Source organism: Methylobacterium sp. E-005 (assembly GCF_022829725.1).
Lineage (GTDB): Bacteria > Pseudomonadota > Alphaproteobacteria > Rhizobiales > Beijerinckiaceae > Methylobacterium.
On sequence record NZ_JAKSYG010000183.1, the window covers coordinates 1 to 46,274 of the forward strand.

The window sequence follows — 46,274 nt, forward strand, 5'->3', positions numbered from 1 at the left end:
AAGAAGATGAATCAGGCGTTCCGCCATGGGCACGAAAACGCCCGCCGCGGCTGTGAGCCGGACGGGCGTTCCCATATCCAAATTGTGATCGGGTAAGGATCCCGATCCGAATACAGGCTTCAGGATGCGGGCCAACGAAAAAGCCCGCGCCGGCGAACCGGGCGGGCTGAGTATAATGGCGCTCGAAATATCTTCCAGGCGCTGAGGGGGCATTACATCTAATAGCTGATGAGGCTGGCCCAGCCCATGACCTGACCGGTTGGATCAACAGAGATCAGGGTTTTCTCCAAAGCTGTCCCTAACTTTTTAAGCAGCCTTCACACCCGCCAAAAAGGCGCCGACTTCGTGACTTAGTCGTTCGGAATGCTGCGTCAGTTTTTGCGCTGCATTCAGTACTTGGGATGCTGCGGTGCTAGTCTGGACGGCACCTTCACGTACTGACGATATATTCGTTTTCACTTGCTCTGTGCTGTGAGCTGCCTGCTGCACGTTGCGGGCAATCTCCTTCGTGGCAGCTCCTTGTTCCTCCATAGCTGCGGCGACGGAGCCCGCATACGTGGACATTTCAGTAATCACGCGTCCAATTTCTTGAATATCGCTCACTGCCTCTCGCGTCGCTGCTCTGATTTCGGAAATCCGCTCTCCGATCTCTCCAGTGGCGCGTGCGCTCTGGCCTGCTAACTCCTTCACCTCGTTTGCTACCACGGCAAAACCTCTGCCCACTTCACCGGCCCGGGCGGCCTCAATCGTCGCGTTAAGCGCTAGTAAGTTCGTCTGAGCGGCAATCCCAGCGATGATTGATGCCGCTGACGTAATCCGTTCAGCCGTAGCGTTCAAACGCTGTACGGTCTCGTTAGTACGAATAGCTTTGTCGACAGCTTGCTGTGCAATTTGGGCGGACTGATTCACCTGATATACGATATCTTGGACAGATGCCGACATTTCTTCGCTGGCCGCTGCCACCGTTTGCACGTTCACTGATGTTCTCTCCGCCGCCCCCTCAACGATCACGGTTTGCTGGGTAGATTGCTGGGCTATCCCGGTCATGGAATGCGCTGTGACTTCCATCTCGCTAGCAGCACCTGCCAAACCATGAGATAGCGCCGAGACCTTGTGCTCAAACGTTTTCGTCAGCTCGTCCAGGATTTGCGCGCGCCGCATTTTCGCAGCGTCCTCCGCAGCTTCGGCAGCAGCAAGTCGCTGTGCTTCGATGGCATTGTCTTTGAAAACTTGTAACGACCGCGCAAGCAGGCCCACTTCGTCTTTCCGTGATGTTCCGTCGACCCTCACGTCTAGTTGGCCCGATGCGAGGTGGCTCATCGCTCTAGTCATGACGCTCAGCGGACGAGTAACGCCGAGGGCCACAATGGCCCAAAGCACACCGATGCTTACCGCCAGACCAATCGCAGCAAGGGCTGTAAGTTTCTGAGTCGCCGAATTGGCGATCTCTACCGCCCTGTTTTTTGCTTCATCTAAATTTTTCCTAGTAGCATCGATGCGTTGATTGACCGCCTCGACCACTTTGCGCCGAGCATCCCGCGCCTCATTGTTAGATATCCGAATAGCTTCGGCGTTTTGACCGCTCAAACTCAGGGAATTTGCTCTATCTGCCAACAAAAAGTAATCGCCAAGAAGGCGCCTTGTAATTTCGTGCTTGGATTTGCGCTCTGGGGTGTCCGACATGGCAATTAGGTTCTCGGCGCCGACTAATGCTTTTTGCTTCAAGGCATCATAGCCCTCTTTAAGCTTTTGTATGTCGGCAAGATTTGTTTCGCTTGTGATGCTCTTTTGCCTGAGAGTGGCTTCATCCAGCGACACAGCGACTTGCAGTATCTCTATTGCACGAGCAGCCCTAACATCCACGATTTCCTGAGTATCGTCAGCCAATGACAACAGATTTGAACGAGCGAAAAAAACGACCGCGGCCGAAACTAGAAAAATCAGACATAACGGCAGTGTCAGCTTCGTTAAAAGCGTAAAATTGTTCAAGATTTTCATGACGCGCCGCGAGGGAAAGTACTCGGATTCCATCGCACATCCCTAAGCGCGAGGCCGCCTTGGTTCTGCCATTGATAGCTTAATGAGCGCTTACTGTTTGGATCTTTGCTATAACACGTAGGCTATAGTGAGCCTACAGATTAGTGATTAAATGACACTGTAGGTTGTTCGATCATGATATACATCAGTAGGGATTGTAGGATTTGCCGGTTTGGTAGCCTTATCCACGGTTCGCCTTCGCCATCTACCGCCCGTGGTCCTGAACTGTGTCGCGAAGGAGGTTTCGGCCGCAAAAAAGCCCACCACGGCGAACCGGGCGGGCTTTGAGATCAGGTCGACGCTGCCGCCGATCGGCCGGACCACACCGCAATATGCAGATCTCAGGTTAACGAAAAAGCCCCGCGCGGCGATGCCGGCGGGGCTGAGGTTCGATCCGAGCCTCGGGGGAGAAGCGACCGAATCGGCGGCGATCGTAGCCGGGCTGCGGGCAAAGAAAAGCCCCGGTCAGCGCGTGGCTGCCGGGGCTGAGATGGGTCTATGCACTTGGGGGCCTCGTAGACGCGCGGAAGCGAAGGCGGTTCCGTCAGGGCGCTTCCGTACATGCCACCTCGAACGGCGTTAGAGCGTCTCGCTGGCGCTGCGGCAGATACCCCTGAAGCCAGTTGCACGCTGCCGAGGGTGAAGTGCGGATCTGCGCCGAACCGCATGGGAAGTCGCGTGGGATCGCCACGTTCAGCGTCTGCGCCCGACCGTTGAAGCGCCAGGGCGTGGCGATGGTCTCGGTCTTCAGTACCGTGGGCTGCTCGTTCGGTTGCGACACGCTTTCGATTTGCCGGGCGAATGTCAGGTCGCAGTTGTCGAGGTATACCCGGGTGGCGAGGATGCTGAGCGTACCGCCCCGGGGCACGGGATCGGGCGCGACGTCCACGGACTGCACGACGTAGGGCCAGTGCCAGTCGCCGGCTTGGAAAGCGACGACTGGGCACAGTAGCAGGAACAGAACTGCGCCCGCGATGTGCGCGATCATGAGCAGCCGGCGGCTGAGACGGAACATCATCCTCAGTGTCCTTTCACGAGGTTGTACAGCTCCTTGAGGAAGGGGATCTGCTCCAAGCCCCACTTGGCGAATCCGTATACGGGGATCGCGATCGCCAGGCCGGCTTTCCATGTCGTGCTCCAGATCCGGTGAAAGACCGTGCGGTCGGCTTCGCGGCGGGCGAGCCGGATGAGCGCGGCGAGTTCGTGCTGCTCGAGGCTGGCGAGCGCCAGGATGGTCGCGACCTTCGCCGGGTCCATTTTGGCGAACATCTCGATCATGAACCGCGGGAACCGAACGACGCGATCCGGTCCATGCAGCGACTCGCCGATGTCCTCCTCGCGGAGGATACCGTCGAGGGTGCGCCGCGCCTCGACGCCGGCGGTGAAGCTCTCAACCGGCGGCTCAGTGACTTGGCGTCGCGCGTCCCGTGCTGAGTTCGGGAGATGATCCTCCGACGCATGCAGGCCCCGCGTGACGCTGTCCACGACGGCACGCGGGTCTAGCGGCTTTCTCGGCCGTGCTGGCGACATGATGTTCCCGGGTGGCCATCTTCAACGCTCCGACCGGTTGGGCCGGCTACTTGATCAGACCGCGCTGGGCGAGATCGTCGAGCGCCGGCTTGAGGATCGCCGACGCGCTGGAGTGCTCGTCGAGCGGCAGGGACCGGAAAATCATCCCGGCGATACCCTCAGCGCCCCCGGCCTTGGCGATCGCACGCTGCGGGCTGGTGTTGATGATGTGCTGCACGCCCTCGGCGATCACGGCCGAGCCCAGATGCGGGATCGTGATGGTCTTACCCTTCACGACGCCGGCCACGGCGTTCATCCCATAGGCGGCGCCACCCTGGACCATCGTCTCGACGCGCTGCTTGGACAGAACGAGGGCTGCCCAGGGGGCGACCTTGTAGATGCCTGCCGTAATGGCGCCGGCCGCGATCGGCACAAGGACGTTGGAGACCGCCGGGAGCACGGCCAGGACCCAATCGCCCCACGGCAGCGACGCGGTGTTCGGCGCGGTGATCGCGACCTCGGCCAGGGCGGGCATCAGGGACAGGCAGACACAGGCGAGCGCGAGCGCGCCGAGAAGCAGGCGGTTCATGGAGATCTCTCAGCTGTCGGGAAGTGCACGGCGGGCCCGGCCGGCTCGGGTTTGTGTTCAACGAAACGGGGTTTCGTGAGAGGCAAGCCGGTTTGCGTTAAGCCGGTGAGAAACAAGCCGCCCGAGGAGGTCGGGCCTCAATCGGCCTTGGTGAAGTCGACGTAGAAGGTGTCGCCAGCCTTGAAGTGCCCGACCAAATCGGGGTTCATGACCATCATGTCGAGGGACGCGGACGGCGTGAACTTGGCGAACGTGTTGTCTTCGTCCTTGCCGTCAGCACCGTAGGCTTCGTTCTTGGCAACCGCATGGAATCGCAGCGTCTCCTGCGTCTCGGAATGCCGCTCGACGTGGAACAGCTTCAGCTTGGCGCGCATCTCGGGCATGGGTGTTCTCGCTTCTGAAATGCCGGGTGCCGCCGGCGCGGGTCTCAGGCTCTGACGACGAGCCAGACGAAGGCGACGGCGATGTCGAGCAGGACGAAGCCGATGCCGAGCAGGATCGGCACGGACCCGGCGACGCGCTCGTCGGCCGAGCCCTGGCCGTTTGTGATGGCCGTGCCCCAGGCGATCAGCGCTATACCGAGCGAGAGCAGGATGGCGAGAAGCCACTTCATGCCGCGGCTCTCACGCTGTCGATGGCCGCCCAGCAGGCCGGCCCGCAGATCCCGTCGGCCACGAGGTGGTGTGCACGCTGGTAGGCCCGCAGGGCCGATTCGGTGCCGGGCCCGAACTGGCCGTCCGCCTTCACGCCGATTGCGTTCTGAAGCGCGATGACGTCAGGGCCGCTCGCCCCGCGGCGCAGGGTCGGCCGCTTCTGGGCATCGACCTTCGGGATGAGCGCGCGCACCACGCCGCCGTTCATGGCACCCGCTACCCGAAGTCGGAACGCGGTCATGTCGATGCCGGCCGGGTCGATCTTGCGGCCCTTGGGCGTGCAGTACTCCCGATGAGCCACTGCCATGATCGGGTCGTCCGGTTCGGCGACGCGCTGAATAACGCCTCCGCCCTTCAGGCGGTCCGCTACCACCTTCGCTGCATCTGCGACGCCGCGATCGCCGCGCCCTTCAATCCCGAGCATGTCGCCGCCGTGAAGCGGGAGACCCTGCACTGCGGACGGCAGATGCGCGGCGCGCCCGCGGCCGAGGCGGCGGAGTGATGGCGATGGCCCTGCTCGCCCCCGACGCCCCCGCGCGCCCGTCCACCGTGCGCATCCACGCCGATCTCTACCAGGGCACCGATGAGTGGATCGCGGCGCGCTGCGGCCTGCTCACCGCCAGCGAGATGTCGCTGATCCTCACGCCGACCCTGAAGGCGGCGAAGAACGAGAAGGAGCGCTCGCACCTGTACGAGCTGCTCGCCCAGCGCATCACACGCTTCGTCGAGCCCCGCTATCTCAGCGACGACATGATGCGCGGCCGGGACGACGAGGTCGAGGCGCTCACGCTCTACGCCCGGCACTACGCCGCGACCGAGACCGTCGGCTTTATCACCAATGACCGGTGGGGCTTCACGCTCGGGTATTCACCAGACGCGCTCGTCGGCTTCGATGGCCTCGTCGAGTGCAAGTCGCGCCGGCAGAAGTATCAGGTCGAGACGTTCCTTGTGCACGTCGTTGAACAGACGATTCCAGCCGACTACGCGCTCCAGATCCAGACCGGGCTCCTCGTGTCCGAGCGGTCCTGGTGTGACCTCGTTTCGTACTCCGGCGGTCTGCCTCTTGCTGTGATCCGCGCCTATCCGGACGAGACGATCCAGAAGGCGATCGTCGACGCGGCCGGCGACTTCGAGCAGCGCCTCCAGGATGCCCACGACCGCTACCGCGCCGCCATCGCTGGCGCGATCCCGACGATGCGCATCAACCGGGAGATCATGGCGTGATCGACATCTCGCAGACGGTCGCTCCGAAAAGTGACCAGCTCAATGCCGACGACCTGATCGGCGGCCCGCGCACCATCAGGGTGACCCGCGTCGCCGCCATGAAGGAGCCGGACCAGCCGATCGCGATCTACTTCGAGGGCGACAATGGCAAGCCGTACAAGCCCGGCAAGTCGATGCGCCGCGTGCTCCTGCGGATCTGGGGCCAGGACGGTTCCGCCTACGCTGGCCGGCGCATGACGCTCTACCGGGACGATGCCGTGCAGTTCGGCGGCGTGGCCGTCGGCGGCATCCGGATCAGCCATATGTCGGGGATCTCCTCGGCGATGACGATGGCGCTCACCGAGAAGCGCGCGAGCCGCCGGCCTTTCACGGTCAAGCCGTTGCCGGACGAGCAAGCCCCGAAACGCGAGGACGATCGCCAGTCGGGCCCGAAGCGGACGCTGGAGGACGTGGCGCGCGAGAAGGCCAGGGGCGGTCAAGAGATCTACGACGAGTGGACCGCGCGCCTGAAGCCCGCCCAGGCCGAGCAGCTGGTCGACATCCAAGACGACATCAATCGGCTTCTCGACGAGGCGGATGAGCGCCGGCGTGAAGAAGCGAAATCCGACGACGTCTTCCCGGGCGACACACCGGCCACCGGACAGGCCGCCTGATGGCCGCCGGCACGAGGGCGACACTCGACCTCTCCACTCTCGACCCGCTGCAGCTCGCCCTGGCGGCTGAGACTGCGGCCCGGGCCACGCTGGGCGACGCCGCGATGCTCGGCGCGTGCAGCGAGCGTCAGACCGGCGACGCCACCGCGCGCACGCTGGAACTCGGCCAGGCCCTGGCGATCCTTGCGTTGCTCATGGGCGTGCTCGACGAGAACTGGGACGTGTTCGAGCCGGTGCTGGCAGCCTGTCTGCGTGGGGACCGCGTCGAGGTCGAGGACGCTGCCCCGGAGCGCGCCAGAGGAGACGAGCGGCCTGCGCTCGTGCTGGTGGCGCGATGAGGATCCTCGTCTGCGGAGGCCGCGACCTCGAGCCAGCGCTGGTCTGGAATTGGCTCGAGACCAATGCCCAGGAGGAGTGCGCCGACGCGCTGAACCGCGCGTCGCACAACCTCATCACCCACGTGATCCAGGGCGGCGCCACCGGGGCCGACGCGGGCGCCGACCGGTGGGCCCGGGCGAGCCGCATCCCGGTGCTGTCATTCCGCGCGGACTGGGAGCGCTACGGCCGGCGAGCCGGACCGCTCCGAAACACCCGGATGCTGGTCGAGGGTCAGCCGGATGTGGTGATCGCCTTCCAAGGCGGGGCAGGCACAGCGGATCTGATCCGCAAGGCTCGCTCGATGGAGCTGCCGGTGGTGGAGGCGCAGATATGAAGCCGCTGACCCCACGCCAGATCGCGGTGCTGGCCACAATCCGCGAGGCCGGCGTGTGCCGGATCGCGGTGCGCAAGACGCAGCGCCAGCCCGGATCGCATGGCCGACGGCGGATGGTGCGGCCGCAGCTCAGCGACGAGCCGACGGCCTACCGCGCCGAGTGCGGTGGCCGCCGCCTGCCAATCCGGACCGTCGAGGCACTTCTGTGCCGGGGCGAGCTCGTCCCATTGCGCCGTGGCTGGAGCCTGTGCGTCCGGCTGAAGGCGCGGGACCCGGATCCGGCGACCGGGCGGGCGTTCGGGGAGCGGGTGAGCGCGGGGGAGGGGATATGAGCGCGCCTCTCTACGATCGCGGCCAGTGGGTCGGCGGCCTCGCCGAGTGGGTCGAGGGTGACACGGCATACCTATCGATCGCGTTCACCTGGAAGCTCGACGACGCCTATCAGCGGGCGATCTTCTGGCGTGCGCAAGGCTACCGCGTCCGTGTGGGCGGGCCCGGCATCTTCACCCACAAGCACTACCTAGCGGACGTGGCCGAGATCGGCGGCGCGCTGCCCGGCGGCGAGGCGCTGATCCGGCACAACCCCATGGCGACGATCGCGAGCCGCGGCTGCCCGGTGGGCTGCTGGTTCTGCATCGTGCCGAAGATGGAGGGGAAGGAGTTCACCGAACTGCCGGATTTCCCGGTGCGCCCGGTGCTCTGCGACAACAACCTGTCGGCGCTCTCGCCGGCCTACCAGCAGCACATCGTCGACCGCTACCGCGGGACCGGCGTGCCGCTCCTCGACGCGAACAGCGGCTTCGAGCCGGCCACCTTCGACGACGAGGTGTTCGCCCGGTGGCGGCCGATCAACCGCGGTCCATGGCGGTTCGGCTTTGATGAGACCACCGAGGGCGCCGCCGTCGAGCGCGCGTTCCGGGTGCTCCAGGGCGTCCCGGCTCGGCAGAAGCAGGTCTACACGATGATCGGCCACGAGCCGTTCGAGGTCTGCATGGAGCGAATTCGGCGCGTGATCGCGTGGGGCGGCGAGCCCTACGCCCAGCCCTTCATCAAGCTCAACGCGCTGTCGAAGACACCGGCCGTTCGGCACGATTGGTCGCCTGTGCTGCTGGCCCGGGTCCAGCGCTGGGTGAACAGGCGCGTGTGGCGTGACGTGCCGTTCGAGCAGTACCGGCCCTCGGCCAAGACGAGCCAGGACGCGGCCCATCCGGATCAGATGGAGCTCGTGCCTTGATGCTCGTCGCCCCTGTCCAGCACATCGAGGCGATCGACCGCGCGGAGCTGAACGCGCAGTCAGCTGGGGCGCCCCTCGGCATCCTGGAGAGCGCTGTCGAGAAGTTCGCCCATATTCTTAGATGCTTCTATCGCAAGCCCAAACCCAGGATGGGACTCAAGAGTAGGGAAGAAGGTGATTTCGGTGATGCTTTCGTAAAGCCGCCTCGTCCGCAACGCCTTCGTTTTATCAGTTGTCTCGTCAAATATGGACGGAACTGCCATTATGCTCTCCGATGCCATTTCATGCGACCAAAGGCTGTGGCGGGCATTGTTGATGAGTTGCCAAATGTGCTCCTTGGTTTCACTGGACACCAGCGCCATATTGATAAGCTCTTCTGCGCCGGCAATGCTTTGCTTCATGGCAACGATGCATGTATCGTGCCCCCTCATCGTCAGCTCGTATTTATTAGCATAGATATCTCTGACCAATCGGGGATCAGAGATGTTCTCCTTCATTTCTCCCAAGATGCGGATCGCAACCTTCCTGTAGTGCTTGGCGTCCTTATCGCGCTGGTTAATGAGCCGAATTTCACGACTCAGCCCCCTCACATTATCAAAATTGCTGTTGAGGACCTCGACAAGCGCGATCGCGGATTGCCTTCTGCCGATGCGCACCTGCTTCTCAGCGGATGCAACCTGCATGACGACTCCGCGCCAAGCAAATGCAGCGGCGCCGATTGCGACCAGGGCACCGATCAGAGACTGATAGCGGTTCAACCAATATTCGATGCAACCCCCGACGCCCGGGGTCAGTACCTTGCCCTCCTCGCCTGTTGGCAGGCGGCAAGCCCATACCGTCCAGTCGAATGCTGCCAGGCAGAAGACGGCGGCTACGGCGCCAAGCACTGCCAGCGCAAGCAGCGGCCAGGACTTCGTCATCTCGTGCACTCCCGGCGCCCTCATCGCGCGCGGAGTGGCCAGCCTGCAAGCCACAGCTTCAACAATGCGCCCGCCGAGTAGCCCCATGCCTAACCCCCCGATCACACCCGCCCAGACAGACGCCCTGGCGAAGCTCGCAGAGATCCCGGCCGTAGGGAGTAAGGAACGAGACTTCTGGCTTGAGGCGGCAGAGCAGCACGGCGTCGTGCCGCAGACAACCAGGCTACGGAGCTTCCAAGACAGCGAAGACGCCATCCTCGCCCTCATGTCCGAAGCCCGGAAGCAGGGGCAGCGGGACGCGATGAAGGCCGGCATCCAGGCCGGGCACGACGCTGCGATCAGGGGCATCGACGCGACCGTCCTGAACATGGGCGGGGAGTGCAGCCGGCGGGGCATCCAGGATCCCGAAACAGGCGAGGTGCCATGCGAAGGCGAGGAGGATCGCGGCTGCGCGTGCTCAGAAGCTCTGGAGTTGGGCGACCGGCTCATCAAGAACCTGCGCACCTGCGACGTCGTTAAGATCGCCGCTCTCGCGACGGGAGGCACCCGTCATGGCTGAGCACATCCGGCCGCCCTTGGCCTGGAAGGTTGTCGCATTCATCGACACCAGCCGTCAGGTCGATGGCGAGTTCCCCTATCGCTACGGCCCGCAGGGCTTCGTCGACGGCCATCAGGGCTGGGCCAGCGTCATGGACGCCGAGGGCAAGCAGCTCACCTTCGAGACGCCCGAGGAGGCGCAGGCCTGGATCGACGAGAGGAGTATTGCCCATGGGTGAGCAGAAGCGCCGCGCAGCCGCCGGTCACGTCCCGCCCGAAGGCATGGCGAACGTCTCGGGCCGCCACGTCACCGAGCTCGCCCGCGGGATCATGAACCCGCTGGAGAAGCCCTTCGACGAGGGGATGCAGGCCGACATCGCCGCCCACGTGATGGTGGTCACCGCGGTCGACCTCTGGCGGGCGAACTACGGCGACGCGCTCGTGGCCGAGGCGCTCAAGCGCGCAATTGACCGGCGGCTGGAGATGCCGACCGAATACTGGGGCGGGAAGCGAGGAGCCTGACCATGCACATCGGACGCGTGGCGGGCGCGACCCGCAACCTCGGAGCGCCGACCGACTGGGACCCGGCGAAGGACGGCATCTGCGGCGGCCTGCCGATCCGCGATGAGCCGCACAGCCCGGGCGTGAACCGCATGGTCTCGGCCTGGCTGCCGACGCCGAAGGAGATCGCGCTCATCGCCGCCGGCGCGCCGATCTACCTCGGCGTGCTCGGCGTCGCGCACCCGCCCGTGTCGATGTCTGTCGGCAACCCGCCGGGGGACGATGCCGCACAGGCCGAGGTGAGAACATGACCGCTTTCGCCAAGAACACAGCGGCAGCACACGGCCAGGAAATGACCGGAAACGATCCATTCGGGGCGGAGGCGCCGAACGGAGGCGGAACGGTTTGGGTGTTCGGCGGCCACTTCGCCGAGCCGACGCTCCGGGCCGCTGACGGCTCTTGCTGGCGATCCGCGATCGCTGCGGGGCTCGGCCGACCCACGCACTGGCATCCCGAGATAAAGCCGTTCGCCCCGGCCGACGCACTCGACACCGGGAGGGCAGCATGAGCAAGCAACTCACCTTCACTCTACTGCGGCCGATACGGGCTCGGCCGCGGTGGAGTGGTGCTAAGCCGAGTTATCGGCTGCGCCCTATCCAGCGGACAATTCACTTAGGTGCGCGGCGTCACGACTCCGTCCGGCCTCTCGGCCAATTCATCATTTTCACCGCCGGTAGCACCCTCCGCCGTACCTGGCCGATAGGCGTCGAGCGCCAGGTACGCCTCGGTGTTCGTCAGGCCAACTCGCTCCATGTCGTTGAGGAGCGCGAGAATATCTGCATCGACCGGCTCGCCAGCTTCTTTGCGCGCGATGAGGCCGTTGATCATCGCCAAGTCGTCATTCGGCTCGCCGGCGAGGTCGGTGGTTGTGGTGATGGACATAGCCGGGCTCTCCGAGGTTGGCCCCGTGACCTAGAGCGGAGCCTTTCGCGCGACCACCTGCTGGCCGAGGCACTCGCCATCACGGAGGCGGCATGATCGCGGGCTCGACTCAGGCTTCGAACGCCACGCCGATCTTCCGTCCATCACGCCAGATCGTCGTACATTGTCGATCAATGAAGAGCGAGGCCGCAACGAGCCGGAAATGGCTAGGTAATCCTGATCCAGTCTCGACTTCGAGCAGTGCACCTAGTTCGTTGAGGTTCCAGACGAGGCAATCGACTTCGTTCGGGTTGTTGCCTACGAATATCGAACCTGTTTTGAAGCCATCCCTCCGCAGCTGGCGGCGGCGCTCATCTGGCACTGGTCGCATCCTCGCGCGGTCGAAATCAGACCACGCCATACACGGCTTAACGTGCTGTGTATTTCCCCTCTTTTTCGACATGGCGCTGGCAACATGAGCGCGCCGTTTGACCGAAAGCGCGCTGAGCTTGCCCAGAAGCGCGCCGATGCCGCCCACCCCGAAGACCAGATCCACGCTCATATGAGGAAGCACATGTTCGTCGTGTTCGACCTGGACGGCACGCTCGCCCTCACTGAGCACCGCGCGCACTTCCTCGCCGGGCCCGGGCGGAAAGACTGGCGCGGGTTCTACGCGGCCTGCGATCTGGACGAGCCGTGTCACCCAATCATTCGCACGCTGCTGGCGCTCGATGCCGCCGGCGACGACGTCGAGATCTGGTCCGGCCGCTCCGACGAGGTGCGGGATAAGACCACCGCGTGGCTGAGCGAGCACGGGCTAGGGCACATCGCGATCCGGACGCGGGCCGCTGGTGACCACCGGCCCGACACGGTGCTGAAGGCCGAGTGGTTGGACGAGGGCCGGACGCCGGACCTGATCTTCGAGGACCGGGCGAGCGTCGTCGCCATGTGGCGGGCGCGCGGGATCGTCGTGTGCCAGGTCGCGCCGGGGGAGTTCTGATGGCGCGCGTCGCCGGACTGATGGAGCGGGGAGGGGGCAATGCCGGCTGAAGCGCAACGCCGCCGCGGCATGGTCCTCGTACCGCTAGCATACCGCATCGAGGACGCCGCTGCCGCCATTGGGATCGGCCGATCGACGCTATTCGAGTACATCAAGGAAGGGCGGATCCCGTCGCGGAAGATCGGCAACAGCACGGTCATCCGTCACCGTGACCTGGAGGCCTTCCTCGACGCAGCGCCGCTCTCGGCCGCCACGAAGGACGCCCAGAGGTCCATCAGCTGACGACGCTTCTCAAGGGCGTCCCCGCGGCCATAAGCGAGTTCGACCTCGTCGCCGACCAGATGGGCGAGGGCAGCCTCCGCGATCTCGCGCGGGAACTCGGTCTCGTCCCCAACCCAGTCCCGGAAGCTGGAACGGAAGCCGTGGGTGGTGACACCGTCGACCTTCGCGCGCCGGTATAGCGCCTCGAACACCATGTCGGAGAGCATCCCACCCTTGGTGTTCGTGAACACCAGATCGTCTTGACCAATCGCAGCAAGGCGCGGGGCCAGTAAGTCGAGCGCAGCGCGCGAAAGCGGCACCCTGTGCGTCCGACCGCCCTTCATCCGCTCTGCCGGCACCGTCCAGACCGCAGATTCCAGATCGGCTTCGTCCGCGCGCATGCCGCGGATCTCACCGGACCGCGCGGCTGTCAGGATGAGGAGCTCCAGCGCCCGAGCGGAATCACCAGGGCGCTCGCGCAGGCTCGTCAAGAACGCCGGCACCTCGGCGTAGGGCATGGCGGTGTGATGGCCTCGGGAGAGCTTGCCCGGCTTCGGCAGCGTGTGCTCCAGATGGCCGCGCCAGCGCGCCGGGTTCTCGCCCTCGCGATGACCCTCGACCTTCGCTGCATCCAGGATGCGCTCGATCCGCCCCCGCACCCGCGTCGCGGTCTCCGGCTTCTCGCGCCAGATCGGGCGCAGCGCGGCGAGTACGTCGGGCGTTTCGATCTCGGAAACGGGCTTGACCCATAGATCAGCCGCGTAGGTCGTCAGGGTGTTGCGCCACTGCTGACGATGCTTGGCGTTGCGCCAGTCGGCAGCGCGCGAATCCATGAAAGTATCGGCCACCTGACCGAAGGTCGGGGCGGTCCGCGCCGGCTCCGACTCGGGCAAGGGGGCCGCGGCTTGGCGTGCCTCGACCGGATCCTGCCCTTGCGCGGCCAGTGCCCGGGCCCGGCCCGCCTGCTCCCGGGCCTGCGCCAGCGACACGGTACGCAGCGGCCCGAGACCCATCTCACGGCGCCGCCCGGCAAGCCGGTAGAGGTAGACCCAACGCTTCCCGCCGCCCTCGTCCACGACGAGGTAAAGCCCATCCCCGTCGGCGTGTCGGCCCGGCTCGGTGAGCGTCTGGACGGTCCGCGCCGACAGTCGGTTGATCGCGCGCGCCATCTACCCCACCATTTACCCCACCAACCCCACCAAGATCGGGCTGGATCACGTCGGACCATCTCGGACCGATCCGCCTAGATCGGCTGGCAAGTGGCGGTGACGCAAGAGGGTTTTGCGGACGGCGTCGGACGGGTCTGGACCGGGGTGGACGGTGGCGCGGCGGACACCCCTTCCGCCAACCGTCCGCCAAGCCGCGTCCTCCGCGAAGAGACCGCCCCAAGGCCAGTCAGCGACGGCGTTCAGAAATCGTAGAGCCGCTTGGGATTGTCGACCAGGATCCTGTCGCGCACGGCCCGGTCGGGCACCCATTCCGCGAGCAGGTTGAGCAGGCGTCCATCATCCACGTTCTGCGCAGGCGCCAGCTCCGTCGGCTTACGATCCGGTCGCGGCGTGCTGTCCGGGTGTGGCCAGTCGCTACCCCAAACGAGGCGATCCGGATTTGCCGCGACGAGGGCGCGGGCCAGCGGTTGCACATCCGGATAGTCGGGGCCTCGGGTGGAGGCGCGGTAGGCGCCCGAGAGCTTCACCCAGGCTTTTCCATCGCGCACCAGATCGAGCACATCCGCGAAGCCCGGTTGATCGGGTCCGAGCGCAGCCTGCGCACCCGCGAAATGATCGAACACCACAGGAACGGGCAGCGCCGCCAATTGCTGTTTCAGCGGGCCGATGACGGAGAGGCGGCTGTAGATCTGCAGATGCCAGGGGCGCGACCCGATCTGTTGAACGGCGCTATCGAGCGCCTTCGCGGAGGCTTCGGGGTCGAAGACACCGGCCTGCTCGAGGTTGACCCGGATACCGCGAATCCCCGCCCTGACCAGTGCATCCCGGTGTGACGCCTCGGTGTCCGGCCCGATCACGGCGACCCCCCGGGCACGTTGCGGGCCAAGGACGCGAAGGCCATCCAGGGTGGCGGCGTTGTCGGTGCCATAAACGCTTGGCGTTACGATCACGACGCGGTCGAGCCCGAGCGTATGCTGAAGTGTGAGCAGGCTCTCGGCCGGGTCCACCGGGGGCGTGTAGGCGCGCCCGCTCCAGAAGGGAAACTTGGCAGGATCGGGGATGACGTGGACGTGACTGTCACAGGCCCCCGCGGGGACCTCGAACGCGACGGGCGACTTCACGGTTGGCGCATCCTCATTCCGGGCGGCGCGCGCCGTCGTACCGGTCAGAGTAAGGCCTTGGGCGACGGCAAGCGCCAGCGTCTGTCTGCGTGACAGCATAGGGGTCTCCTCCGGTTTCGGCACCACCTTCTCTGGGCAGGCCGTCCGGATCGGATCACTTGGCCGCGAAAACTGCAACCCGTTCGATGGATTGCCCTTCGCCTGTATCGATGCACGGACCGCATCCGCTACGGTCTGCCGGCGTCATCATCACGTGATACTGATACGACGGCGAGGAGCCGTTTGTATCGCGAGACGTGTCAATGCCGATCGACAGATCCGTGCTCTGAACGAGGCAATGCGGGCGTCGGCGACAATGTGGAAGCTCGCCGGTCACTGTTCTATTGCAACGCCGCTTCCGCACGGTTTGATCAGGCATCGGCGGTTTGTTGCGCGATATGCGGCCGTTCCCGTCGCAGGTCGCATGATCGGCTGTGCAGCCAGTGATAAGGGGATCGCGCTTGAGCGTCGATCGTGCGACGTGTCAGAATGCGCGGATGCGGAGGGTACGTCGGTATCCAAAGCGGTATCGTGGACAACACCGACTGATTTTCTGGACGGCCTTATGGAGCCGCTCGAGCTCTTGTTCCGGTACGGTTCGCATCGGCTGGCGCGACCTGCGAACGAGCCTCGACTCGATGCGTCAGACGACCGACGCCGAGCCCGGCACGGAGTTTCGCCGTCACGCCGGCGATGACCAGCAGGCCGAGCACCAGGGCACAAACCTTCAACGTATGCCCGATCGCGTCGTGGTATTGGTGCCCGGCGTGGATGATGAGCCAACTCACGCCGATGAAGACGGTGGTCGAGATCAACGGCATCGTCAGGTAGGGCATCGAAACGACAACAACCGTCGCGGCAACTCCGTTCATCCCACGGGGTAGGGCCCCAGCGCGGAGCACCGACGGTGAATCGGCTTTCTGTTCAAGACGCGCCGATCCGGGTCAATCGCTCAGGCGCCCAACCTCCGCCGCGAGACCTTTGGAGCGGGCGATTGAGGTTCCGCCTTGCGCGTGACGTCGCGGAGGGCTGCCACCATGAGGCCCGTCTGCGCGTCGAGGGCGCGCTTTTGCCGGTCCCGCCGCGTGGTCTGCCACGCCATCAAGCAACCCGCGAGGATCGCCGCAAAGCTCGCGACGAAAGGCGATCCGATCAACACTGCCAACCAGCCAACCGACCACAGGGCACTCGCGGCCAGCAACCCGGCGGCAATGGCGACGATTAACAGGACGATCATCGGAGCCTCGCCCACATGCAGAGACCGCTACAGCGGCAAGCTCCCATGTGCATATGCGTTCCGTGTTAATCGAGGGTCAACGGTAACAATTATGCCCACGCCGTAGACGCTCTCTCTGACCAATTCATGCTGCGATCGACCCGTTGAGGGTTTTCCGAACTGGCCGTAGAATCGACCGAGGGTGGCCTCTGACCCTTCGCCAGTCCGACGCGTGAGACCGATGGGCGCGGATGCAACGAATGCGTTCCGGCCCCAACAGATCTGACTGGGTTCTGTCCCGAGGTGGTCTTTTCGTTCGACGTACGCTCAACCCAGGCGAAGCTCCGTCACGAATACATCTGACCGCCGCCCTTCCATCGCGAATCTCTGTCCCATCCAACACGGTCTCGCCGGGATGGCTTCATTGGAACCGACTGGGCCATCGTTCAAGCGCTGACCGCCAGAGAGCCCTCGGGCTTATTCCTGGCTGTGCCCCATGCATGGACAGCGCAAGGCCTGAGGGGAAAAGACCAGGACCTGTTTGTCCAACGACTTGTCCTGGATGATACCTGCTATAGTCTGACGCCCCATTCCGAAGATCGAGTCTGAGATGGCCGTCGGGGATGTCGCCTCTGCGCGCTTGGCCGAGATCGCAGCCCGGTTTGGCTGCCCGGTCGAAACGTTCCTGGCGGCGCCTGACGGGGTGCTCGACCTCTTGGAGACGGAAGAACTGCTGACGTTGTGGAGCACGATCCGTCAGTCGCAAGTTCGGCAACGCATCCTGGACTTCGTACGGTGCCAAGCCGGGGGACGCATGTCCGCACCCGAAGCGGCAGAATAGCTTCCCCGGGGCAGGCCGTTGGCATTTCACGGCACCAGTCCAGCACCGCCAAGCCGCGATATCTGACGGGCGGCATGATCGAGAAGCTGCGTAACGTGCTGGTGGCCATCCGATGGCGTATTCGCGCTTTGGCGAAAGTCTTCCAGCGCCACCCCGACAGATCCACTGCGGAGGACAGCGCAAACGAAAAGCCGGCCGGGCATGACCCGGCCGGCTGCTTTGTTGATCGAGACCCGTCTTAGCGCAGGAGCTGCAGGATGCCCTGCTGCGCCGAGTTGGCCAGCGACAGGGCCGAGATGCCCATCGACTGACGGGTCGACAGCGCCTGCGAGTTCGCGGCCTCCTCGTTGAGATCGGCGTTCGTGAGGTTCGCCGAGCCCGTGCCGAGGATGTTGATCAGCTGCTTGGTGAAGTCCTGACGGTTCTGCACCACCGTCAGGTTGGAACCGAAGGCACCCGACTGCGCGCGCAGCGTCGAAGACGCGGCGTTGAGCTGGGTCAGGACCGTATTGATGTCGGTATCGGCCTGGAAGTTGGAGTTGGCGCCCGACGTGGCGACCGGGCTCAGACCCAGGCCCGTCGAGGAGAAGTCGACGCCCTGGACCACGAGGCTCGACTTCCCGTTCTCGTTGAACTGGATCTTGAGCTGATTGGACCCGCCGCCGCCCAGGAGGTTGACGCCGTTGTAGCTCGCATCGGAGGCCAACTGGTCGATCTGGGTCAGCAGGTTGTTGAACTGCGACGTGAGGCTGGTGCGGGTCGCGTCGCCGGAGGCCGGCACAGCCGCCGTACCGGTGATACCGGAGGAAAAGCCGATCTTCGCCCCTTCGGTGGAGTCGAAGGTGACATCACTGGTGGTCGAGGCAGCGACGATCTTCGTGCCTCCCGAGTCGACGGCGAATGCGGTCGTGCCGGCGGCGGTGTTGAGGGCGGCCACAGCCGCCGTCACGTCGCTGGCGGTCGTCGCACCGCTGGAGCCGGTTCCGGCGGCCAACGTCGCGGACTTCGCAACACCATCAACCGTGAAGTTCACAGTCGTCGTGCCGGTCGTCGCGGCCGCGTAGGTTGCGCCCGTCGTCGAGGTGGTGAACCCCGATACAGCCGGAGTTGTGTAGTTCTTGCTGGCCAGAGCCTGGTTGGCGAGCGACTTGGCGCTGTCGATCAGCTTCTGGATGCTGGTGATGCCCTGGTTGGCGGCCTGGATGACCTGCACGCCGTTGCTGACGCCGTTGAGCAGGCTGTTCAGGTCGTTGGACCGGTTGTCGAGGCCCTGAGCGGTGAAGAAGCTCAGCGGATCGTCGAGGGCCGAGTTGACCTTCTTGCCGGTAGCAAGACGGTTCTGGGTGGTCGCGGTCAGAGCCGCCGTGTCCTGCAGCGAGAGCAGGTTCTGACGCGTGGCGGCCGACAGGGTGATGGAGGACATGGATCGATCTTTCTGATGAGTGATACCCGTTTCTCGGGTGCATCAGTCATGGCACCGCAGAAGTTTCCTCCGCGTTAATGCGGGCAGTTCTTCAGCAGTACGTCTCTCGATCCTTAATGGATTATTGCTCGGAAGATATGAGTTTCTCGGGTTGGAATAGGATAACAGATAATTAATGCTCCCTAAGCCGCGATCTTTAAGCTGCTTATACTTGAAGCGCTAGAAGTAATTCTGATATATTATATGAACGACGGCCCACGCTACCGCACAAATTGCCAAGCGTTCACCTTCGATTGCTGAATTCGCCCTATAGTTTTGCGGTTCAAGTAATGCGTTCGGCGGCGCGACGCTCGACTTTTGGCGGGTTGCACGGGTTCGAGCTGGCTTACGCCGTGTGAGTCGCTCTCATCCGGATGGCGTTCTGAAAAGCCGCGAAGACCCTGTGCATCTGCGGTCGTTTGTAGGGATACAGATTCACCGGATCCATGTCGTGGATGACCATGCCGGTATCCGCCTCGAAGACCAGCAAGCGGCCGTCACGGGTTTCGGCGCAATCGAGGATCAGATAGTCGAGCCCGGTTCGGTTGTGGATCGCGGCGAAGGCCGTGCGGTGCCGAGGTGCGAACTGATCGTCGAACGTGGCCATCGCTTCGGCCTCCGCGTTACGCTTCGCCGAATCTTCGCTCATGCCGGCATTGAGGTAGTGGATCATCCAATGATCGCGGATGGCCATATGGCAGAGGAACGGGACACCATCGACAAGGACAATCCTGAGCTTTCGAAAGAGCCCGTCCGATCCGCTGTAGTCGTAGAACTGGGTGACGTAATACGTCTCGGCATCGGATCGGTCGAGATAGGCGGTGAGATCGTCGCTGCCCGCGATCTTCCGCAGCGCATTGCCGGCATGGGTATCGATCGGCCGGATGAGGACGGGGTAGCTCCATCCGTCCGGCAAGACGCCAGTGGCGGTCGCGATGGCGGCCTGGGGGACGCGGATGACGGAGGGGACCACGATACCTTCTGCGCCGTCGAGGGCCTCGGCGATCCCATGGCGTGACGTCTTCAGGACGTTGCGCGGGTGGTTGATTACGGGACGGTCCCAGCGCGAAGCCGCCGATGCCAAGGCTTCGAGCACCGGCTCATTCGCAGTGGAGTAGGCTACGCCGATAATGCAGACGTCGTGGGCCGGCAGAGGATCGGGGACATTGTCGCCCGGCAGCACGAACAGATATTCGAGCCGGAAGCCCGGGTCATCGAGCAGGAAATCGACCGGCGTATTCGCCATCAGGTCGCCTGCCGTGACGATGACCAGGACGCGCGTCGCCGCTTCGGGTGTGTTGGATTGGAGCTGGAAGTGTCGGCAATGCCCGAGAACTTCGTTCTGAAGCTGCAGCGCCGTGTCGGAACGGTGCATCAGCAACAGGATCGTCGCCAGATCGAGCGCTGTGCCGGCTTCGAGATCCCCGTCGCCGGCACGGGACAGGATATCGTTAGCCCAGGCACCCATGTCGGTGCCCTCGAAAGCCGCCCGAATCAGCCGCGCGGGCCCGATCATCGGGCTGGGAACGGCCTCACGGCTCACTGACGACGCCATCAGATCACTCCACCCGGCGGCCTGCTCGTCTCGGTCGAAGCCCCGGCACAGCTGTGCCGTCGCGTTCACCGTCGCGGCGTCTGCGTGGCCGCCCGCCGCAGCGCGTCCGCGAGCGCGCCGTCCGGTGCACCCTGAGGCGTCGAAGGCGTTCTCGGCGTACGCGCTTCTGGACGCGCCGGCCCGGACCGCGGTGCCGACGCCATCGGCTCGACCGGATCGTCGAGCCGCATCGATAGCGCGATCCGCTTGCGTGGACCATCGACGCTGAGCACCAGAACGCGAATTACCTCGCCGATCCGGACGACCTCCGCGGGTGATGCGATTCGGCGGCGGGCCATCGCCGAGATATGGACGAGCCCGTCCTGATGGACGCCGATATCCACGAAGGCGCCGAAGGCCGCCACGTTGGTGACGACGCCCTCGAGCTGCATGCCCGGCCGCAGGTCACCGATCGTCTCGACACCCTCTTCGAAATGCGCGGTCTTGAAGGCCGGACGCGGATCGCGGCCCGGCTTCTCCAATTCGGCGATGATGTCGCGCACGGTCGGCAGGCCGAAGCGCGCATCGGCGAACGCCTCGGGCTTCAGTCCGGAGAGCGTTGCCGAATTACCCAACAGGACATGGATGTCGCTTTTCGTCGCCTGCAGGATTCGCCGGACCACCGGATAGGCTTCCGGATGAACGCCTGACGCGTCGAGCGGATCGTCGCCGTTCCGGATCCGCAGGAAGCCGGCGGCCAACTCGAAGGTCTTCGGCCCCAGCCCGGGCACGGCCTTGAGCGCCGCGCGCGAGCGGAACGGGCCGTTGGCGTTCCGATGCGTGACGATCCGGTCGGCCATGGCGGCGCCGAGGCCCGACACCTGCGCCAGCAGGGCGGGGGAGGCCGTGTTCACGTCGACACCGACCGCGTTCACGGCATCCTCCACCACGGCGGACAGCGACCGCGACAGCTTCGTCTCGCTCACGTCGTGCTGATACTGGCCGACTCCGATGGACTTCGGTTCGATCTTCACCAGTTCGGCGAGGGGATCCTGCAGCCGGCGGGCGATCGAAGCCGCGCCGCGGTGGGACACGTCGAGGTCGGGCAATTCTCGGGACGCCACTTCGGAGGCTGAATAGACCGAGGCACCGGCCTCCGAGACCATCACCTTGATGAGCTTCAAATCGGAATTCGCGGCCATGACTGCGCCGGCGAGCCGTTCGGTCTCGCGGGACGCCGTGCCGTTGCCGATGGCGAGCAGCTCGACCTTGTGCTGACGGCAGAGCCGCCCGAGGGTCTCCACGGCTTCGTGCCAGCGCCGCTGCGGTTCATGCGGATAGGTTGTCTCGACCGCGACGATCCGGCCGGTCCGGTCCGCCACCGCGACCTTCACGCCGTTCCGATAGCCTGGATCGAGCCCCAGCGTCGGCCGTCCGCCGGCGGGGGCTGCCAGGATCAGATCCTTCAGATTTCCGGCGAAGACCCGGACCGCCTCGTCCTCCGCCCGCTCGAACAGGCGCGTCCGCATGTCCTGTCGGATCCCGGTCCGGATCTTGGTGCGCCATGCGGCCCGGACGCTCTCGAACAGCCACGCATCGCCCGAACGTCCCTGGGCCGCGATGCCGAACCGCCGGCAGATAGCCACCTCGAACGGACTGGGGATACCGGGTTGGCCCTCGTCGCCCTCCGCCGCGAAGGCGATCTCCAGAACCTCCTCGCGCTCACCGCGGAAGATCGCCAGGATGCGATGCGATGGCATCCGCTCCAGCCGCTCGCTCCAGGCGAAGTAATCCGAGAACTTCGCCCCGTCATTCGTCTTGCCCTTGCGGACCTGCGAGACGAGCTGACCGCCGCGCCAGTAATCGGCCCGCAGCCGACCGATCAGATCGGCATCTTCGGCGAAACGCTCGATCAGGATCGCCCGCGCGCCCTCCAGTGCCGCGCCCGCATCGGCGACGCCGCACTCGGCGGACACGAAGGCCGCCGCTGCCTGTTCGGGAACACGATCGGGTTGGGTCAGGAGCCGCTCGGCCAGCGGCTCCAGGCCGGCTTCGCGGGCGGTCTGCGCCTTGGTGCGGCGCTTCGGCCGGAAGGGCATGTAGAGGTCTTCGAGGCGCGCCTTCGTGTCGGCGGCCGCCAGGGCCGCGGCAAGTGCCGGGCTCATGCGGCCCTGAGCTTCGATGCTCGCCATGATGGCCCGGCGGCGGTCGTTCAGGTCCCGCAGGTAGGACAAGCGCTCGTCCAGCCTGCGCAGCTGCGTGTCGTCGAGGCCGCCCGTCTGCTCCTTGCGATAGCGGGCGATGAAAGGGACGGTCGCCCCGCCGTCGAGCAGGGCCACTGTGGCCGCCACCTGCGCTTCCCCGACGCCAAGTTCCTCGGCGATGAGCGCGTTCACGGCTTTCATGCAATCTCCGGCTGGCAGGTCGATGGCGGGACGGGAGCTGCCTGCCGCGCCAAGCCGCCGGAAACATGGCGCCGGAGACATGACGCTGGTGGGATCCTCGCTTCAATGGGGATCGAAGCGGCGTTGTGGGGGCGGATTCGCACTCTGTTTGTGGATAAGCCGTGCATCATCGCGCCGGGGTGATAACCGTATCGGTGGCGTCGATGGTCGGCAATAGATCGGCCTATAGCGCGGCACGCATCCAATAGACCTCTAGCGAATGCTTTGCCGTCTCAATCTATGGCTGGGGGCAAAGATCCATGAAACGGCGCAGACCTTGACGTAACGCGGGTCATGTCATTCGAATGTCACGGCTGAATGCAAGCCTCTTCCCCGTCGCATGCTGCGAAAGGCAGGCGCCCTGTGCAGTTCGAGATCCGCGAGAACAGCCGGTCGCTCTGGTCTTGGGTTCTGCTGAACGAGACGGCCGAACCGGTCATCGAGTCACGCCGCCATTTCCCGTCCCGGGCACAAGCTGCGGCGGCGGCTTTGACCTTCTCGCAATTGGTCGCCCGGGCCGGCCGCACGTTGTCCGGCGGTCCGCGTCAGATTGGGTTCCTGTAGCTGCGTCCTCAGGTGCGGTGGCGGATCAGGCTGATCACGCTCAAGCAAGCGATGGCGCATCCGACTCCCATGGCACCCAGGCAGCTGATGGTGCGGACGGGCTCACCGCGGGCCAGGACGATCGCGGCCGCCAGAGGGACGAGCAGGAAACCGAGCAGCAGGGCCATGGCGCCTTCCGGTCTTGGGCTAGTGAGTGCCGGGGCGAGTCTAGCGGCCGATTGGTTAATCGCCTCTGACCTCCGGTTCGGCCGCTGGCGCGGGGGCCGTCGGGTCACATCGCTGAGTGCCGTGAGGTCAGCCTGTCCGTGCCGTGATCGTCATGGCTCGACCAACCCGCGATCCGGACAGGCCGGAGCCTTCGCTCAAGCGAGCCGGATGAGCTGTTCAACCAGCGCACGATCATTCAGCAGGGCCATGCGCTCCCGCGGCGTCAACCAAGCCTGTGCTTCCGCGAGCGTTTCAGCCTCTTCGATTTTGGCGGCGGCGAGCGTCCGCTCGGGGTCGATCGCGCCGCGAGGCCGTTCGCGACGGGCCGGCAGCATCCGGATATGGGCCTCCGCAAGACCGGGATCGTTGCGGAGCGCCGCAAGGGCGTCGGCCTCGTCGAAGGCCGTGCCGGCGTTACGCGCGGCCAGCGTGCCGGCGCGAAGCGCGATCGCGGGGGGCGTGGCTTCCTCCGGCGTGGCGAGCAGGCGTCGGCGTTTGAGTGCCAGCCCGAATGCGAGTTGCCCGCTCGCCCAGGAGATCGGGATGGCCAGCACCAAGCCCAGAATGGTGGGGCTCATCCAGAGGAACAGCGAGGTCGCGATGGCGAAGGCCGCGATGCCCGCGACGATGCCCAGCACCGTGTGCCAGCTGTGCCGGGAGACGATGTCGCGCAGGGGGATCGTGCCGTCGTCGCGCCGTTGCGGATTCCAGCCGGTGTCGCGGCCGAGCAGAATGCCCATGACGGAGCCGGATTGGATCACCATCGCCACGGGTGCCACGAGGGCGGACAGCAGGATCTCGACGAGGCCTGAGAGAACGAGCCGGCCGCCGCCGCCACTGGCGCGCCGCACCGATCGATCGAGAAGCGCCAGGATCAGGCCGAGAACCTTCGGCGCCAGCAGCACCGCCATGGTCAGCCCGAACAGCTGAAGCGCGCGGACCGGGTCGAAGCGGGGAAAGACCGGCGAGAATCCGGCGCCGCCAAAATAGTCCGGCCGTTCCGTGGCGGTTTGCAGGACCAGCAGGATACCGACCACCAGCTGCATCAGCCAGAGCGGGGAAGCGAGGTAGCCGGCAATTCCGGTGGCGAAATGCTGCCGGGTCGCGGGATGCAGGCCCGCGGCGCCGAACACCCGGGCGTGCTGGAGGTTTCCCTGCGCCCAGCGCCGGTCGCGGACCGCAACGTCGATCAGTGACGGGGGGCTCTCCTCGTAGGATCCCTCCAGGCGGTGCAGCATGTAGACCGCCCAGCCGGCCCGGCGGATCAGCGCGGCCTCCACGAAATCGTGGGACAGGATGTGGCCGCCGAAGGGCGGTTTGCCCGGCAGATCCGGCAGGCCGCAGGATTCCGCGAAGGCCCGGGTCCGGATGATGGCGTTGTGGCCCCAGTAATTGCCGTCCCGGCCCGACCAGGCGGCGAGGCCCGCCGCGATCACCGGGCCATAGATCCGCGCGGCGAACTGCTGGAGACGGGCGAACAGGGTGTTGCGGTTGATGATCAGCGGCAGCGTCTGGATGATGCCGGCATCGAGATCGGCCTCCATGGCGGCGGCGAGCGCCACAATGGCCGGCCCGCTCATCAGGCTGTCGGCGTCGAGCACCAGCATATGGTCGTACCGCCCGCCCCAGCGCGTGACGAAGTCGCCGATATTGCCGGCTTTGCGGTGATGATTCTTCGGCCGATGCCGATAGTAGAGCCGTGCCTCAGGACCGAGCCGAGCGCGCAGGTCGAGGAACGCCCGTTCCTCGGCGATCCAGGCATCGGCCTGCGTCGAGTCGGACAGGACGAACCAGTCGAAATGCGCGCCGAAGCCGGTCGCCTCGACGGCCTCCCGCATGGCCTCGATGCCCGCGAAGGTGCGGGCCGTGGCCTCGTTGTAGACCGGCATCAGGATCGCCGTCCGGGTGGTCAGCTTAGCCGGAATCGCCGGAGCACGCTCGCGTTGCAGCAACATTGCAAAGCCGAGCAGCGCGCTGGTGAAGGCGAGCGCGATCCACGAGAAGGTCAAGCAGAACAGGACGACCAGGGCGAGCTGGAGCGCGGTCGGATTACCGGAGACCGAGACCGTCTCGACCATCTGCCAGCCGCCGTAAGCGGTGAGCGCCAGTGCCCCGCCGAACACCCAGGCCCGCGCGAGCCAGGGGCTGCGCACCGGGCGCGAAGGCCTGTGGCCCATCGCAGGATCCCAACGCGACAGGTCCTGAACCGGCATCGCCAGTGGCGCCTCGGGCGGCAGCGCAGGCACGGCGTCCGGAGCAGCGGCTGGGCCGGACTCGACCGCGGGCTGAGGCAGGGTAATCGTGTCGTCCATTCGCACGGCCGGGGGTTGATCCTCTTTCGGTGGGCAGCGGCGGTTATGGCGTCCAGCGGTAAAGCCATGTCTCGCTGGCCCGGGCTTGCCCGCGCCGCAAGGCGAGTCGCAGCTCGCTGGCCTTCTCGCCGCCCGGATCAAGCTCGAACAGGATCCGCACAGTCTTGCGCTCGGGATAGCGATAGCGGTCCTGCCGGATGAGCGTTCCGGCTGAGGCGCTGAGATCGACATCGATGTCGCCGGGCTCGAACAGCGTGTCGCCCTGGAAGTCGACCGCGAACAGGCGCCGGTTGCCGGAGCTACCGTGGCCGCAGCGGCTGTCGATGACCCGCGCGACCTCGGGCGGCAGCGGGTCGGGCCAGCCCTTGGACCAGTGCTGGCGGCACAGGAAGCGCATCTCCCCGCCCTTGGCGAGCTTCGCCTTGGGGCGCCAATAGGCGAAGACGTTCTCGTTCAGTTCGGAATCGCTCGGGATCTCGAGGAGCGTCACGGCGCCCTCGTTCCAATCGTCCAGCGGCTCCAGCCAGAGGGAGGGCCGCTGTTCCCAATGCCGGTTGTCGTCGTCGAAGTCAGCGTAGGCGCGGGCACGCTGCATCAAGCCGAACCCCTTAGGGCCACGATCGACGAAGGCGGACACTTGCAGGGTTTCGGGGTTGTGCACCGGGCGCCAGATCGGCTCACCCTGACCGTTGTGGATCGCCAAGCCCTCCACCGAGAAGGCCGCGGCGCGCAGATCGTCGACCCGGCGCCGGTCGAGCGCTCCGAACAGGTAGCTGCCCTGCATGCCGCCGAGTCCGATATGATCAAGGTCGGCGCGGGCGAAGACCGTGCCGTCGATCCCCGCCATCGAGGCTTCCCGGCCCGGGGTGAGGGTGAGCTTGAACGCCGCCGTCGCGGATTCCGATTCGGCGAGCGCGTGGACAATCACCGGCTGACCGGGCGCCGGCGTCTCGATGAACAGCGCGCGGAAGAGAGGGAATTCCTCTCCGCGGGCATCCGCCGGTCGGAGGGCCAGCGCCCGCGCGTTGATCCCGAACTTCTGTCCTTCCGCTACGAGGTGGAAGAAAGAGCCGCCCTGGAACAGCGCGAAATCCGACAGTGCGCCCCCATCGACGAAGCGCGCGCGCAGCCGGAAGCCTGAAAACGCTGCATCGCTCGCCAGATCCGGAAGGTCGATGCCCGGAGCCGAGAACGACGCCTTGTCGTAGGCGACCGGGCGAACGAGACCGTTTTCCACGAGGAACAGCGAGACCGGCGTTTCGAAGATCGAGCCCCGCAACAGCGGCTCAAGGCTGTAGCCAATCCCCTGGTCAGCCCAGATCGCGCTGCCCTCGGACGGGCGGATCGCCTCGTAGGCCTCCCGGGATAGCGTTTTCAGTGTGGCCGGCAGATCGCCGGTCTTGGGGCCGACATAGGGGATCTTGGAGCGCGCGCGCGCGAGCTCGGTGAGCGTGCTCCCGTCGAAGGCCTCGCCGGCGCGCGGAAAGTCCGGTGCCTTGTCGGTCTCGGCCGCCAGCGACAAATCCGGCAGCGCTCCTGAGGCCGCGGCCAGAGCCCCGGCCAGCACGACGCGGCGGGTTGGAGCTATGGACTGGCGGAGGTATCTCGTCATGCGGCCGTCGGTCTCTCGTATCTCAAGCCGTCCCAGCGGGGATGCTGCCGGAGCGGCATTCCAGCAATCGGGCCGCATCCGACCGTTGGTGGGTCGGGGGCCGTTGGGGTGGGACGCTCTCCGAAGTGTCTATACGGACAATCCGGCTGAACCCAGGGTTAAGCGCGCCGTCGAACTGCAAGCTGCTCCGTTGACTTAAGCCGAGCCGGCTCTCTAATTCGGCCGACTGCATCGAAACGGGGGAGGCAGCATGGGGTCGTTGCGAGTCACGGGCCACGGTGTGGATCTCGGCGAAAGCCTGCGCGGTCGCGTCGAAGAGCGCATGGCCGCGATACGGGGCAAATACCTGGATTCGCACATGAGTGACGCCTGCACCGGCCACGTCACGCTGCGGCGCGATGGAACCGCCTTCCGAACGGATTGCGTGCTGCATCTCACGTCCGGCCTGACCATCGAGGCGAACGGATTCGCCCACGATGCTCGGTCGAGCTTCGAGCAGACGGCCGAGCGGCTGGAGACGCGGTTGCGTCGCTACAAGCACCGGCTCAAGCAGCACGCCCCCGGGCCGACCGACGGCGCGGCGATCGAGGCGGCCTACGCGGTGCTGGCCGCCCCCGAGGAGGACGAGGACGAGCCCCTCGACGGGGATGCCCATCCCCCAATCGTGGCTGAAAGCACGCGAACCCTGCAGCGCCGCACCATCGGCGAGGCGGTCACAGCCCTGGATCTGACGGGTTCCCCCGTTCTCGTCTTCGTCCACGCTGGCACCGGGCGCGTCAACGTCGTATATCGGCGCAGCGACGGCGCAATCGGGTGGGTGGACCCCCCGAACGCCGGCGAGTGACCCGGCGGGTCGGGGGAACGGAGCCGGAACCGGCTTGTTTCCCGGTCGATTGATGAGCGGGGGCGCGGCCAAGCCGGCTGGCGAGGCCCCCGAGAGGCCCGTTCCTGACCGGACGGGCGACAGGGCAACGGTCGTTCGATGCCAGTTCTGGAATTCCTCGACCTTGAGTCGGTCGTGCCGTCGCTGCGCGCGCGGGCCAAGAAGCAGGTGCTTCAGGACCTCGCCGTTCAGGCGGCGCGACGGCTGCCGGCCCTCGGCGAGTGGCCGGTCTTCGACACGCTGCTTCAAAGGGAACGGCTCGGATCGACGGGCATCGGCGATGGCGTGGCGATCCCGCACGGCAAATTGCCGGGGCTCGACCGGCTGTTCGGCCTGTTCGCGCGATTCGACCGGCCGGTCGATTTCGAGGCGTTGGACGGTCAGCCCGTCGATATCGCCTTCCTGCTGCTGGCCCCGGAGGGTGCGGGGGCGGACCATCTTAAGGCGCTTGCCCAGGTCGCCCGGGTCCTGCGCGAACCCGGCATGCTCGCCCGAATCCGGGCCGCCCGGGACGCCGGGGCGCTCTACGCGCTGCTGACCCGTTCCACGGCGCCGCAGGCCGCCTGATGATGCCGTCGCGAATCGTGCCGGCCCTCGCGCTGGCTGCGGGTCTCACCACCGGCCCGGTCCTGGCGCAGGGCGAGACGACCTGCCCGCGGGATCTCCTGGTTGCACAATCGATGCAGAGGCAGGCGATCGATCAGCTCGAGCAGGCTGACGGCGACGAGACCAAGAATTGCCGGATCTGGCGGCGGCACGTCGAGACGATGCGCCGGGTCGCGGGGGTTTACGGGCGCTGCCTGTCCGGGTCCGAGCGGGGCGAGCGTCTCGCACAGGTCCAGGGCTCGGACCGGGAATTTTCTGCGGCCATCAAGGCACGCTGTCGCGGGAATTAGGCTCCCCGCCACTCACCCAGAAGGTCAGTCGAGGCTGCGCGGGGAGAAGGGCTCGGCGACTATCTTCACGGGCTTGCCACGACCGATCAGGATCGCCGCCCGGGACTGTTCGGGGTCGGCCTCGAACCGGGTGCGCACCCAACTCGCGAGGAACTTCACGTATTCGGACGCGACGAGCCTCGCGGCTGGCGGACTCCGCCACCAGCGGTCGGCATCAAACGCGTCCGTCACCACCGGGTGTGGCAGAACGCGATCGCTGTCCTGCAGGGCGTGAACCAGTTCGATCAGCGTGCGCGGCATGTGATAGTTCGACGTGACCACTGCCACGGTGCTGAAGCGATGGGCTCGCATCCAGCGTCGGGTTTCGATCGCGTTCCCGATCGTGTTGCGGGCGCGGTAATCGAGATCGACGCAGCAGGCGATCAGCGCGCGTTGTGTCGGGTTCAACCGGGCGATCTCATCGCGGCTGGTGCGTTCGTTGACACCGGTGATGAGCAGGCGCCGTCCGTAGCCGCCGGCCAACAGGTCGATGGCGTCGCCGATGCGTTGCGCCCCGCCGGTCAGCGCCACGATCCCGTCCGCCCGGTCGGCCGGCGCCCGTTCATGACGGGCCAAGGCGCTGACGAAGATCAGGAAGCCGGCGAACAGCGCGACAACCGCGAACGCTGCCCCGATGCCGAGCACGCGAAAGGCGGTCGTGACACGCTCGCGCGGCAGAGGCAGCTCGTCCGCCCGGCGCGGGAGGCTCCACTCGTGCCAAGCCCAGCCGAGGGTGTCGGTCAGGCGCGGATCCGATGCGCGCAGCATACGCGTGGTCATCCTCCGGAGGATCGACTTCGATTGCGGCGGCCCGGAGGCGGTCCGGACGCCAGCACCTACACCGCGACCATAACGTTTCCGGATCGTAAACGCGCCCCCCGAGATCCCCGGTATGCATGCGGGTCGCAACCCGCAGTCCGTCACGCCAGGAACCGGCGCACCGTGATCCGCGAGACCACGCCCGTCACGATCGAGGCGATCACGCCGATGAGGACGACGCTGGCATAGCCGCGCAGCCCGATCTGGAACGCTCCGAACAGGGCTTCGACTTCCTGCCCTGCCGGTCCGGACCGCGCCGCCCGGGCGAGGAGCCCCCCAATGACGAAAGCCAGGATGGCGCAACCCGCGCCGATCGCGCCGCCCCGCAGGCCCAGGCCGAAGAATCGCCGCTGGAAGGCGCGGGCGATATAATCGTCGTCGGCGCCCACGAAATGCAGCACCTCGACCACCTCCCGATTGCTCGCCATGGCACCGCGCGTTGCGAAGGTGACCGCGAGGCCCGTGGCGACCAGGACGAGGATCACGAGCCCGATCCCGATCCCCACGAAAGCATTGGCCGCACTCGACAGCCGCTGGAGCCAGAGCGCGTGATCGTCAAGGCTGGCAACGCCGGGCAGCGCTTCGAGGAGCCGCGCGCGCAGGCGCTTGAGATCGGCGCCCTGGTTTCTGTTGAGCTTCAAAGCGATCAGCCGGGGGACCGGCAGGTCCGAGAGGTCGAGTCCGGTCCCGAGCCACGGTTCCAGCAGCCGCTCCGCCTCGGCCTTCGAGAAGATCCGTGTCTCGGCGATACCCGGCTCCGCCTTGGCGAGACCGGCGGCGCGAGCGACGTCGGCCTCGACGTCGCGGCCGGGATTCGGCCGGATCTGGATGGTGACCTCCTGGGCGACGTCGCCCTGCCATTGCGCGGCATTCGTCGCCACCATCTCGGCCGCGCCGGCGCAGAGCCCCGCCAAAAAGGTCAGGATGGCAATGACCGCCGCGAGGGAGCGCCCGGCCGCGGTATCGGTGGGCACCAGAGGTGCGTTGCGGCGCAGATTCGCCGGGACGGACGGAGCCCCTGCAACCGGTCCGGGTCGCGTCCGCGGGACGGCCTGTGCGCTCATTCCTCGATCCGCAGCCGGCCGTCGTTCAGCACCATCCGCCGCGCGTCGACCGCGTCCATGATGCCGAAATCGTGGGTTGCGATGATGACCGATGTCCCGAGCTTGTTCAGTTCGAGGAACAACCGCAGCAGCCGCCGCCCCAGCCCGGGATCGACGTTGCCAGTCGGCTCATCGGCCAGCAAGAGGTCCGGCCGGGCGATCAGTGCCCGGGCGATGGCGGCGCGCTGCTTCTCGCCGCCCGACAGGAGTGGCGGCAAAGCGTGCATCCGCTCGCCGAGTCCGACCCAGCGCAGCAACTCGACGACCTCGGACCGGTAGCTCGCCTCCGTTCGGCCCTGCACCCGCAAGGGCAACGCCACGTTCTCGTAGGTCGTGAGGTGATCGAGCAGGCGGAAATCCTGAAAGACCACGCCCATCCGTCGCCGCAGCCCGGTCAGCGCCTTGGCCGAGATGCCGCTCACCTCTTCGCCGAAGATCGAGACCAGGCCCCGGGTCGGCCGAACCGAGAGCAGGATCAGGCGAAGCAGCGTGGTCTTGCCGGCACCCGACGGACCCGTGAGGAACTGGAACGAACGCGGGGCGATCCGGAAGCTCACGTCGGACAGCACCTCCGGCCCGAGGCCGTAGCGCATGCCGACATTTTCGAACTGCACCACCGGTCGCTCAGCGCCGGGCAGCAGGCTCTTCATGTTCGCCTGTAGGTTCAAGGCCGTGCCATGTCTCGCCGATCCCGCTTTCGGGAATCGCCGGACCGGCGGGCGTTTTCAAGGCCTATGGGATTTCACGGCCGCTTAACCCTGTTCGGAGACACTTTAGCAAGCGAATTCACTGTCCGGCCCCGTTGCGGCCGATCGATGCGAGTATGGCGCGTATGTTGATCGTCTGCCCGAGCTGCGCGAGCGCCTATCGAATCGAGGCCGGCAAGGTCGGTATGGAGGGCCGCTCTGTTCGATGCGCAGCCTGCCGCGAGACGTGGTTCATCTCGCCGGCGGACGTTCTTGCCGGGCACGAGGCCGAACTCGCCGCCGAGGGTCCCGCGGATCCGATTGCCGAATCCGCCTGGGAAGAGGCGAGCGCCGCGGTGCGGCAGGCTGCCGATCTGCCGATCCCCGCTGCACCCCGATCGTCATTCCGGAGCAGCAAGGTCCGGCGCGGCATCAGCCTTTCGCCCTCCCTGGCGGTTGGGCTCGCGCTCGTGGCGGCATTGCCCGTCGTATGCCTCAGCCGCACGAGCGTGGTCCGGGCGGTCCCCGCGACCGCTGCTCTGTTCGCCAGGATTGGCCTGCCGGTGAATCTCCGCGGCGTCGAGATCCGCGACGTGGTGGCGTTCAGCAGCCCCGCCCAAGACGGCAGGTCCGCGGAACTGGTGGTGGAAGGTGATCTGGTGGGCGTGGCACGCGCTGACGTACCCGTGGCACCACTCAAGGCCGAGATTCGCGACGCCGGCGGCCGTGTGATCCAGACGTTCTCGGTTCCAGCACCCCGAGCGATGCTGGGCCATGCCGAGGCTTCCCGGTTTCGCGGCGTTCTGGCGAGCCCCCCTGCGGACGGACGCGCCATCGTGCTGCATTTCGCCACTGCGGATTCTTCGCGTGGGGAAACGAAGCTCGGAACCGCCGAGAATTGAACCAGATCGGTCAGAATGCCGTGCGTGAAAAGGTAATAAATCGACGGCGCATTTAAATACGACTCGATAGCGCGGCGCTTCCGCATCGCAAACGAAACAGGGGCTGGTGCTCCGCGGATGATGGCCCGGGTCGCTACAAGCCGCAGCGGACCCAAGCGCGTACGTCCTGCTGTCCAGATCCGGTCCCAGGACACGCGAGGGGGCGCAAACCCGAACCGGTTGCGCCGACTCTCAACGCCAGATTCGCGGGGGCGCGATTTTACGGAATGTATGATGCGAAATTGTCGCACCGCGAAAGCCAGTTACGGCGTTGTCGCTTCGACTTGAAGAGATAACGCAGCTGCCAATTGTTTGCTGGTATTCGCAAAGCGGCGAGCAGCCTCAAGAGCAGGAAACGGCATAACCTAAGATTTAAATCTGGCACATGTTTCTGTTGCCCGCCGCCACGGAGTCTGAAAATCTGAGCTGGCCGGCACGCCCATGACGATGTGCGTGCCGGATGTTCGCGTATTTCGGGGGCTGATCCGCTGTGAGCGCCGAGAGTACGGTTCCGGTTTTTTTCGGGACGACTGACTCCGTGGAGGAAAAGCGGGCTTTCGATTACTGGCGCCACACGGTCATGCCGACCGTCGACTTGGAGCGACTCGATCTCGACAGACCGTTTTCGGCCAGCCGCATGGTCGCGCAATCGAAGTTTGGTGGTATCTTTCACACGGTCAGCCGGCCCTATAGCCTCGAACGTACGCCACATCATGTCCGCCGGGATGGCCGCGACGAGGTCGGTGTCATGCTGGTGCTCAAGGGCCGCGGCTACGTCGAGAACGGCCGCAACGGGACCCTCCTCAGTATCGGTGACCTCGCCTTTCAAACGTGGGGCCAACAGGGTTCCGGCGGCGGGCTGACCGATTTCGAGGAAATCCGCCTCACGATACCCCGCGCGACATTCCAATCGAAAATCGGCGACGTTCATGAGTTCGCCGGGAGCAGGATCCCAGCAGGCCCGCTGAACGAGCTCTTCTTTGCCTACGTGACGACCTTCGCGGCGTCGGTGCATACCATGTCGCAAGCCGAGACCGGGATCGCGATCGAGAGCGCGCTCCATCTGCTGCGCGGTATCGTGCAGGGGCATACGCCACCTGCCGAGGAAGAACTTTCAGCTAGTGCGTTACGCTCGCTGGCACTCGCGCGGATCGAGCATTGTCTGCACGACCCGGAATTTCGAGCGACGACCCTGGCGGCGGATCTCTGCGTCTCCCGCAGCCGCCTTTATGCGGCGTTTGCCGGAAGCAACGGGATTGCGGCGGTGATCCGCGACGCGCGCCTCGATCGGGCGCACGACCGGATTCTGCGTTTGCGGAGATCGGGGTGCAAGGTCGCATCGATCATGGCCGGTTGCGGATTCACCGACCCCGCCGCCTTCAGCCGTGCATTCCGCCAGCGTTTCGGTCTCTCGCCGCGGGATCTTGTCAATCACGGCGAGGCCTGACTCCGTTTACGGGTTTCTGCTGTCAGCGTCGATGAAGGCGCGCTGCTGCAGCGGGGCCAAGCGTCTCCTCAACCCGTGGGACAGGGCCAGGTAGATTCGGATCGCCGCTACACCGATCCGCGCGATGACGATCTCACGCGGCAACTGGCGCGGACCGATCGGGCGGTAGGCGAGGCGGGGGCTCGCCCGCTCGGCTTCCGCGACAGCCTGACCGAGCGGCAGGGCTGCGATCCGGCCAGCTTCAACAGGGCCGATCCCGAGTTTTCGCGCCCAGGCGCGATCCCGTGCGAGCGTACCCTGGCCGTGTTGTCGACGAAACCGGCGGCGCCATACGTAGCGGCGTACCGCCCGCAGGAAGGACTCCATGCGGGCGTCGCACAGCGCGTCCGGCTCCTCGCAGCGGGCCCGGATCGTATCGGCGACGCCGCCCGGCGCGCGTCCGGCGAGACGGGCCGAGATCGTGACGCACACGTCGGGCGCGTGACGGACCCGCAGGCCGTGCTCGATCAGGCGCGCGATGAAGGCACCGTCCTCGCCCAACGGGATCTCGGGCATGCCCCCGACCGCGTGGTAGGCGGCCCGTGTCACCGCGAGCGTCGCGCCGATCGCCGTCCGGTGGCACGGCCATGGATCGTGCGGGTCGGGATCAATCCGCGCCTCAGCCTCGGTGATGAGCGCATCATACCGATCTTCCAGCCGGCCGCGGGCGGGCAGGGATGGCGGCAGGAGCGCCGCCTCGGCCGCGTCGAGTTCCACCCGGCCGGCGACCGCGTCGGCTCCCGCGCCGATGGCCTCCTGATTGCGCGCGACCCAGTCGGGCGGCACCCGGCTGTCAGCATCGGTGGACAGGATAAATCCGGCATCGCGGCCGTCCCCCAGCCAAGCGGCGGCGGCATCCATGGCCCGGCGCCGAGCCCAGCCGGCATGAGCACCCACGTAAGATTCGGTCAGCACCCGGACCGGAATCGACAGGGTCGGCACCAGCGCGGTCACGATCTCGTTCGTTCGATCCGTGCAATTGTTCAGGAACAGCACCAGCCCAAGATATCCCGGGGCGAGGCCCGATTGAGCGTCGATGGCCCGGAGGCAGGCGGCGATGCGGTCTTCCTCGTTACGCACCGGCACCGCGATGACCGCTTGTGGGCCAAACGCGGTTGGGACTTGCACGCACGTCACCGATCGTCTCCGTCGGGCTCATTCGAGCCGGTTGGGGTCTTCGGTGCTATGCAGGACGTCAGGTGAACGAATGCGGAAGCGCGTCCGGCCGGCGTCGGGATCCGATCCGAACGCTCCGTCCGACGGGGTCGCGCCCGGTAACCGGGCGTGCCGCTTCAGAGGGTCTTCTCGACCAAGCCCTCGATCCATTCCGGCTGGGTCTCACCCACCGAACGTCCGACCTCCACCGTGCCTTTGTAGGCGATCAGCGTGCTCTGCAACCGCACATTCAGCCGCTTGAGCAGAGGCTTCTGACTGTCGAAGTCGACGTCGAAGACCTGAAGATCTCTGAAGCGCGGCTGCTCCGCGAGCTTGGCGAGGATCGGCTTCTGCGTCTTGCAGATCGGGCACCAGGGCGCGCTGACCTCGATCAGGATCGGCTTGCCACTTTTCTGCGCGGCCTCGAAGGCGGGTTCGGAGAACGGCATGCTCTCGCCCGCGGCGGCTGGTCCTGCCAGGATCGCACTGATTGCGGCAAGACGGGCCAGCGCGATGATGGTGCGGCGGGTCTTCATCGCGCGTCCCTCCCGGACTGCCAAATTCAACCCGGCTTATTGGCGAACACCAGGCTTTCCTGGATGTGGAATTGCGCAGGTCCGTTATGCCGGCAACTCATTGACGAGCTTTGCTGATCACATCATCGGGATGGCGCGGCGCGGTCGTCCGCCACCAGGGCGTCGATGTCGGCCGGGCCGACGGCTTCCATCGGGCATCGGATGCGCAGGGCTCGGGTCGGCAAGCCGGCGCGCATCACCAGGACGACCGTCTCCATATCGGGGCAGCCCGGATCGGCGCAGGCGATCTCGTTGACCGCGAGGCTATCGGCATCGCCGAGTTGGAGTGCGGTGATCAGGTCCCGCTTCAGTTGCGCCGCGATGGCGGCGCGCTCCGCGGAACGGACACGCCAAGCCTTGAGGCTGACGAAAGCCATGTGCGCTGCGCGTCCTCAGGTGGGCCCGAAATCGGGCGCGCAGGAAGCGTGGAGTACGTACAAACAGCGGTCAAGTGCGGCGGCCGGGCCATCGCCTGCAACAAACGCTGCACTCGGTGGTAGTGCTTGGCGGCGCCTCGCGAAATCGATCCGGTCCGGCGGTCTTCGACTCGACAGCACCGCGGACCGTCTGTGAGGTAACACGCGCGCGCAGAGGATGTGGTAACGTGCGACCCTGGCGGGACGGACCGAACGACCGGCGGAATTACCATCACGGCAATTTGAAGGAGGCGCTGATCGAGGCGGCGCGCCGCTTCATCGCCGAGCGCGGGATCGGCGGATTTACCCTGGTGGACGCCGCGCGCCTCGTGGGCGTGACACCGGCTGCCCTGTACCGGCATTTCCGCGGCCGCGAGGCCCTGCTCGAGGAACTGGCCGGGCGGGGCTTCGCCGAACTGGCCGCCCGTCTGGCGCGGGCGCTGACTTCGCGTGGCACCCCCTTGGAACGGTTCACCCGCATGGGTGAGACCTACCTCGCGTTCGCCGAGGAGGAGCCGGCCTACTACGCCGCGATCTTCGAGACGCGTGGTCTGCCGGTCTCCGCCGAGCACGACGAGGCCCCCGGCGTTCAGACCGTCGCGGCGCGGCCGAGCCCCTTTGATCTGCTGGTCGAAGCTCTTCAGGCGACGTTCGCGGATGGGTTCGGTGGCGTCGCGCCCCGCTTCATCGCCCTGGAGGTCTGGGCCCTCGCCCATGGTCTCGCGACGCTTTCGGCCGCCGGGCACCTGCCGCGCGGTCCGGGCTTTCCCGACAAGTACGAGCTGTTGCGGGCGGGCGTCCTGGCCCTCGTCCATGGGGCAGCACATGGGGCAGCACATGGGGCCGCGCATGGGGCAACCTACGGGACCGGCCCGGGGCGGTCTTGAAAGCCGCCTCAGGCGCCCGCATGTTAACCGCGTTCACATGAACAGCGGAGCTTTGCCGTGACCTCTCAAACTTCCTCTCCCTGGGCGACGGGCAGGCTCTGCCGGTCCGGCCCATTTCCGCGCCGCTCCCTCGAGATCGGTGCCATCGTGGTCGGCTTCATCTACTGGTGGCCGGTCGGCCTCGGCTTGCTGGCTTGGAAGCTTACCGGCTACCCGGCCTTCGCCGAGATGCGCGACGCAGCCCAGCGGACCTTCTCGGACGCAGGGGTTGCGCGTCCGGCATCTCGCTTCGCCCGTGCCTTCGAGGCGGCGAGCCGTCCCACGGGAACCGGCAACGCAGCCTTCGATGCTTACCGCCGGGCCGAACTCGACCGCTTGGAGGCCCAGCGGCGTGCTTTGGAAGAGGAAGGCCGCGCCTTCGCGTCGTTCCTCGATGAGCTGAAGCAGGCCAAGGACCGCGAGCAGTTCGACGCCTTCATGGCGAAGCGCCGGGCCAATGGCGGCGAGGGCTATACCGCCTGACGCCACCACCTCCGCCAGACCGGCACAGAGTGGGGCGGATCCGCCCCTCCCCACCAGCCGCCGGGCTCATGACGGGCCGGGCGGCCGCGTCGATCAGACTGCCCGGATGCCGGTCAGGAAGCGCCCAACCTCGATGGTGAGGTGCTCGGACTGGCGCGACAAGTCGGAGGCCGCGCCCAGAACTTGGGTCGCGGCCCGCCCGGTCTCCTCTGCGGCTTCGGCGACGCCTACGATGTTGCCGGTCACCTCACCGGTTCCCTGCGCCGCCTGCCCGACGTTGCGGACGATCTCCTGTGTCGCGGCCCCCTGCTGCTCCACCGCCGCCGCGATCGATGTCGCGACCCCGTTGATCTCGCGGATCCGCGCCGTGATTGAGCCGATCGCACTCACGGCCTGACCGGTCACGCCCTGGACCCGGCCGATCTGGCTGGCGATGTCGTCGGTGGCTTTGGCGGTCTGCTCGGCCAGCGCCTTCACTTCGCTGGCCACCACGGCGAAGCCGCGGCCCGCGGCGCCGGCCCGGGCAGCTTCGATGGTTGCGTTCAGCGCGAGAAGGTTGGTCTGGCCGGCGATCGATGTGATCAGCTGAACCACATCGCCGATCCGCCCCACTGCGGTGCTCAGTTCCTGCACGAGCGCGCCGGTTTGATCGGCCTCGCCGACCGCCGTCTGGGCGAGTTCAGCCGAACCTTGGACCTGACGTCCGATCTCCCGGACGGAGGAGCCCAGCTCCTCGGCGGCGGCCGCCACGGTGTTGACGTTGGTGCCGGCTTCCTCGGCGGCGGCGGCGACCGCGGTGGACTGGGCGGAGGTGTGTCCGGCCATGGCCGACATGGACCCGGCGGTGGCCTGCAATTCCGCAGCTGAGGCCGATACCTGCCCGACGATGCCGCCGATAGCCCGTTCGAAGCTGTCGGCCATCTCATGCATGCCGGCCTTGCGTTGCTCCTCTGCCGCCAAACGGGCGCGGGCGGCCTCGGCTTCCAGCGCGCGGGTCCGCAGCAAGTTCTCCTTGAACACCTGAACGGCAGCCGCCATCGCGCCGATCTCGTCGCGGCGTCCGATATGCGGCACCGCGACGTTGGTCTCACCAGTCGCGAGCGTCGACATCGAGGCGGTCATGCGCTGGATCGGCTGCGAGATGTGGTGGAAACCGAACATGGCTGCGCCCAGGGCCGATGCGACGGCGAGTCCGATCCCGACCAGGGCCGTGACGGATGCCGAGTTCGCACCCGCCATCGCGTCGTTCGCATCGTGCGAGGCAACCTCCTCGTCATGCGCGACGAGGCGTGTGAGCGTCTTCCGGGCATCGTCATAGAGGGCGACACTCTCGGGTTTGACCAGCAGCGCCATCGCCTCTTGCGACCGGCCGGCCTCCATGAGCCGACGCGCGTCGCCATCCACCTGCTCGAACTTGGTCCAGGATGCCGCGAAGGCATCGGAGAATGTTCGCTCCTCGGGCGTGGCGATGAATGCCTCGTAGTCTTTGCGCGCCTCTAGCAGCCGCGCGTGTGTCGCCGCAAGGTTGGCTTCGTTTTGAATCCGTTTCTCCGGCGTGTCCGACAACAGAATCAGCCGGTATTGCTTGATACGAACTTCGGAAACCGCCACTTCGATCGTGCTGATCTTCTCGACGGAGGGCAGCCAATTGGTCGCCAGGGCCGTCGTCGATTTGCGGATCGCCGCCGCATCACGAAGCGACAGGCCCCCTTGTCCTGCCGAGATCAGCGCCAGCAGGCTGAAAAGGATCGTCAACGTTGCTTTGAGCGATAGGTTCAGTTTCATGGCGCGTTCTGGTTTGTCTGCCGTAGGAAAGCTGAGAAAAGCTAGACAATGCGGTTCGCTCAGTTAGTCCGAAAAACACCGGCAGCAAGCCGAGGCAACGAGTGCTGCGTGATTTTACTATCTCGATAGAAAGCCATTATACATAGCTTGGAGCGAAAGATTTTTTGATTTTGCTCATGATTTTATGAGATCATAGGAATATGCGTCGAACAAACAAGTTCACAGGCACCGATTACATATCGCAAGACAGCATGTAAAATTTTGCGTCTCGGATATCAAATTGTTATAAAAGCGAACACACGTTTTAATGACTTACATTATGTGGCCCAAAGCTGATCAATGCGGATGATAATTGACGACGGGTCGTGCAATATTGACAGCAGCCGGAAGTAGCTTGAGCAGACGGCGCATGGTCCGCTCGTCCGGTGTCCGCATTGCGCGGGCCATCGTACCGGGCAGAGGGTTGCAGGCTGACACCGGTCTGAAGAGACCGTCGGTTCCCGCGATGATGACGTGATGCGGCCCGGTAGGTGCGGCACGGCGGATCCCGACTATGAGGCCGGGGCTCGCGCATTATGCAGGGGCCGGGCTCGAAGCCCGCGTTGCGACCCACTCGCTTGTTCTCGATAAGCATCCCCTTCGGTGGATACCGCTCTAGGTCCTCCGGTTATCGAGAACGGAAGCGGAGGGGAGGGCCATGCCGATGGGTCGGATTACCGTCGTCGATCACCCACTCGTGCAGCATAAGCTCACTTACCTGCGCGACAAGAACCGCTCGACCAAAGGGTTTCGACAGATCCTGAACGAGATCGGCATGCTACTCGCCTATGAGGTGACCCGGGATCTGCCGCTGGAATCGGTGACCATTGAGACTCCGCTGCAGCCGATGGAAGGGCGGCAGATCCAGGGCAAGAAGCTCGTCCTCGCGCCGATTTTGCGCGCGGGCGTCGGCTTTCTCGACGGGATGTTGTCCCTCGTCCCCTCGGCACGTGTCGCCCATGTCGGATTGTACCGCGATCCCGAAACGCTGGAGGCCGTGGAATACTACTTCAAAGCACCGTCGGATCTGGCCGACCGGACCGTGCTCGTCCTCGATCCGATGCTGGCCACGGCCAACTCGGCGATTGCGGCCCTTGACCTGTTGAAGGCGCGGGGAGCGTCCGACCTCCGCTTCGTCTGCCTTCTCGCGGCCCCGGAGGGGCTGGCCAAGTTCCAGGTGGCACATCCCGAGGTGCCGATCTGGACGGCGGCGATCGACAGTCATCTGAACGACCACGGCTATATCGTCCCGGGCCTTGGCGACGCCGGCGACCGAATGTACGGCACGCGGTAGCGTCCCCTTGCGCGTCCGCCCTGAAGCGGATCCGGCTGCGGCGGACGGCGCTATCGCCGCCGGGCCTCGATACGCCCCCGCTGGACCACCTTGGCGAGCGCCCGTGAGAGTTGCTCCACCGAGTAGGGTTTCTGAATCAGGTTGAAGCCGTGTGCGCCCTCCTGGGCGAGCACATGGCTGTAGCCAGAGGTGAGCACCACGGGCAGCTCGGGCAGGCGTCGTTCCAGCTCCCGGGCGAGGGCGACGCCGCCCATGCCGGGCATGACGACGTCCGAGAACACGGCGTCGAACCGGAACGGGATCCTCTCGATCTCCACGAGGGCTTCCTCGGCGTTCGTCGCCCAGACGGTCCTATGACCCAGATCCTCCAGGATCTGCGTGGCGAAGCGGCCGACCTCCAGGTTGTCCTCGACGACGAGGATGCACAGGCTGGTACCTTCGAGGTCGCGCTCCTCGCGGGGCGGCTTCCCGATCGTCCCAGCCTCTTCCCTGACCTGCGGCAGGTAGAGGGTGAATGTCGTCCCCGCGCCCGGCTGGCTCACCACGTCGACGTCACCGCCGGATTGCTTGGCGAAGCCGAACACCTGCGACAGCCCGAGGCCGGTGCCCTTGCCGATTTCCTTGGTGGTATAGAACGGCTCGAAGATCCGCGGCAGCACCTCAGGGGCGATGCCGATTCCCGTATCGGAGAGCGATACGGCCGCGAAGGTGCAGCGCGACCCCGCGTGCCCGCGGATCGCCGGCATCGGATGTCCACCGACCAACCGGAGGGTCAGGACACCCTGTCCGCCCATCGCGTCGCGGGCGTTCACCGCCATGTTGATCAGGGCCGTCTCGAACTGACTGAGATCGGCCCGGATGAAGCAGGGTTCGTCTGGGATCTGGGCATCGACGGTGATGCGCGCGCCGGTGACCGAATCGAGCATTTCGGCGACGGCGCGCAGCGACGTGCCGACGTCGAAGACCTCCGGGCGGAGAGCCTGACGGCGCGCAAAGGCCAGGAGCTGACCGGTGAGCTTCGCGGCACGATCCACCGTATCGGAGATCGCCTCGACATAGCGTCGGCGCCGCTCCTCCGGGAGATCCGGGCGCTTGAGCAGGTCGGTGGACGACTTGATGACGGTGAGGAGATTGTTGAAGTCGTGGGCGACGCCGCCGGTCAGCTGACCGACGGCCTCGAGCTTCTGGGACTGACGCAGCGCCTCTTCGACGCGCTCGCGTTCCGTGCTTTCGGACTGGAGACGGGCATGCGCCTCGGCGAGGGCGCTCATGTTGCGCCGCTGTTCGGTCAGATCGGTCAGGATCCCGCAGAGCAGGGGCTCATCGCCCTGGCGCTCGAAACGGCTCAGGGAGAGGAACGTCGCACGCTCGGCTCCGGCCGCCTTCTTGAGATCGATCTCCTCACGCACGGGCGCCGTCATGGCCCGCTGCACCAGTCGGTCGAGGTCGGTGTCTTCCCGGATGAAGCTGCGCAGGGAGCGCCCGACGAGCCGCTCCTGCGCTTCGCCGAGCATGTCGGCCAAGCGCCGGTTGCAATAGAGCAGCGTGCCGTCGATTCCGAGGGTGAAGGCCCCCTCTTGGATCTGCTCGATCAGGACCCGGTACGGACGGTCGGCATTCTCCAGCGTATAGATGAGGCGCTCGTGGTTGGGGCCCTCGACCACCACCGCGTCGAAATCACCGCGCCGTATGGCGGCGAGCGTCTCCTCGCTCTCCTCCAGGCGTGCTTCGAGTTCCCGGATATGGGCGCGATACGCTTCCGGGCTTGGCTCGCCGCCGGGCCGCAACGCGTCGACGCTCATCGCTGCGCCTCGGTGGCGGGGGGGATGTTGAGGCCGCGCAGGATCCGATCCGCGTCGAGCAAGTCGCCCGCGATGCGCCGCTCCGGAAGCGGTGCGATCTTCAACAGGATCGGGGCGGCCACGATGCCGTCGCGCTCGGCCAGTTCGGGCTGCTGGTAGATATCGACGATCTCCAACTCGTACCGGCCGGCAAAATGCGCCTCACAGATCCAACGCACGGATTCGACCGCACGCAGCGAGCGCAACGCAGTCCCCGCCACGAACAACCTGAAACGATAGTGCTCCGCGGTGTCTGCCAGTCCGGGCGATCCGCTCAAGATTCGTCCGCCCTTCGACGGATGTCGAGACCGACCAGAACCTTGTCGGTGTTCGACAGGTCGCCGATGATCCGCTTCAGGGGGGAGGGGAGCCGGCGAACCAGGGTCGGGATGGCCAGGATCTGATCGCCGGCGGCGAGCTGCGGGTTCTTGATGAGATCGATGACTTCGATGTCGTAGCGGCCCGCGAGATGCTCCTCGCAGAAGCGCTTGAGATTGGACAACGCGGTCACGGACTTCGCGGTCTGCCCGGCGACGTAGAGGCGCAGGTGGTAGTGGCCCGGATCGCGGTCGGGATCCGTGTCGGGTGACGGGCCTTCCGAGGTCGCCTCGCTCATTCCGCAGCCCTCCGCCGTGCGATCAGCTCCCGCCGCTCAACTTCATCCGCCGCCATGCGCCATTCGTCATCCGCACGCAGGCGCGCCTCCTCGTCTTCGGCAGCCTCCATGCTGGCGCGAAGCTCCTCGAACTGACGATCGAGGGCCGCCCGTCGCCGAACCACGTCGCGCAGCAGCCGGTCCTTCTCATGGTGGCGCCGCTACGCCTCCGCCTTCTCGCGGGCCTACTGAACCACCCGAGCCGTGCCGGTGAGCACCCCCGCCGTGCCGATATAGGCGTCGACCAGCCGGATTCCGTTGGGCGACATGAGAAATTCGCGGATCTGATTGGAGTGATTCATGCCACGCGCCTTGATGACGTAAAGCGTCCGCGTCCGCTCTCCGTTCGCCTCCATGTTCTGAAGCTTGATCCAGGCATCCATCAGAGAGGACGCGCCGAGGTCGCCATCGCCGATGAGCGAGCCGTCGCTCCGCAGGGTCGTGAAGATCGCCGTGATGCCGCGGGTCTTGATCAAGTCGATGATCCGCAGAAGCGCGCCCTGCAATTCATTGGACGGTCCGCGCAGCGCGGAAATCGGGTCGATCACCACGAGGTCCGGCCGGAACCGATCGAGGTCGCGGTGCATCCGGGCAAGGTGCGTTTCGAGCCCGTAGAGGCTCGGCCGCGCGGCTTCGAAGCGGAGCAGACCGCTCCTGGCATGCGCATCAAGGGCGAGCCCGATCGAGGCGGCGTTGCGCGTGATCTGCGCCCCGCTCTCCTCAAAGGCGAAGACGAGGCAGCGTTCGCCGCGCCGACAGGCAGCCTCGACCATCGAGGCCGTCAGCATGGTCTTGCCGGTGCCCGCCCCCCCGGAGACAAGGATGCTGGAGCCGCGATGGAAGCCCCCCGGACTCAGCATGGCATCGAGGCCGGCGATGCCGCTCGAGATTACGCCGCTCGGGTTCGCATAGTCGAGCTCCGCCGAGGTCACCGGGAGGACGCTGATCCCCGCGTGATCGATCAGGAACGGGTACTCGTTGGTGCCGTGTGCCGAGCCCCGGTATTTGACCACGCGCAGGCGCCGCGTGGTGATCTGATCGTCGACCCGGTTATCCAGCAGGACGACGCAATCGGAGACATATTCCTCCAGCCCCTGACGGGTGAGCTGGCCCTCGCCACGCTCGCCGGTGATGATCGCGGTCAGGCCCCGATCCTTGATCCAGCCGAACAGGCGGCGAAGTTCCGCGCGCAGCAGCGACGAATCCGTGAAGCCGGCAAACAGCGTCTCGATCGTGTCGAGGACGACGCGCTTCGCTCCGATGCTGTCGACGGCGAAGCCGAGCCGGATGAACAGGCCTTCGAGGTCGTACTCGCCGGTTTCCTCGATCTCGCTGCGCTCCACGCGGACATGATCGATGGCGAGCTGGCCCGCCGCGACAAGTCCGTCGAGGTCGAAGCCGAGGGAGGCAACGTTCGCGGACAGATCCTCGGCCCGCTCCTCGAAGCTCATGAAAACGCCGGGCTCGCCATAGCGGGTCGCGCCATTGACCAGGAAGGTGGTGGCGAACAGGGTTTTCCCGCAACCAGCCGCGCCGCAGATCAGGGACGGACGCCCGGCCGGGAGACCGCCATAGGTCAGGTCGTCGAAGCCTTCGATACCCGTGGGCGCTTTGGGCAGCGTCGGGGCGGCGCGTTGGTCGGGCACGATTCGGGCTGTCCTGGACGTCTCGGGCGGAATAGTCACTGGAACGCCCGCGCAGATGCAGGGCCTGCTGGCGATTGCCGGGTTTTGCAACCCGGAAGCGTATCGGCCATCGTCGGCGCCCCGCTTGCCAGGCAGAGGTTTGGCACGGACGCGGTATGGCAACGCTGCGCGCAGCGCAACATGGGACCGGCCGGTGACACCGTGCGGTTGAGCCACGCGGCATCCCCGCAGTACGGAGATCGGTGTCATGCTGGGCTGGGAAATCGACCGGGACGCCATGACGGCACCGGCTGTCGCACGCAATCGGGACGCAATCCTCGACGTTCTCCGTCGGGTGCTGCCGGCCCGGGGGGTTGTGCTGGAGATTGCAAGCGGATCCGGCGAGCACGCGATACACGTCGCTGCGGCGCTGCCCGACCTCACGTGGCTTCCGAGCGATCCCGAGCCGCAGGCTCGGCGGAGCGTCGCGGCTCATACAAGACGGGCTGGGCTGACCAACATCCTGCCCCCGCTCGCCCTCGACGTGCGGGAGGAGGCCTGGCCGGTCGGCCGTGTAGAGGCAGTCGTCTGCATCAACATGATCCATATCGCCCCGTGGAGCGCGACAGAGGGGCTCCTGGCCAGCGCTGGTCGTACCCTGACCGAGGGCGGAATCCTGTTCCTGTACGGGCCATTCCGCGAGGGCGGCCGACACAGCGCTGACAGCAATGTCGCGTTCGATGCCTCCCTGCGTGCCCGAGACCCGGCCTGGGGCGTGCGCGATCGGGAGGCCGTCACCGCGGAGGCTGCGCGGCATGGGCTGATCGCCGTCGAGCGCGTGACGATGCCGGCCAATAACCTGAGCCTGATATTCCGCAGCGCCGCCAGTTGACGGGCACTTCGTCACCCATTCGCAAAACTGTACATTGAATTCAGGCGAGCGAGTGTTGCACACTCCGACTGTGATCCCGACGCGGCGGCAAAAGCCGCGCGGGCCATAGGAGGAAGCCCATGCCGATGGAACGCAGCGTTTCGAGCCGGGCCCTGGCCCTGCTCGCAGTGGCCGGACTGATGGGAGCGGGACCGGCGCATGCCGCGGACCCGATCAGGATCGGGGTGATCGCCGAGGCGCAGTCGGTGGTCGGCGCCTCGATCCCGCAGGCGGTGCAACTCGCCGCCGACGAGATCAACGCCAAGGGTGGCGTCGACGGCCGCCAGATCCAGGTCGTCACCTACGACGACAAGTCGTCAGCCTCGGATGCGGTCCGCGCCTTCCAGCGGGCGGTCTCGGAGGACAAGGTCAACCTCGTCATCGCGAGCTACATCTCCGAGGTCGTGCTGGCGCTCATGCCCTG

57 protein-coding genes and 1 pseudogene are annotated in these 46,274 nt (G+C 65.9%); 27 read left to right on the forward strand and 31 right to left on the reverse strand.

Annotated features, from left to right (window positions below; translation table 11 throughout):
• Nucleotides 1–306: 306 nt before the first annotated feature.
• The 7 genes from MKK88_RS20495 to MKK88_RS20525 form a co-directional block, all read right to left on the reverse strand.
• On the reverse strand, nucleotides 307–2,031 hold the full coding sequence (locus MKK88_RS20495) for a methyl-accepting chemotaxis protein (RefSeq protein WP_244002951.1): 1,725 nt from the start codon (nucleotides 2,029–2,031) through the stop codon (nucleotides 307–309).
• Nucleotides 2,032–2,581: 550 nt separating this feature from the next.
• On the reverse strand, nucleotides 2,582–3,055 hold the full coding sequence (locus tag MKK88_RS20500; protein ID WP_244002952.1) for a hypothetical protein: 474 nt from the start codon (nucleotides 3,053–3,055) through the stop codon (nucleotides 2,582–2,584).
• Nucleotides 3,056–3,057: 2 nt separating this feature from the next.
• Nucleotides 3,058–3,522, reverse strand: coding sequence for a hypothetical protein (locus MKK88_RS20505; RefSeq protein ID WP_244002953.1), 465 nt, complete (start codon nucleotides 3,520–3,522; stop codon nucleotides 3,058–3,060).
• A gap of 91 nt (nucleotides 3,523–3,613) precedes the next feature.
• The gene (locus tag MKK88_RS20510; protein WP_244002954.1) at nucleotides 3,614–4,135 is read right to left on the reverse strand and encodes a hypothetical protein; all 522 of its coding nucleotides are present in this window, start codon (nucleotides 4,133–4,135) and stop codon (nucleotides 3,614–3,616) included.
• A gap of 137 nt (nucleotides 4,136–4,272) precedes the next feature.
• The gene (locus tag MKK88_RS20515) at nucleotides 4,273–4,518 is read right to left on the reverse strand and encodes a hypothetical protein (RefSeq protein WP_244002956.1); all 246 of its coding nucleotides are present in this window, start codon (nucleotides 4,516–4,518) and stop codon (nucleotides 4,273–4,275) included.
• A gap of 44 nt (nucleotides 4,519–4,562) precedes the next feature.
• Nucleotides 4,563–4,748: a hypothetical protein gene (locus MKK88_RS20520; RefSeq protein ID WP_244002958.1), complete on the reverse strand. Its 186-nt coding sequence runs from the start codon at nucleotides 4,746–4,748 to the stop codon at nucleotides 4,563–4,565.
• Nucleotides 4,745–5,095 (reverse strand): peptidoglycan-binding domain-containing protein, encoded by a 351-nt coding sequence (locus tag MKK88_RS20525; RefSeq protein ID WP_244002959.1) that lies wholly within the window; start codon nucleotides 5,093–5,095, stop codon nucleotides 4,745–4,747. Before MKK88_RS20525 ends, MKK88_RS20520 begins: the two co-directional genes overlap by 4 nt.
• Between MKK88_RS20525 and MKK88_RS20530 the strand changes: the two genes are divergently transcribed.
• From MKK88_RS20530 to MKK88_RS20560, 7 genes are read left to right on the forward strand one after another with little or no spacing between them, the layout of a single operon-like run.
• Nucleotides 5,081–5,290: a hypothetical protein gene (locus tag MKK88_RS20530; RefSeq protein ID WP_244002961.1), complete on the forward strand. Its 210-nt coding sequence runs from the start codon at nucleotides 5,081–5,083 to the stop codon at nucleotides 5,288–5,290. The genes MKK88_RS20525 and MKK88_RS20530 overlap by 15 nt on opposite strands.
• 5 nt (nucleotides 5,291–5,295) lie before the next feature.
• Nucleotides 5,296–6,012: a YqaJ viral recombinase family protein gene (locus tag MKK88_RS20535; RefSeq protein WP_244002963.1), complete on the forward strand. Its 717-nt coding sequence runs from the start codon at nucleotides 5,296–5,298 to the stop codon at nucleotides 6,010–6,012.
• Entirely contained in the window at nucleotides 6,009–6,665 is a 657-nt protein-coding gene (locus MKK88_RS20540; RefSeq protein WP_244002965.1) for a hypothetical protein, read from the forward strand. The genes MKK88_RS20535 and MKK88_RS20540 overlap by 4 nt, the downstream gene beginning before the upstream one ends.
• Complete coding sequence (locus MKK88_RS20545; RefSeq protein WP_244002967.1) at nucleotides 6,665–7,003, forward strand: hypothetical protein; 339 nt, start codon at nucleotides 6,665–6,667, stop codon at nucleotides 7,001–7,003. The genes MKK88_RS20540 and MKK88_RS20545 overlap by 1 nt, the downstream gene beginning before the upstream one ends.
• Nucleotides 7,000–7,377: an SLOG family protein gene (locus MKK88_RS20550; protein WP_244002969.1), complete on the forward strand. Its 378-nt coding sequence runs from the start codon at nucleotides 7,000–7,002 to the stop codon at nucleotides 7,375–7,377. The genes MKK88_RS20545 and MKK88_RS20550 overlap by 4 nt, the downstream gene beginning before the upstream one ends.
• On the forward strand, nucleotides 7,374–7,709 hold the full coding sequence (locus MKK88_RS20555; protein ID WP_244002971.1) for a hypothetical protein: 336 nt from the start codon (nucleotides 7,374–7,376) through the stop codon (nucleotides 7,707–7,709). The genes MKK88_RS20550 and MKK88_RS20555 overlap by 4 nt, the downstream gene beginning before the upstream one ends.
• Nucleotides 7,706–8,611: a hypothetical protein gene (locus MKK88_RS20560; RefSeq protein WP_244002973.1), complete on the forward strand. Its 906-nt coding sequence runs from the start codon at nucleotides 7,706–7,708 to the stop codon at nucleotides 8,609–8,611. The genes MKK88_RS20555 and MKK88_RS20560 overlap by 4 nt, the downstream gene beginning before the upstream one ends.
• Nucleotides 8,612–8,670: 59 nt before the next feature.
• Here the strand turns inward: MKK88_RS20560 and MKK88_RS20565 are convergent, their stop codons facing one another.
• Nucleotides 8,671–9,531 (reverse strand): hypothetical protein, encoded by an 861-nt coding sequence (locus MKK88_RS20565; RefSeq protein WP_244002975.1) that lies wholly within the window; start codon nucleotides 9,529–9,531, stop codon nucleotides 8,671–8,673.
• 205 nt (nucleotides 9,532–9,736) lie between these two features.
• Here MKK88_RS20565 and MKK88_RS20570 point away from each other — a divergent pair, with 205 nt between their 5' ends.
• The 5 genes from MKK88_RS20570 to MKK88_RS20590 are packed head-to-tail and all read left to right on the forward strand — an operon-like array spanning nucleotide 9,737 to nucleotide 11,137.
• Nucleotides 9,737–10,090, forward strand: coding sequence for a hypothetical protein (locus MKK88_RS20570; RefSeq protein WP_244002977.1), 354 nt, complete (start codon nucleotides 9,737–9,739; stop codon nucleotides 10,088–10,090).
• The gene (locus MKK88_RS20575; RefSeq protein ID WP_244002979.1) at nucleotides 10,083–10,307 is read left to right on the forward strand and encodes a hypothetical protein; all 225 of its coding nucleotides are present in this window, start codon (nucleotides 10,083–10,085) and stop codon (nucleotides 10,305–10,307) included. The genes MKK88_RS20570 and MKK88_RS20575 overlap by 8 nt, the downstream gene beginning before the upstream one ends.
• Nucleotides 10,300–10,590: a hypothetical protein gene (locus tag MKK88_RS20580; protein WP_244002981.1), complete on the forward strand. Its 291-nt coding sequence runs from the start codon at nucleotides 10,300–10,302 to the stop codon at nucleotides 10,588–10,590. The genes MKK88_RS20575 and MKK88_RS20580 overlap by 8 nt, the downstream gene beginning before the upstream one ends.
• Nucleotides 10,591–10,592: 2 nt before the next feature.
• Complete coding sequence (locus tag MKK88_RS20585) at nucleotides 10,593–10,880, forward strand: hypothetical protein (RefSeq protein ID WP_244002983.1); 288 nt, start codon at nucleotides 10,593–10,595, stop codon at nucleotides 10,878–10,880.
• Nucleotides 10,877–11,137 (forward strand): hypothetical protein, encoded by a 261-nt coding sequence (locus MKK88_RS20590; protein ID WP_244002985.1) that lies wholly within the window; start codon nucleotides 10,877–10,879, stop codon nucleotides 11,135–11,137. Before MKK88_RS20585 ends, MKK88_RS20590 begins: the two co-directional genes overlap by 4 nt.
• A 104-nt stretch (nucleotides 11,138–11,241) precedes the next feature.
• Here the strand turns inward: MKK88_RS20590 and MKK88_RS20595 are convergent, their stop codons facing one another.
• Complete coding sequence (locus MKK88_RS20595) at nucleotides 11,242–11,511, reverse strand: hypothetical protein (protein WP_244002986.1); 270 nt, start codon at nucleotides 11,509–11,511, stop codon at nucleotides 11,242–11,244.
• A 109-nt stretch (nucleotides 11,512–11,620) separates the two neighbouring features.
• Nucleotides 11,621–12,052, reverse strand: a complete 432-nt coding sequence (locus tag MKK88_RS20600) for a hypothetical protein (RefSeq protein ID WP_244002988.1) — start codon at nucleotides 12,050–12,052, stop codon at nucleotides 11,621–11,623.
• A 12-nt stretch (nucleotides 12,053–12,064) separates the two neighbouring features.
• Here MKK88_RS20600 and MKK88_RS20605 point away from each other — a divergent pair, with 12 nt between their 5' ends.
• Both MKK88_RS20605 and MKK88_RS20610 read left to right on the forward strand, forming a co-directional pair.
• On the forward strand, nucleotides 12,065–12,490 hold the full coding sequence (locus MKK88_RS20605) for a hypothetical protein (RefSeq protein ID WP_244002990.1): 426 nt from the start codon (nucleotides 12,065–12,067) through the stop codon (nucleotides 12,488–12,490).
• A gap of 69 nt (nucleotides 12,491–12,559) precedes the next feature.
• Nucleotides 12,560–12,772, forward strand: coding sequence for a helix-turn-helix domain-containing protein (locus MKK88_RS20610; RefSeq protein WP_244003050.1), 213 nt, complete (start codon nucleotides 12,560–12,562; stop codon nucleotides 12,770–12,772).
• Here the strand turns inward: MKK88_RS20610 and MKK88_RS20615 are convergent.
• From MKK88_RS20615 to MKK88_RS20630, 4 genes are all read right to left on the reverse strand, one after another.
• A complete protein-coding gene (locus tag MKK88_RS20615; RefSeq protein WP_244002992.1) occupies nucleotides 12,694–13,920 on the reverse strand; it encodes a tyrosine-type recombinase/integrase in 1,227 nt (408 codons plus the stop codon). The genes MKK88_RS20610 and MKK88_RS20615 overlap by 79 nt on opposite strands.
• A gap of 239 nt (nucleotides 13,921–14,159) precedes the next feature.
• A complete protein-coding gene (locus MKK88_RS20620) occupies nucleotides 14,160–15,140 on the reverse strand; it encodes an amidohydrolase family protein (RefSeq protein ID WP_244002994.1) in 981 nt (326 codons plus the stop codon).
• A gap of 503 nt (nucleotides 15,141–15,643) precedes the next feature.
• Nucleotides 15,644–15,916, reverse strand: coding sequence for a hypothetical protein (locus MKK88_RS20625; protein WP_244002996.1), 273 nt, complete (start codon nucleotides 15,914–15,916; stop codon nucleotides 15,644–15,646).
• A 116-nt stretch (nucleotides 15,917–16,032) separates the two neighbouring features.
• Complete coding sequence (locus tag MKK88_RS20630) at nucleotides 16,033–16,317, reverse strand: hypothetical protein (RefSeq protein WP_244002998.1); 285 nt, start codon at nucleotides 16,315–16,317, stop codon at nucleotides 16,033–16,035.
• A 589-nt stretch (nucleotides 16,318–16,906) separates the two neighbouring features.
• On the opposite strand from MKK88_RS20630, the gene MKK88_RS20635 reads away from it, so the two are divergent.
• Entirely contained in the window at nucleotides 16,907–17,137 is a 231-nt protein-coding gene (locus MKK88_RS20635; protein WP_244003000.1) for a hypothetical protein, read from the forward strand.
• 74 nt (nucleotides 17,138–17,211) lie between these two features.
• Nucleotides 17,212–17,379 carry a hypothetical protein gene (locus tag MKK88_RS20640; protein ID WP_244003002.1) on the forward strand — a complete coding sequence of 56 codons (168 nt, stop codon included), beginning with the start codon at nucleotides 17,212–17,214 and terminating at the stop codon, nucleotides 17,377–17,379.
• Here MKK88_RS20640 and MKK88_RS20645 read toward each other — a convergent pair.
• From MKK88_RS20645 to MKK88_RS20655, 3 genes are all read right to left on the reverse strand, one after another.
• The gene (locus tag MKK88_RS20645) at nucleotides 17,376–18,560 is read right to left on the reverse strand and encodes a flagellin (RefSeq protein WP_244003004.1); all 1,185 of its coding nucleotides are present in this window, start codon (nucleotides 18,558–18,560) and stop codon (nucleotides 17,376–17,378) included. The genes MKK88_RS20640 and MKK88_RS20645 overlap by 4 nt on opposite strands.
• A 385-nt stretch (nucleotides 18,561–18,945) precedes the next feature.
• Nucleotides 18,946–20,223, reverse strand: a complete 1,278-nt coding sequence (locus MKK88_RS20650; protein WP_244003007.1) for a hypothetical protein — start codon at nucleotides 20,221–20,223, stop codon at nucleotides 18,946–18,948.
• Complete coding sequence (locus tag MKK88_RS20655; RefSeq protein WP_244003009.1) at nucleotides 20,220–22,538, reverse strand: Tex family protein; 2,319 nt, start codon at nucleotides 22,536–22,538, stop codon at nucleotides 20,220–20,222. The genes MKK88_RS20650 and MKK88_RS20655 overlap by 4 nt, the downstream gene beginning before the upstream one ends.
• 402 nt (nucleotides 22,539–22,940) lie before the next feature.
• On the opposite strand from MKK88_RS20655, the gene MKK88_RS20660 reads away from it, so the two are divergent.
• On the forward strand, nucleotides 22,941–23,141 hold the full coding sequence (locus MKK88_RS20660; RefSeq protein WP_244003010.1) for a hypothetical protein: 201 nt from the start codon (nucleotides 22,941–22,943) through the stop codon (nucleotides 23,139–23,141).
• An 8-nt stretch (nucleotides 23,142–23,149) separates the two neighbouring features.
• On the opposite strand, the gene MKK88_RS20665 is transcribed toward MKK88_RS20660, so the two are convergent.
• The 3 genes from MKK88_RS20665 to MKK88_RS20675 all read right to left on the reverse strand — a co-directional run bounded on the left by MKK88_RS20665 (nucleotide 23,150) and on the right by MKK88_RS20675 (nucleotide 27,272).
• Nucleotides 23,150–23,308: a hypothetical protein gene (locus MKK88_RS20665; protein WP_244003012.1), complete on the reverse strand. Its 159-nt coding sequence runs from the start codon at nucleotides 23,306–23,308 to the stop codon at nucleotides 23,150–23,152.
• A gap of 195 nt (nucleotides 23,309–23,503) precedes the next feature.
• Nucleotides 23,504–25,660, reverse strand: coding sequence for a glucans biosynthesis glucosyltransferase MdoH (mdoH, locus tag MKK88_RS20670; RefSeq protein WP_279602442.1), 2,157 nt, complete (start codon nucleotides 25,658–25,660; stop codon nucleotides 23,504–23,506).
• Between the two features lie 43 nt (nucleotides 25,661–25,703).
• Nucleotides 25,704–27,272, reverse strand: coding sequence for a glucan biosynthesis protein D (locus MKK88_RS20675; RefSeq protein ID WP_244003014.1), 1,569 nt, complete (start codon nucleotides 27,270–27,272; stop codon nucleotides 25,704–25,706).
• A 250-nt stretch (nucleotides 27,273–27,522) separates the two neighbouring features.
• Between MKK88_RS20675 and MKK88_RS20680 the strand changes: the two genes are divergently transcribed.
• The 3 genes from MKK88_RS20680 to MKK88_RS20690 all read left to right on the forward strand — a co-directional run bounded on the left by MKK88_RS20680 (nucleotide 27,523) and on the right by MKK88_RS20690 (nucleotide 29,051).
• On the forward strand, nucleotides 27,523–28,116 hold the full coding sequence (locus MKK88_RS20680; protein ID WP_244003016.1) for an HPF/RaiA family ribosome-associated protein: 594 nt from the start codon (nucleotides 27,523–27,525) through the stop codon (nucleotides 28,114–28,116).
• A gap of 138 nt (nucleotides 28,117–28,254) precedes the next feature.
• The gene (locus MKK88_RS20685; protein WP_244003018.1) at nucleotides 28,255–28,722 is read left to right on the forward strand and encodes a PTS sugar transporter subunit IIA; all 468 of its coding nucleotides are present in this window, start codon (nucleotides 28,255–28,257) and stop codon (nucleotides 28,720–28,722) included.
• Nucleotides 28,722–29,051 (forward strand): hypothetical protein, encoded by a 330-nt coding sequence (locus tag MKK88_RS20690; RefSeq protein WP_244003020.1) that lies wholly within the window; start codon nucleotides 28,722–28,724, stop codon nucleotides 29,049–29,051. Before MKK88_RS20685 ends, MKK88_RS20690 begins: the two co-directional genes overlap by 1 nt.
• Before the next feature lie 24 nt (nucleotides 29,052–29,075).
• Here MKK88_RS20690 and MKK88_RS20695 read toward each other — a convergent pair whose 3' ends face one another.
• From MKK88_RS20695 to ftsE, 3 genes are all read right to left on the reverse strand, one after another.
• Nucleotides 29,076–29,858, reverse strand: coding sequence for a YdcF family protein (locus MKK88_RS20695; RefSeq protein ID WP_244003054.1), 783 nt, complete (start codon nucleotides 29,856–29,858; stop codon nucleotides 29,076–29,078).
• A gap of 152 nt (nucleotides 29,859–30,010) precedes the next feature.
• Nucleotides 30,011–30,973: a cell division protein FtsX gene (locus MKK88_RS20700; protein WP_244003022.1), complete on the reverse strand. Its 963-nt coding sequence runs from the start codon at nucleotides 30,971–30,973 to the stop codon at nucleotides 30,011–30,013.
• Nucleotides 30,970–31,662: a cell division ATP-binding protein FtsE gene (ftsE, locus tag MKK88_RS20705; RefSeq protein ID WP_244003024.1), complete on the reverse strand. Its 693-nt coding sequence runs from the start codon at nucleotides 31,660–31,662 to the stop codon at nucleotides 30,970–30,972. Before ftsE ends, MKK88_RS20700 begins: the two co-directional genes overlap by 4 nt.
• Before the next feature lie 173 nt (nucleotides 31,663–31,835).
• Between ftsE and MKK88_RS20710 the strand changes: the two genes are divergently transcribed.
• Both MKK88_RS20710 and MKK88_RS20715 read left to right on the forward strand, forming a co-directional pair.
• Nucleotides 31,836–32,600: a zinc-ribbon domain-containing protein gene (locus MKK88_RS20710; RefSeq protein ID WP_409566687.1), complete on the forward strand. Its 765-nt coding sequence runs from the start codon at nucleotides 31,836–31,838 to the stop codon at nucleotides 32,598–32,600.
• A gap of 529 nt (nucleotides 32,601–33,129) precedes the next feature.
• Entirely contained in the window at nucleotides 33,130–34,086 is a 957-nt protein-coding gene (locus MKK88_RS20715) for an AraC family transcriptional regulator (RefSeq protein WP_244003026.1), read from the forward strand.
• A 6-nt stretch (nucleotides 34,087–34,092) separates the two neighbouring features.
• Here MKK88_RS20715 and MKK88_RS20720 read toward each other — a convergent pair whose 3' ends face one another.
• The 3 genes from MKK88_RS20720 to MKK88_RS20730 all read right to left on the reverse strand — a co-directional run bounded on the left by MKK88_RS20720 (nucleotide 34,093) and on the right by MKK88_RS20730 (nucleotide 36,232).
• A complete protein-coding gene (locus MKK88_RS20720; RefSeq protein ID WP_244003028.1) occupies nucleotides 34,093–35,253 on the reverse strand; it encodes a glycosyltransferase in 1,161 nt (386 codons plus the stop codon).
• Between the two features lie 164 nt (nucleotides 35,254–35,417).
• A complete protein-coding gene (locus MKK88_RS20725) occupies nucleotides 35,418–35,816 on the reverse strand; it encodes a thioredoxin family protein (RefSeq protein WP_244003029.1) in 399 nt (132 codons plus the stop codon).
• Nucleotides 35,817–35,938: 122 nt separating this feature from the next.
• Nucleotides 35,939–36,232, reverse strand: a complete 294-nt coding sequence (locus tag MKK88_RS20730) for a hypothetical protein (RefSeq protein WP_244003031.1) — start codon at nucleotides 36,230–36,232, stop codon at nucleotides 35,939–35,941.
• Nucleotides 36,233–36,459: 227 nt separating this feature from the next.
• On the opposite strand from MKK88_RS20730, the gene MKK88_RS20735 reads away from it, so the two are divergent.
• Entirely contained in the window at nucleotides 36,460–37,158 is a 699-nt protein-coding gene (locus MKK88_RS20735; protein ID WP_244003033.1) for a TetR/AcrR family transcriptional regulator, read from the forward strand.
• A gap of 57 nt (nucleotides 37,159–37,215) precedes the next feature.
• Nucleotides 37,216–37,680, forward strand: coding sequence for a DUF2852 domain-containing protein (locus MKK88_RS20740; RefSeq protein WP_244003035.1), 465 nt, complete (start codon nucleotides 37,216–37,218; stop codon nucleotides 37,678–37,680).
• A gap of 93 nt (nucleotides 37,681–37,773) precedes the next feature.
• On the opposite strand, the gene MKK88_RS20745 is transcribed toward MKK88_RS20740, so the two are convergent.
• The gene (locus MKK88_RS20745; protein ID WP_244003037.1) at nucleotides 37,774–39,465 is read right to left on the reverse strand and encodes a methyl-accepting chemotaxis protein; all 1,692 of its coding nucleotides are present in this window, start codon (nucleotides 39,463–39,465) and stop codon (nucleotides 37,774–37,776) included.
• 697 nt (nucleotides 39,466–40,162) lie between these two features.
• Here MKK88_RS20745 and upp point away from each other — a divergent pair.
• The gene (upp, locus tag MKK88_RS20750) at nucleotides 40,163–40,798 is read left to right on the forward strand and encodes a uracil phosphoribosyltransferase (protein ID WP_244003039.1); all 636 of its coding nucleotides are present in this window, start codon (nucleotides 40,163–40,165) and stop codon (nucleotides 40,796–40,798) included.
• 50 nt (nucleotides 40,799–40,848) lie between these two features.
• On the opposite strand, the gene MKK88_RS20755 is transcribed toward upp, so the two are convergent.
• From MKK88_RS20755 to kaiC, 4 genes and pseudogenes are all read right to left on the reverse strand, one after another.
• Complete coding sequence (locus tag MKK88_RS20755; protein ID WP_244003040.1) at nucleotides 40,849–42,600, reverse strand: ATP-binding protein; 1,752 nt, start codon at nucleotides 42,598–42,600, stop codon at nucleotides 40,849–40,851.
• Nucleotides 42,597–42,860 (reverse strand): circadian clock KaiB family protein, encoded by a 264-nt coding sequence (locus MKK88_RS20760; protein ID WP_313902335.1) that lies wholly within the window; start codon nucleotides 42,858–42,860, stop codon nucleotides 42,597–42,599. Before MKK88_RS20760 ends, MKK88_RS20755 begins: the two co-directional genes overlap by 4 nt.
• Before the next feature lie 53 nt (nucleotides 42,861–42,913).
• Nucleotides 42,914–43,255, reverse strand: coding sequence for a circadian clock KaiB family protein (locus MKK88_RS20765; protein WP_244003044.1), 342 nt, complete (start codon nucleotides 43,253–43,255; stop codon nucleotides 42,914–42,916).
• Nucleotides 43,252–44,940: pseudogene (gene kaiC / locus MKK88_RS20770) on the reverse strand (circadian clock protein KaiC). Before kaiC ends, MKK88_RS20765 begins: the two are co-directional and overlap by 4 nt.
• A gap of 247 nt (nucleotides 44,941–45,187) precedes the next feature.
• On the opposite strand from kaiC, the gene MKK88_RS20775 reads away from it, so the two are divergent.
• Together MKK88_RS20775 and MKK88_RS20780 are read left to right on the forward strand one after the other, a co-directional pair.
• On the forward strand, nucleotides 45,188–45,811 hold the full coding sequence (locus tag MKK88_RS20775) for a DUF938 domain-containing protein (protein ID WP_244003046.1): 624 nt from the start codon (nucleotides 45,188–45,190) through the stop codon (nucleotides 45,809–45,811).
• A 119-nt stretch (nucleotides 45,812–45,930) separates the two neighbouring features.
• A partial coding sequence (locus MKK88_RS20780; protein ID WP_244003048.1) for an ABC transporter substrate-binding protein occupies nucleotides 45,931–46,274 on the forward strand: 344 nt, incomplete at its 3' end.

What these genes read in the sequence shown, in the direction of transcription:
- MKK88_RS20690 (WP_244003020.1), top strand. Translation starts at nt 28,722, where the DNA reads ATGATGCCGTCGCGAATCGTGCCGGCCCTCGCGCTGGCTGCGGGTCTC.
- MKK88_RS20645 (WP_244003004.1), bottom strand. Translation starts at nt 18,560, where the DNA reads ATGTCCTCCATCACCCTGTCGGCCGCCACGCGTCAGAACCTGCTCTCG.
- MKK88_RS20700 (WP_244003022.1), bottom strand. Translation starts at nt 30,973, where the DNA reads ATGAGCGCACAGGCCGTCCCGCGGACGCGACCCGGACCGGTTGCAGGG.
- MKK88_RS20520 (WP_244002958.1), bottom strand. Translation starts at nt 4,748, where the DNA reads ATGAAGTGGCTTCTCGCCATCCTGCTCTCGCTCGGTATAGCGCTGATC.
- MKK88_RS20585 (WP_244002983.1), top strand. Translation starts at nt 10,593, where the DNA reads ATGCACATCGGACGCGTGGCGGGCGCGACCCGCAACCTCGGAGCGCCG.
- MKK88_RS20635 (WP_244003000.1), top strand. Translation starts at nt 16,907, where the DNA reads ATGGCCGTCGGGGATGTCGCCTCTGCGCGCTTGGCCGAGATCGCAGCC.
- MKK88_RS20545 (WP_244002967.1), top strand. Translation starts at nt 6,665, where the DNA reads ATGGCCGCCGGCACGAGGGCGACACTCGACCTCTCCACTCTCGACCCG.
- MKK88_RS20665 (WP_244003012.1), bottom strand. Translation starts at nt 23,308, where the DNA reads ATGGCCCTGCTGCTCGGTTTCCTGCTCGTCCCTCTGGCGGCCGCGATC.
- MKK88_RS20725 (WP_244003029.1), bottom strand. Translation starts at nt 35,816, where the DNA reads ATGAAGACCCGCCGCACCATCATCGCGCTGGCCCGTCTTGCCGCAATC.
- MKK88_RS20565 (WP_244002975.1), bottom strand. Translation starts at nt 9,531, where the DNA reads ATGACGAAGTCCTGGCCGCTGCTTGCGCTGGCAGTGCTTGGCGCCGTA.
- MKK88_RS20515 (WP_244002956.1), bottom strand. Translation starts at nt 4,518, where the DNA reads ATGCCCGAGATGCGCGCCAAGCTGAAGCTGTTCCACGTCGAGCGGCAT.
- MKK88_RS20710 (WP_409566687.1), top strand. Translation starts at nt 31,836, where the DNA reads ATGGCGCGTATGTTGATCGTCTGCCCGAGCTGCGCGAGCGCCTATCGA.
- MKK88_RS20605 (WP_244002990.1), top strand. Translation starts at nt 12,065, where the DNA reads ATGTTCGTCGTGTTCGACCTGGACGGCACGCTCGCCCTCACTGAGCAC.
- MKK88_RS20765 (WP_244003044.1), bottom strand. Translation starts at nt 43,255, where the DNA reads ATGAGCGAGGCGACCTCGGAAGGCCCGTCACCCGACACGGATCCCGAC.
- MKK88_RS20595 (WP_244002986.1), bottom strand. Translation starts at nt 11,511, where the DNA reads ATGTCCATCACCACAACCACCGACCTCGCCGGCGAGCCGAATGACGAC.
- MKK88_RS20695 (WP_244003054.1), bottom strand. Translation starts at nt 29,858, where the DNA reads ATGCTGCGCGCATCGGATCCGCGCCTGACCGACACCCTCGGCTGGGCT.
- MKK88_RS20755 (WP_244003040.1), bottom strand. Translation starts at nt 42,600, where the DNA reads ATGAGCGTCGACGCGTTGCGGCCCGGCGGCGAGCCAAGCCCGGAAGCG.
- MKK88_RS20610 (WP_244003050.1), top strand. Translation starts at nt 12,560, where the DNA reads ATGGTCCTCGTACCGCTAGCATACCGCATCGAGGACGCCGCTGCCGCC.
- ftsE (WP_244003024.1), bottom strand. Translation starts at nt 31,662, where the DNA reads ATGAAGAGCCTGCTGCCCGGCGCTGAGCGACCGGTGGTGCAGTTCGAA.
- MKK88_RS20630 (WP_244002998.1), bottom strand. Translation starts at nt 16,317, where the DNA reads ATGATCGTCCTGTTAATCGTCGCCATTGCCGCCGGGTTGCTGGCCGCG.
- MKK88_RS20530 (WP_244002961.1), top strand. Translation starts at nt 5,081, where the DNA reads ATGAGCCACTGCCATGATCGGGTCGTCCGGTTCGGCGACGCGCTGAAT.
- mdoH (WP_279602442.1), bottom strand. Translation starts at nt 25,660, where the DNA reads ATGGACGACACGATTACCCTGCCTCAGCCCGCGGTCGAGTCCGGCCCA.
- MKK88_RS20640 (WP_244003002.1), top strand. Translation starts at nt 17,212, where the DNA reads ATGATCGAGAAGCTGCGTAACGTGCTGGTGGCCATCCGATGGCGTATT.
- MKK88_RS20680 (WP_244003016.1), top strand. Translation starts at nt 27,523, where the DNA reads ATGGGGTCGTTGCGAGTCACGGGCCACGGTGTGGATCTCGGCGAAAGC.
- MKK88_RS20675 (WP_244003014.1), bottom strand. Translation starts at nt 27,272, where the DNA reads ATGACGAGATACCTCCGCCAGTCCATAGCTCCAACCCGCCGCGTCGTG.
- MKK88_RS20500 (WP_244002952.1), bottom strand. Translation starts at nt 3,055, where the DNA reads ATGATGTTCCGTCTCAGCCGCCGGCTGCTCATGATCGCGCACATCGCG.
- MKK88_RS20615 (WP_244002992.1), bottom strand. Translation starts at nt 13,920, where the DNA reads ATGGCGCGCGCGATCAACCGACTGTCGGCGCGGACCGTCCAGACGCTC.
- MKK88_RS20745 (WP_244003037.1), bottom strand. Translation starts at nt 39,465, where the DNA reads ATGAAACTGAACCTATCGCTCAAAGCAACGTTGACGATCCTTTTCAGC.
- MKK88_RS20580 (WP_244002981.1), top strand. Translation starts at nt 10,300, where the DNA reads ATGGGTGAGCAGAAGCGCCGCGCAGCCGCCGGTCACGTCCCGCCCGAA.
- upp (WP_244003039.1), top strand. Translation starts at nt 40,163, where the DNA reads ATGCCGATGGGTCGGATTACCGTCGTCGATCACCCACTCGTGCAGCAT.
- MKK88_RS20510 (WP_244002954.1), bottom strand. Translation starts at nt 4,135, where the DNA reads ATGAACCGCCTGCTTCTCGGCGCGCTCGCGCTCGCCTGTGTCTGCCTG.
- MKK88_RS20730 (WP_244003031.1), bottom strand. Translation starts at nt 36,232, where the DNA reads ATGGCTTTCGTCAGCCTCAAGGCTTGGCGTGTCCGTTCCGCGGAGCGC.
- MKK88_RS20600 (WP_244002988.1), bottom strand. Translation starts at nt 12,052, where the DNA reads ATGAGCGTGGATCTGGTCTTCGGGGTGGGCGGCATCGGCGCGCTTCTG.
- MKK88_RS20495 (WP_244002951.1), bottom strand. Translation starts at nt 2,031, where the DNA reads ATGGAATCCGAGTACTTTCCCTCGCGGCGCGTCATGAAAATCTTGAAC.
- MKK88_RS20555 (WP_244002971.1), top strand. Translation starts at nt 7,374, where the DNA reads ATGAAGCCGCTGACCCCACGCCAGATCGCGGTGCTGGCCACAATCCGC.
- MKK88_RS20685 (WP_244003018.1), top strand. Translation starts at nt 28,255, where the DNA reads ATGCCAGTTCTGGAATTCCTCGACCTTGAGTCGGTCGTGCCGTCGCTG.
- MKK88_RS20620 (WP_244002994.1), bottom strand. Translation starts at nt 15,140, where the DNA reads ATGCTGTCACGCAGACAGACGCTGGCGCTTGCCGTCGCCCAAGGCCTT.
- MKK88_RS20575 (WP_244002979.1), top strand. Translation starts at nt 10,083, where the DNA reads ATGGCTGAGCACATCCGGCCGCCCTTGGCCTGGAAGGTTGTCGCATTC.
- MKK88_RS20655 (WP_244003009.1), bottom strand. Translation starts at nt 22,538, where the DNA reads ATGAAAGCCGTGAACGCGCTCATCGCCGAGGAACTTGGCGTCGGGGAA.
- MKK88_RS20560 (WP_244002973.1), top strand. Translation starts at nt 7,706, where the DNA reads ATGAGCGCGCCTCTCTACGATCGCGGCCAGTGGGTCGGCGGCCTCGCC.
- MKK88_RS20550 (WP_244002969.1), top strand. Translation starts at nt 7,000, where the DNA reads ATGAGGATCCTCGTCTGCGGAGGCCGCGACCTCGAGCCAGCGCTGGTC.
- MKK88_RS20775 (WP_244003046.1), top strand. Translation starts at nt 45,188, where the DNA reads ATGCTGGGCTGGGAAATCGACCGGGACGCCATGACGGCACCGGCTGTC.
- MKK88_RS20625 (WP_244002996.1), bottom strand. Translation starts at nt 15,916, where the DNA reads ATGCCCTACCTGACGATGCCGTTGATCTCGACCACCGTCTTCATCGGC.
- MKK88_RS20535 (WP_244002963.1), top strand. Translation starts at nt 5,296, where the DNA reads ATGGCCCTGCTCGCCCCCGACGCCCCCGCGCGCCCGTCCACCGTGCGC.
- MKK88_RS20590 (WP_244002985.1), top strand. Translation starts at nt 10,877, where the DNA reads ATGACCGCTTTCGCCAAGAACACAGCGGCAGCACACGGCCAGGAAATG.
- MKK88_RS20525 (WP_244002959.1), bottom strand. Translation starts at nt 5,095, where the DNA reads ATGGCAGTGGCTCATCGGGAGTACTGCACGCCCAAGGGCCGCAAGATC.